54 protein-coding genes (1 of these 54 cut by a window edge) are annotated in these 55,513 nt (G+C 70.7%); 24 read left to right on the forward strand and 30 right to left on the reverse strand.

The annotated features are described in order from the left end of the window. Positions 1–232, reverse strand: a 232-nt coding sequence (locus tag GXW71_RS22895) for a hypothetical protein (protein ID WP_211855011.1), incomplete at its 3' end; no start/stop codon positions are given. Between the two features lie 126 nt (positions 233–358). After that, complete coding sequence (zapE, locus tag GXW71_RS22900) at positions 359–1,516, reverse strand: cell division protein ZapE (protein WP_211855012.1); 1,158 nt, start codon at positions 1,514–1,516, stop codon at positions 359–361. 253 nt (positions 1,517–1,769) lie between these two features. On the opposite strand from zapE, the gene GXW71_RS22905 reads away from it, so the two are divergent. Both GXW71_RS22905 and mdoH read left to right on the forward strand, forming a co-directional pair. Beyond that, positions 1,770–3,296, forward strand: coding sequence for a glucan biosynthesis protein (locus tag GXW71_RS22905; protein WP_246526805.1), 1,527 nt, complete (start codon positions 1,770–1,772; stop codon positions 3,294–3,296). Continuing rightward, entirely contained in the window at positions 3,278–5,458 is a 2,181-nt protein-coding gene (gene mdoH / locus GXW71_RS22910; protein WP_211855013.1) for a glucans biosynthesis glucosyltransferase MdoH, read from the forward strand. The genes GXW71_RS22905 and mdoH overlap by 19 nt, the downstream gene beginning before the upstream one ends. 8 nt (positions 5,459–5,466) lie before the next feature. Here mdoH and GXW71_RS22915 read toward each other — a convergent pair whose 3' ends face one another. The 10 genes from GXW71_RS22915 to GXW71_RS22960 all read right to left on the reverse strand — a co-directional run bounded on the left by GXW71_RS22915 (position 5,467) and on the right by GXW71_RS22960 (position 13,816). Beyond that, on the reverse strand, positions 5,467–6,039 hold the full coding sequence (locus tag GXW71_RS22915; protein ID WP_211855014.1) for a c-type cytochrome: 573 nt from the start codon (positions 6,037–6,039) through the stop codon (positions 5,467–5,469). A 19-nt stretch (positions 6,040–6,058) separates the two neighbouring features. Next, complete coding sequence (locus tag GXW71_RS22920) at positions 6,059–7,264, reverse strand: PQQ-dependent sugar dehydrogenase (RefSeq protein WP_211855015.1); 1,206 nt, start codon at positions 7,262–7,264, stop codon at positions 6,059–6,061. A gap of 287 nt (positions 7,265–7,551) precedes the next feature. Further along, positions 7,552–8,334 (reverse strand): succinate dehydrogenase iron-sulfur subunit, encoded by a 783-nt coding sequence (locus GXW71_RS22925; protein WP_211855016.1) that lies wholly within the window; start codon positions 8,332–8,334, stop codon positions 7,552–7,554. Between the two features lie 21 nt (positions 8,335–8,355). Beyond that, the gene (gene sdhA / locus GXW71_RS22930) at positions 8,356–10,167 is read right to left on the reverse strand and encodes a succinate dehydrogenase flavoprotein subunit (RefSeq protein ID WP_211855017.1); all 1,812 of its coding nucleotides are present in this window, start codon (positions 10,165–10,167) and stop codon (positions 8,356–8,358) included. Between the two features lie 124 nt (positions 10,168–10,291). Next, positions 10,292–10,690, reverse strand: coding sequence for a succinate dehydrogenase, hydrophobic membrane anchor protein (gene sdhD, locus GXW71_RS22935; protein WP_211855018.1), 399 nt, complete (start codon positions 10,688–10,690; stop codon positions 10,292–10,294). An 11-nt stretch (positions 10,691–10,701) separates the two neighbouring features. After that, entirely contained in the window at positions 10,702–11,148 is a 447-nt protein-coding gene (sdhC, locus tag GXW71_RS22940; protein WP_211855019.1) for a succinate dehydrogenase, cytochrome b556 subunit, read from the reverse strand. A 148-nt stretch (positions 11,149–11,296) separates the two neighbouring features. Continuing rightward, the gene (locus tag GXW71_RS22945; RefSeq protein WP_211855020.1) at positions 11,297–11,869 is read right to left on the reverse strand and encodes a hypothetical protein; all 573 of its coding nucleotides are present in this window, start codon (positions 11,867–11,869) and stop codon (positions 11,297–11,299) included. Positions 11,870–11,958: 89 nt separating this feature from the next. Continuing rightward, positions 11,959–12,363, reverse strand: coding sequence for a DUF350 domain-containing protein (locus GXW71_RS22950; RefSeq protein ID WP_211855021.1), 405 nt, complete (start codon positions 12,361–12,363; stop codon positions 11,959–11,961). Between the two features lie 5 nt (positions 12,364–12,368). Continuing rightward, complete coding sequence (locus GXW71_RS22955) at positions 12,369–13,487, reverse strand: glutathionylspermidine synthase family protein (RefSeq protein ID WP_211855022.1); 1,119 nt, start codon at positions 13,485–13,487, stop codon at positions 12,369–12,371. 5 nt (positions 13,488–13,492) lie between these two features. Then, positions 13,493–13,816 (reverse strand): hypothetical protein, encoded by a 324-nt coding sequence (locus tag GXW71_RS22960; RefSeq protein ID WP_211855023.1) that lies wholly within the window; start codon positions 13,814–13,816, stop codon positions 13,493–13,495. A gap of 75 nt (positions 13,817–13,891) precedes the next feature. Here GXW71_RS22960 and GXW71_RS22965 point away from each other — a divergent pair, with 75 nt between their 5' ends. Beyond that, the gene (locus GXW71_RS22965) at positions 13,892–15,139 is read left to right on the forward strand and encodes an MFS transporter (protein WP_211855024.1); all 1,248 of its coding nucleotides are present in this window, start codon (positions 13,892–13,894) and stop codon (positions 15,137–15,139) included. Position 15,140: 1 nt separating this feature from the next. Beyond that, positions 15,141–15,794 carry a trimeric intracellular cation channel family protein gene (locus GXW71_RS22970; RefSeq protein WP_211855025.1) on the forward strand — a complete coding sequence of 218 codons (654 nt, stop codon included), beginning with the start codon at positions 15,141–15,143 and terminating at the stop codon, positions 15,792–15,794. Between the two features lie 6 nt (positions 15,795–15,800). Here the strand turns inward: GXW71_RS22970 and GXW71_RS22975 are convergent, their stop codons facing one another. Together GXW71_RS22975 and GXW71_RS34935 are read right to left on the reverse strand one after the other, a co-directional pair. Further along, positions 15,801–16,829 (reverse strand): aspartate-semialdehyde dehydrogenase, encoded by a 1,029-nt coding sequence (locus tag GXW71_RS22975; protein ID WP_211855026.1) that lies wholly within the window; start codon positions 16,827–16,829, stop codon positions 15,801–15,803. A 187-nt stretch (positions 16,830–17,016) separates the two neighbouring features. Continuing rightward, positions 17,017–17,376 carry a YMGG-like glycine zipper-containing protein gene (locus GXW71_RS34935; RefSeq protein WP_246526806.1) on the reverse strand — a complete coding sequence of 120 codons (360 nt, stop codon included), beginning with the start codon at positions 17,374–17,376 and terminating at the stop codon, positions 17,017–17,019. Positions 17,377–17,736: 360 nt separating this feature from the next. Here GXW71_RS34935 and pqqA point away from each other — a divergent pair, with 360 nt between their 5' ends. From pqqA to GXW71_RS23015, 7 genes are all read left to right on the forward strand, one after another. Continuing rightward, the gene (pqqA, locus tag GXW71_RS22985) at positions 17,737–17,826 is read left to right on the forward strand and encodes a pyrroloquinoline quinone precursor peptide PqqA (RefSeq protein ID WP_211855027.1); all 90 of its coding nucleotides are present in this window, start codon (positions 17,737–17,739) and stop codon (positions 17,824–17,826) included. Between the two features lie 54 nt (positions 17,827–17,880). Beyond that, on the forward strand, positions 17,881–18,810 hold the full coding sequence (gene pqqB, locus GXW71_RS22990) for a pyrroloquinoline quinone biosynthesis protein PqqB (RefSeq protein WP_211855028.1): 930 nt from the start codon (positions 17,881–17,883) through the stop codon (positions 18,808–18,810). Further along, positions 18,807–19,571, forward strand: coding sequence for a pyrroloquinoline-quinone synthase PqqC (gene pqqC, locus GXW71_RS22995; RefSeq protein WP_211855029.1), 765 nt, complete (start codon positions 18,807–18,809; stop codon positions 19,569–19,571). The genes pqqB and pqqC overlap by 4 nt, the downstream gene beginning before the upstream one ends. Continuing rightward, positions 19,568–19,840: a pyrroloquinoline quinone biosynthesis peptide chaperone PqqD gene (gene pqqD / locus GXW71_RS35250; RefSeq protein ID WP_367617349.1), complete on the forward strand. Its 273-nt coding sequence runs from the start codon at positions 19,568–19,570 to the stop codon at positions 19,838–19,840. Before pqqC ends, pqqD begins: the two co-directional genes overlap by 4 nt. Next, positions 19,837–20,937 (forward strand): pyrroloquinoline quinone biosynthesis protein PqqE, encoded by a 1,101-nt coding sequence (pqqE, locus tag GXW71_RS23005; RefSeq protein ID WP_211855031.1) that lies wholly within the window; start codon positions 19,837–19,839, stop codon positions 20,935–20,937. Before pqqD ends, pqqE begins: the two co-directional genes overlap by 4 nt. 89 nt (positions 20,938–21,026) lie before the next feature. Next, the gene (locus GXW71_RS23010) at positions 21,027–23,111 is read left to right on the forward strand and encodes a TonB-dependent siderophore receptor (RefSeq protein ID WP_211855032.1); all 2,085 of its coding nucleotides are present in this window, start codon (positions 21,027–21,029) and stop codon (positions 23,109–23,111) included. Further along, entirely contained in the window at positions 23,111–24,265 is a 1,155-nt protein-coding gene (locus GXW71_RS23015) for a PepSY-associated TM helix domain-containing protein (RefSeq protein WP_211855033.1), read from the forward strand. Before GXW71_RS23010 ends, GXW71_RS23015 begins: the two co-directional genes overlap by 1 nt. 220 nt (positions 24,266–24,485) lie before the next feature. Here the strand turns inward: GXW71_RS23015 and GXW71_RS23020 are convergent, their stop codons facing one another. After that, the gene (locus tag GXW71_RS23020; RefSeq protein ID WP_211855034.1) at positions 24,486–26,804 is read right to left on the reverse strand and encodes a methyl-accepting chemotaxis protein; all 2,319 of its coding nucleotides are present in this window, start codon (positions 26,802–26,804) and stop codon (positions 24,486–24,488) included. Positions 26,805–26,919: 115 nt separating this feature from the next. On the opposite strand from GXW71_RS23020, the gene GXW71_RS23025 reads away from it, so the two are divergent. Beyond that, positions 26,920–27,345 (forward strand): DUF1489 family protein, encoded by a 426-nt coding sequence (locus GXW71_RS23025; protein ID WP_211855077.1) that lies wholly within the window; start codon positions 26,920–26,922, stop codon positions 27,343–27,345. Positions 27,346–27,532: 187 nt separating this feature from the next. Here GXW71_RS23025 and GXW71_RS23030 read toward each other — a convergent pair whose 3' ends face one another. From GXW71_RS23030 to GXW71_RS23055, 6 genes are read right to left on the reverse strand one after another with little or no spacing between them, the layout of a single operon-like run. After that, complete coding sequence (locus GXW71_RS23030) at positions 27,533–28,072, reverse strand: NADH-quinone oxidoreductase subunit B family protein (RefSeq protein WP_211855035.1); 540 nt, start codon at positions 28,070–28,072, stop codon at positions 27,533–27,535. Further along, positions 28,072–29,577, reverse strand: coding sequence for a hydrogenase large subunit (locus GXW71_RS23035; protein ID WP_211855036.1), 1,506 nt, complete (start codon positions 29,575–29,577; stop codon positions 28,072–28,074). Before GXW71_RS23035 ends, GXW71_RS23030 begins: the two co-directional genes overlap by 1 nt. Continuing rightward, positions 29,574–31,004, reverse strand: coding sequence for a proton-conducting transporter transmembrane domain-containing protein (locus GXW71_RS23040; RefSeq protein ID WP_211855037.1), 1,431 nt, complete (start codon positions 31,002–31,004; stop codon positions 29,574–29,576). The genes GXW71_RS23035 and GXW71_RS23040 overlap by 4 nt, the downstream gene beginning before the upstream one ends. Further along, complete coding sequence (locus GXW71_RS23045) at positions 31,004–31,672, reverse strand: hydrogenase-4 component E (protein WP_211855038.1); 669 nt, start codon at positions 31,670–31,672, stop codon at positions 31,004–31,006. The genes GXW71_RS23040 and GXW71_RS23045 overlap by 1 nt, the downstream gene beginning before the upstream one ends. Before the next feature lie 58 nt (positions 31,673–31,730). Further along, complete coding sequence (locus tag GXW71_RS23050) at positions 31,731–32,690, reverse strand: respiratory chain complex I subunit 1 family protein (RefSeq protein WP_211855039.1); 960 nt, start codon at positions 32,688–32,690, stop codon at positions 31,731–31,733. Continuing rightward, positions 32,690–34,711, reverse strand: a complete 2,022-nt coding sequence (locus GXW71_RS23055; protein ID WP_211855040.1) for a proton-conducting transporter transmembrane domain-containing protein — start codon at positions 34,709–34,711, stop codon at positions 32,690–32,692. The genes GXW71_RS23050 and GXW71_RS23055 overlap by 1 nt, the downstream gene beginning before the upstream one ends. A gap of 132 nt (positions 34,712–34,843) precedes the next feature. On the opposite strand from GXW71_RS23055, the gene GXW71_RS23060 reads away from it, so the two are divergent. Both GXW71_RS23060 and GXW71_RS23065 read left to right on the forward strand, forming a co-directional pair. Continuing rightward, positions 34,844–35,395, forward strand: coding sequence for a TRAP transporter small permease subunit (locus tag GXW71_RS23060; RefSeq protein WP_211855041.1), 552 nt, complete (start codon positions 34,844–34,846; stop codon positions 35,393–35,395). Positions 35,396–35,572: 177 nt separating this feature from the next. Beyond that, positions 35,573–36,985, forward strand: coding sequence for a TRAP transporter large permease (locus GXW71_RS23065; RefSeq protein WP_211855042.1), 1,413 nt, complete (start codon positions 35,573–35,575; stop codon positions 36,983–36,985). A 22-nt stretch (positions 36,986–37,007) separates the two neighbouring features. Here the strand turns inward: GXW71_RS23065 and GXW71_RS23070 are convergent, their stop codons facing one another. Next, on the reverse strand, positions 37,008–37,946 hold the full coding sequence (locus tag GXW71_RS23070) for a ketopantoate reductase family protein (RefSeq protein WP_246526807.1): 939 nt from the start codon (positions 37,944–37,946) through the stop codon (positions 37,008–37,010). 173 nt (positions 37,947–38,119) lie between these two features. Here GXW71_RS23070 and GXW71_RS23075 point away from each other — a divergent pair, with 173 nt between their 5' ends. From GXW71_RS23075 to GXW71_RS23090, 4 genes are all read left to right on the forward strand, one after another. After that, positions 38,120–38,548: a hypothetical protein gene (locus GXW71_RS23075; RefSeq protein ID WP_211855043.1), complete on the forward strand. Its 429-nt coding sequence runs from the start codon at positions 38,120–38,122 to the stop codon at positions 38,546–38,548. An 84-nt stretch (positions 38,549–38,632) separates the two neighbouring features. Continuing rightward, complete coding sequence (locus GXW71_RS23080) at positions 38,633–39,559, forward strand: BKACE family enzyme (protein ID WP_211855044.1); 927 nt, start codon at positions 38,633–38,635, stop codon at positions 39,557–39,559. Between the two features lie 36 nt (positions 39,560–39,595). After that, entirely contained in the window at positions 39,596–40,429 is an 834-nt protein-coding gene (locus GXW71_RS23085; protein WP_211855045.1) for an aldo/keto reductase, read from the forward strand. A 120-nt stretch (positions 40,430–40,549) separates the two neighbouring features. Next, positions 40,550–41,332: an alpha/beta fold hydrolase gene (locus GXW71_RS23090; protein ID WP_211855046.1), complete on the forward strand. Its 783-nt coding sequence runs from the start codon at positions 40,550–40,552 to the stop codon at positions 41,330–41,332. A gap of 39 nt (positions 41,333–41,371) precedes the next feature. Here GXW71_RS23090 and GXW71_RS23095 read toward each other — a convergent pair whose 3' ends face one another. The 5 genes from GXW71_RS23095 to GXW71_RS23115 form a co-directional block, all read right to left on the reverse strand. Further along, positions 41,372–42,691 (reverse strand): RNA polymerase sigma factor, encoded by a 1,320-nt coding sequence (locus GXW71_RS23095; protein WP_367617351.1) that lies wholly within the window; start codon positions 42,689–42,691, stop codon positions 41,372–41,374. 7 nt (positions 42,692–42,698) lie between these two features. Beyond that, positions 42,699–43,079, reverse strand: coding sequence for a YciI family protein (locus tag GXW71_RS23100; protein ID WP_211855048.1), 381 nt, complete (start codon positions 43,077–43,079; stop codon positions 42,699–42,701). 137 nt (positions 43,080–43,216) lie between these two features. Beyond that, the gene (locus GXW71_RS23105; RefSeq protein WP_367617352.1) at positions 43,217–44,518 is read right to left on the reverse strand and encodes a TRAP transporter large permease; all 1,302 of its coding nucleotides are present in this window, start codon (positions 44,516–44,518) and stop codon (positions 43,217–43,219) included. A gap of 6 nt (positions 44,519–44,524) precedes the next feature. After that, complete coding sequence (locus tag GXW71_RS23110; protein WP_211855049.1) at positions 44,525–45,040, reverse strand: TRAP transporter small permease; 516 nt, start codon at positions 45,038–45,040, stop codon at positions 44,525–44,527. Continuing rightward, positions 45,037–46,011 (reverse strand): TRAP transporter substrate-binding protein, encoded by a 975-nt coding sequence (locus GXW71_RS23115; RefSeq protein WP_211855050.1) that lies wholly within the window; start codon positions 46,009–46,011, stop codon positions 45,037–45,039. The genes GXW71_RS23110 and GXW71_RS23115 overlap by 4 nt, the downstream gene beginning before the upstream one ends. 131 nt (positions 46,012–46,142) lie before the next feature. On the opposite strand from GXW71_RS23115, the gene GXW71_RS23120 reads away from it, so the two are divergent. After that, entirely contained in the window at positions 46,143–47,495 is a 1,353-nt protein-coding gene (locus tag GXW71_RS23120) for an amidase (RefSeq protein WP_211855051.1), read from the forward strand. Here GXW71_RS23120 and ltnD read toward each other — a convergent pair. After that, the gene (gene ltnD / locus GXW71_RS23125; protein WP_211855052.1) at positions 47,478–48,371 is read right to left on the reverse strand and encodes an L-threonate dehydrogenase; all 894 of its coding nucleotides are present in this window, start codon (positions 48,369–48,371) and stop codon (positions 47,478–47,480) included. The genes GXW71_RS23120 and ltnD overlap by 18 nt on opposite strands. Positions 48,372–48,524: 153 nt before the next feature. Beyond that, the gene (locus GXW71_RS23130; RefSeq protein ID WP_211855053.1) at positions 48,525–48,965 is read right to left on the reverse strand and encodes a hypothetical protein; all 441 of its coding nucleotides are present in this window, start codon (positions 48,963–48,965) and stop codon (positions 48,525–48,527) included. Between the two features lie 194 nt (positions 48,966–49,159). Between GXW71_RS23130 and GXW71_RS23135 the strand changes: the two genes are divergently transcribed. The 3 genes from GXW71_RS23135 to GXW71_RS23145 all read left to right on the forward strand — a co-directional run bounded on the left by GXW71_RS23135 (position 49,160) and on the right by GXW71_RS23145 (position 51,374). Continuing rightward, on the forward strand, positions 49,160–50,092 hold the full coding sequence (locus tag GXW71_RS23135; RefSeq protein ID WP_211855054.1) for a ribose-phosphate pyrophosphokinase: 933 nt from the start codon (positions 49,160–49,162) through the stop codon (positions 50,090–50,092). Positions 50,093–50,172: 80 nt separating this feature from the next. Continuing rightward, positions 50,173–50,802 (forward strand): glutathione S-transferase family protein, encoded by a 630-nt coding sequence (locus tag GXW71_RS23140; RefSeq protein WP_211855055.1) that lies wholly within the window; start codon positions 50,173–50,175, stop codon positions 50,800–50,802. A gap of 2 nt (positions 50,803–50,804) precedes the next feature. Beyond that, positions 50,805–51,374 carry a histidine phosphatase family protein gene (locus GXW71_RS23145; RefSeq protein ID WP_211855080.1) on the forward strand — a complete coding sequence of 190 codons (570 nt, stop codon included), beginning with the start codon at positions 50,805–50,807 and terminating at the stop codon, positions 51,372–51,374. A gap of 38 nt (positions 51,375–51,412) precedes the next feature. Here GXW71_RS23145 and GXW71_RS23150 read toward each other — a convergent pair whose 3' ends face one another. Continuing rightward, positions 51,413–54,109: a DUF2339 domain-containing protein gene (locus GXW71_RS23150; protein WP_211855056.1), complete on the reverse strand. Its 2,697-nt coding sequence runs from the start codon at positions 54,107–54,109 to the stop codon at positions 51,413–51,415. A gap of 177 nt (positions 54,110–54,286) precedes the next feature. Between GXW71_RS23150 and GXW71_RS23155 the strand changes: the two genes are divergently transcribed. Together GXW71_RS23155 and pth are read left to right on the forward strand one after the other, a co-directional pair. Further along, complete coding sequence (locus GXW71_RS23155) at positions 54,287–54,961, forward strand: 50S ribosomal protein L25/general stress protein Ctc (protein ID WP_211855057.1); 675 nt, start codon at positions 54,287–54,289, stop codon at positions 54,959–54,961. Between the two features lie 56 nt (positions 54,962–55,017). Beyond that, a protein-coding gene (gene pth, locus GXW71_RS23160) for an aminoacyl-tRNA hydrolase (RefSeq protein ID WP_211855058.1) crosses the window boundary here: on the forward strand, positions 55,018–55,513 show its 5' portion. 80 nt of this gene lie beyond the right edge of the window; only the first 496 of its 576 coding nucleotides appear in the window; the start codon lies at positions 55,018–55,020; its stop codon lies beyond the right edge, outside the window.

A 55,513-nucleotide genomic window follows, 5' to 3' on the forward strand; every position in this document is an offset into this window, starting at 1 on the left:
CGCGCGCCGCCTGGCGGGCTTCGGTCGCACGGCCGGTCGTCGGACGGGCGTGCCGGGCGGTCGCGGCGCGGGTGGTGCTGGATACGGCGGCGCGGCTGCGATGCGCCGGCCCCTGCTGGGGCGCCTGGGCGGCGACGCGGGTCCGACCTCGCTCACTTGCGGCGGCGGCATCGGCGGGCAGGGCCGCGACACCAAGGGACAGGGCAAGCATAGCGAGGGCGAGGAATCGCATACCGTCTTTGTCTCCCGTGTTGAGAAACCGGGTGACATATTCCGTGAGAGCAAGCAACCCCGCAGAATGTTACAGGGGTTTCCGGATCATTAAGGAACCGGGTGGATCCGAATCCCCAGTAATGTCCTAGGTCAAATGTGCCATGGCCAAGTAGTCCTGGCTCTGCATCTCATTCAGGCGCGAGGCGGTGCGTTCGAACATCGCGGCATTCTCGCCCCGCTCATAGAGCGTGTCCGGCGCGGCCTCGGCTGATACCACGATCTTGCAGCGATGTTCGTAGAGCGCGTCGATCAGCGTGATGAAGCGCCGGGCGCGGTCGAAATTCTCCGGCCCCAGCCGCGGCACGCCATCGATCACCAGGGTGTGGAAATGGGTCGCGATCGCCAGGTAGTCGGCGGGGCCCAGCGGCTTGCCGCAGAGTTCATCGAAATCGAATCGCGCCACGCCGCGGGCCGCCTGCGGCACCTCAAGCCAGCGGCCGAGCACGGAAAGCCGCGTCGGCTCGCCATGGGCGGCACCGGTCAGCTCCCGGAAGGCGGCATCGAGTGCCCGCTCCGCCCGCCCATCGGCCGGCGCGTGCCAAGTCGGCAGGCCGCGGATCCGCTCCCGTCGGTAGTCACGCTGCGCATCGAGGAAGAACACCTCCACATGCTGCTTGATCAGCGCGATGAAGGGCAGGAAGGCATCGCGCCCCGGCTTGCCCTTGAACAGGTCGTCGGGCGCGGTGTTCGAGGTCGCGACCACCACCGTCCCGCGTTGGAACAGCGCTTCGAACAACCGGCCGAGGATCATCGCATCGACGATGTCGTGGACCTGGAATTCATCGAAGCAGAGCAGCGCCGCCTCCGCCGCGATGCTGTCGGCCAGCGGCGCGATCGGATCGGCAGTGTCGCCATGCTGCTTCTTCCAGGCGTGGATGCGGCGATGGCAGTTCTGCATGAACTGGTGGAAATGCAGGCGCTGCTTGCGCGGCACATCGGCGGTCGCGAAGAACAGGTCCATCAGCATGGACTTGCCGCGCCCCACCTCGCCGACCAGGTAGATGCCGCCCGGCGCGTCCGCTGCCTCCTCCACCGGCTTGCGGCGGAAGAAGCGGGAGAGCAGCCCTCCCTCCTCCTGCTGCGGCGCCCCGGGCTTCGGGTCATAGCCTCGGGTGCGGCGCCACAGCTCCTGCAGCCGCTCCGCCGCCCGTGCCTGGGCCGGATCGGCATTCAGCGCGCCGGCCGCGATGCGGGCGCGATAGGCGGGCAGGGGTCCGGCACTGGTGGCCTCGGCCGGCGGCATGTGCGGTGCGGCATCCATGCTCGCGCGGATAGCGGTAACCGAAGTCGCGCGCCAGGGGGCGGTCCCTCGCGGCACCCTGAATTCCCCGCCCAGGGCTGACCGGCTATGCCGGGGCCGGCGGTGATGCCGGCCAGGGAACCTTGCCGCAGCTCCGCCGTTATCGCGCCGCCAGGCGGACATGCGGGCGCGCGAGCGTGCCCGGTGCGGCCCGGCGGCGCCGTCCGCATGCCGCGTACCCCGACTGGAGAAGCCCTTGTTCCGTCGAGAGACCCTCACCGCCCTCACCGGCTCCGCATTGCTGCTGGGCGGATCCCGTATCAATCCCGTATCGGCCCAGCCGGCCGGCGGCGCCCCCGCCGCGTTCAACGACGGAACCGTGAAGGGCCTGGCCCGCGACCTGGCGCGCCGCCCCTACCGGGCGCCGGATGCGACGCTCCCACGCGCCTTCACCGATCTCAGCTATGACGACTACCGGACGCTGCGCTTCGATCCGCAGCGGGCGCTCTGGCGCGAGCCCAACCTCCGCTTCCAGGTCCAACTCTTCCATCGCGGCTTCCTCTATGCCCAGCGTGTCGAGCTGCATGAGGTGGTGGATGGGCAGGCCCGCCCCATTCCCTATGATCCCGCGACCTTCACCCTGGGCGGGCGCGAGCCGCCGGGCGCCGATTTCGGCCATGCCGGCTTCCGCATCCATTTCCCGCTGAACCGCCCGGACGTCTCCGACGAGCTCTGCGCCTTCCTCGGCGCCTCCTATTTCCGGGCGGTCGGCAAGGGGCTGCTCTATGGGCTCTCGGCGCGCGGCCTGGCGATCAAGACCGCCGATCCCGGCGGCGAGGAATTCCCCTTCTTCCGCAGCTTCTGGCTGGAACGCCCGCGGCCGGGCGCCGATTCCATCGGCGTCCACGCGCTGCTGGACAGCCCGAGCGCCACGGCATCCTTCCGCTTCACGATCCGCCCGGGCGATGACACGGTCTTTGACGTGCAGGCGACGATCTTCCCGCGCGCGGAGCTCACCGCCGCCGGGATCGCGCCATTGACCAGCATGTATTACTTCGCGCCGAACGACCGGGTCGGGGTCGACGACTACCGCACCGCCGTCCATGATTCCGACGGGCTGATGGTCGCGTCATCGCGCGGCGAGCAGATGTGGCGGCCGCTGCACAATCCGCGCGACCTGCAGGCCAGCATCTTCGCCGAGGTCAATCCGCGCGGCTTCGGCCTGATGCAGCGCCGGCGCGGCTTCACCGATTATGACGACCTGGAAGCCGGCTACGAGAAGCGTCCGAGCCTCTGGGTGGAGCCGATCGGCGACTGGGGCGAGGGCGCGATCCATCTGATCGAGATCCCGACCGACGGGGAGATCCACGACAACATCGCCGCCTTCTGGCGGCCGGCACAGCCGATGCGGGTCGGCGAGGAATACAACTTCGTCTACCGCCTGCACTGGCTTCCCGCCGCACCCGGCAATCCCGACCTTGCGAAGTTCACCGCCGCGCGCGTCGGCGCCGCCGGCCGCAGCGGCCGCCTCTTCGTCCTCGATGCCGAAGGCGGCAAGCCGCCGCAGCTCGCCCCCGACGCCTTGCCGACGCTGGAGGTCACCGCCAGTCAGGGCGAGATCCGCCACCCGATCGTGCTGCGCAATGCGGTGACCGGCGGCTGGCGCGTCCATTTCGAGCTGGCGCCCGGCAATGCGCGGCTGGTCGAGCTCCGTGTCCTGCTGAAGGTCGGCGGTCAGCCGTTGACCGAGACCTGGCTTTACCGATGGACGGCCTCGGCGTGACGTCGCCCCATGCGCCGGGCTGGCGCGCACTGCCGGAGCCCGCGCCGCTTGAGATGCCGGTGCAGTCGCTGCGGACGCTGCCGCAGCCCGGCCTGGACGCGCGTCCCTCCGCGCCGCGCGGCCTCGGGTGGCGGCGCCTGCTGGTGATCGGCGGCGCCGTCCTGCTGACGGCGTTCGCGGGACGGGAGATGAGCCTCGTCCTCGACATCGCGCGCCCGACGGCGCTGCAGATCGTCATCCTGGCGCTCTTCGTCGTGCTCTTCGCCTGGGTGGCGCTGTCCTTCCTCAGCGCCCTCTGCGGCTTCTTCAGCATGCTGGACAGGCGCGGCGGCCGGCTGGGCATCGCCCCGGACACGCCGCTGCCGACGCTCTCCACACGCACCGCGCTGCTCATGCCGATCTACAACGAGCCGCCCGATCGTGTCATGGCGGGGTTGCAGGCGGTCCATGAATCCCTCGCCGCGACCGGCGCCGCCGAGCACTTCGACATCTTCATCTTGAGCGACACCACCGATCCCGATGCCTGGGTGACCGAGGAGGCAGCCTTCGTCGCGCTTCGGGAGCGGACCGGCGACCATGAGCGCATCTTCTACCGCCGGCGCCCGAAGAACATCGAGCGGAAGGCCGGCAACATCGCCGAATGGGTGACCCGCTTCGGCGCCGCCTACCCGCAGATGCTGATCCTCGACGCCGACAGCGTGATGGAAGGCGAGGCGCTGGTCCGCCTGGCCGGCGCGATGGAACGGCATCCGGATGTGGGGCTGATCCAGACCCTGCCTATCATCGTCAACGGCAACTCCGTCTTCGCGCGCATGCAGCAATTCGCCGGCCGCGTGTATGGCCCGATGATCGCCGCGGGCATCGCCTGCTGGCATGGGGCGGAGGGGAATTACTGGGGCCACAACGCCATCATCCGCACCCGGGCCTTCGCGGCGCATGCGGGCCTACCGGCGCTGCCCGGGCGCAAGCCCTTCGGCGGCCACATCATGAGCCACGACTTCGTGGAGGCGGCGCTGCTGCGGCGCGCCGGCTGGGCAGTGCACATGGTGCCCTTCCTGCGCGGCAGCTATGAGGAGAGCCCGCCTTCGCTGACCGACCTCGCGGTGCGCGACCGGCGCTGGTGCCAGGGCAACCTGCAGCACGCGGCCGTGCTGCCGGCGCGCGGGCTGCATCCGATCAGCCGCCTGCATCTCCTGACCGGCATCGGCTCCTACATCACGGCGCCGCTCTGGCTGCTGTTCCTGATCGCCGGCGTGCTCGGTGCGCTCGAGGCGCGCTTCATCCGCCCTGCCTATTTCTCCGGCCAGCGCACGCTGTTTCCCGACTGGCCGATTATCGATCCCGTGCGCGCCATGTGGCTGTTCATCGGCACCATGGCGCTGCTGCTGGTGCCGAAGCTGCTCGCCTGGCTCGCCATGCTGCTCCGCCGCGAGGAACGCCGCGGCATCGGTGGCGGCCTGCGGTCGCTGGTGAGCATGCTGCTGGAGACGGTGATCGCCGGCCTGCTGGCGCCGGTGACCATGCTGACCCAGAGCGTCGACGTGGTCTCGATCCTGCTCGGGCGCGATTCCGGCTGGCTGCCGCAGCAGCGCGACGACGGCCGCCTGCGGCTCCGTGAGGTCGCCAGGCTCTATTGGCGGCACACCCTGTTCGGTGTGCTCTTCGGCATCGCCTCCTACCTCGTGTCACCCTTCCTGGCGCTCTGGATGCTGCCGGTGACGATCGGTCTGGCGCTGTCGGTGCCGCTGGCGGCGCTCACGGCGCGGCCGTCCGGCGCGTTGCGGCGGCTGGGTCTGCTGCGCATCCCCGAGGAGACGATGCCGCCCCCGGTGCTGCGGCGCGCCAACGAGATCCGCGCGCAACTGGCCGCCGAGCCGGAGCCCGATGGCGAGGCCGTCCAACGGCTGGCCCGGCAACCGGAGCTGCTGGAGGCGCATCGGCGGATGCTGCCCCCACCCCGGCGACCGCGCATCGATCCGATCGACACCGCGCTGCTGATCGGCAAGGTCAAGGTGACGGAGGCGACGAGCCTCGCCGATGCCCTGGGCACGCTGACACGCCCCGAAAAAGCGGCGGTGCTCGCCGACCCGGAGGGGCTGGAGGGCCTGCTGGCCCTGGCGGGCCAAGTGCGCGCGCCCGCTGCGGTGCCGAGCCGGGTCTGATCCCGCGCTCAGTCGCGCTGCGCGAGGAAATGGGCCAGCGCCGCGATGTCCGCGTCGGAGACGCCGTACATCACCGCGTTCATCTGCGTGTCGGTGCCGACACGCCGGTTGTCGCGGTACTCCTTCAGCGTCTGGGCCAGGAAATCCTCGCGCTGGCCGGCAAGGCGCGGCATCTGAGCGCGGCCGCGGAAATCCGGCAGGTGGCAGACGCCGCAATGCATGCGCGCCGACAGCGCGGCGCCACGCTCGGCAAGCGCCACGTCGCGCGGCCCGCGATCCGGTGCGGGGCCGGGCGGCAGGGAAGCGTAGAAAGCAGCTATCTGCTCGATCTGCGCGTCGCTCAGCCCCTGGGCGAATTGCGGCATCGGCGGCGCGTCGCGCAGGCCTTCGCGGAACAGGATCATCTGCAGGGTGATGAACTCGGCCGGCATGCCGGCCAGCGAGGGCACGTTCGGCGTCTCCGAACGGCCCTCCGCGCCATGGCAGGTGGCGCATTGCTCGGCCTCGGGCGGCGCCTGGGCGCCGGCAGGCACAATGAAGGCGGCGGCCAGGAGGGCCGCCGCCAGGATCGCGGGCTTCATGCTCACCGCAGGTGCACGCTCACTGCCGGTGGGTGATGCGGTAGATCGCGCCGTTCTGCTCGTCGGCGACGAGCAGCGACCCGTCGGCGCGCGGCAGCACATAGACCGGACGGCCGAGGAAGCGGTTGTTCGCCTCGTCGCGGAAGCCGGTCAGGAAGGGCTCCACCCCCGTCACGTTGCCCTGCGCGTCGAGCCGCGCGACCACTACCTGGTAGCCGGAGAGCTGCTCGCGATTCCAGGACCCGCGCTGGGCGATGAAGGCAGCGCCGCGATAGGCCGCGGGGAACTGGGTGCCGGTGTAGAAACGGATGCCGAGGCTCGCGGTGTGCGGGCCGAGCAGCGCCGCGGGCGCGGTGAACTCGCTGCAGTTGCGGCGCCCGGCCGCCGGGTCGTTCCAACTGCCGACGCAGAAGGGGAAGCCGTGATCCTCGCCGGAGCGGCGGATGCGGTGCAGGCTGTCTTCCGGGATATCGTTGCCGGCCCAGTCGCGGCCGTTATTGGTGACCCAGAGCTCGCGCGTCGTCGGATGGAAGTCGAAGCCGACCGAGTTGCGGATGCCTCGCGCTTCGATGCGGCGGTCGCTGCCGTCCGGATTGAAGCTGACGATCAGCGCATGCGTGTCGCGGTTGAATTCGCAGATGTTGCAGGGCACGCCGATATTCAGATAGAGGCGCCCATCCGGCCCGAAGGCCGCGAATTTCCAGCCGTGATGCGCATCGGTCGGCAGGTTGAAGGCGCTGGTGAGGTCGGTCGGCTGCGGCACATCGCCCATGCGGCGGCCGATGCCGTCATAGCGCAGCACGCGGTTGATCGCGATGACATAGAGGTTGCCGTCGCGCACCGCGAGGCCGTTCGGCTCGGTCAGGCGCTCCGCGATGGTGCGGGTGCTGCGCTGGCCACCGGCTTCGGTCACCGCATAGACGCGGCCGATGGCGCGGGTGCCCACGAAGACGGTGCCGTCCTCGCCTTCCGTCATGGCGCGTGCGCCCGGCATGCCATGAGCCCAGAGCTCGATCTGGAAGCCCTGCGGCACGCGGAGTGCGGCGACCGGCACCTGATCGGGCGGCGTCACCGTCAGGCGCGGTGCATGCGGGGCGAGCGGCGAGGCCGCCATGGAATCGGGGCGCCCCTGCTGCCAGCCGGGGACGGGCGGCGTCTGCTGCGCCAGGACGGGGCTTGCGGCAAGCGTTGCCGCGAGGCCGAGCGCCAGTGTTGCGCGCTTCATTCTTGCTTCCTCCCGAGATGGCGGGACCGGCATGAGCCCGCCTGGACGGCGCGGAGATTACCGCATCCACAATCTTCCGGAAGGGTTGGTTATCATTGCCCTCAGGCGCCGGCGCCGGCATCCGCCGGCTTGGCTTGCGTGCTGTCAGGGCGCGCCGACGACAGCGGTCGGTCGCGCGCGGGGCCGCATTCGCGGCCCCGGAGCATCGCTGCGCTCGCTCCGCAGGAACCGGTGGCGACCTGTGGCCGCGGGTCGGAGCGTACCGGCCCTCCGAAGCCTCGGCAGGCTCAGCCCTGCCGCTCGACCATCATCTGCTTGATCTTGCCGATCGCCTCGGCGGGGTTCAGCCCCTTCGGGCAGGTGCGCGAGCAGTTCATGATCGTGTGGCAGCGATAGAGGCGGAACGGATCCTCCAGCGCATCCAGGCGCTCACCGGTATATTCGTCGCGGCTGTCGGCGATCCAGCGATAGGCCTGCAGCAGCACCGCGGGACCGAGATAGCGGTCGCCGTTCCACCAGTAGGAAGGGCAGGCGGTCGAGCAGCAGAAGCAGAGGATGCATTCCCAGAGGCCATCCAGCTTCGCGCGCTCATCCTTCGACTGCCGGCGCTCGCCATCCGGCGGCGGCGCGGTGTCCGACTTCAGCCAGGGCTCGATCGAACGGAGCTGGGCGTAGATCTGCGACAGGTCCGGCACCAGGTCCTTCACGACAGGCATGTGCGGCAGCGGGTTGATGCGCACCTCGCCGCTGACTTCCTCGATCGGCTTCAGGCAGGCGAGCGTGTTCAGCCCGTCGATGTTCATCGAGCAGGAGCCGCAGATGCCCTCGCGGCAGGAGCGGCGGAAGGTCAGGCTGGTGTCGATCTCGTTCTTGATCTTGATCAGCGCGTCCAGGACCATCGGGCCGCACTTGTCGAGGTCGATCTCATAGGTGTCGTAGCGGGGGTTCTCGCCGCTGTCGGGATCCCAGCGATAGATCTTGAAGGAGCGGACGTTCTTCGCCCCGGGCTCGGCCTTGTAGGTCTCGCCGGCGGTGACGGTGGAATTCTTGGGAAGCGTGAAGGTCGCCATTGGGGATGGTCCCGCCTTTTCTCAGTACACGCGCGGCTTCGGCGGGAAGACCTGGACCTCGTTCGTGAGGGTCCGCATCTTCACGTCACGGTAGTCGAGCTTCACCTGGTACTTGTCATCCACCCAGGCGAGCGTGTGCTTCATCCAGTTCACGTCGTCCCGGTCCGGATAATCCTCCTGGGCATGGGCGCCGCGGCTTTCCTTGCGCGCCTCCGCGCCGACGACCGTGGTCAGCGCATTGCCGATCAGGTTGTCGAGCTCCATCGCCTCCATCAGGTCGCTGTTCCAGATCAGGCTGCGGTCCTTGACCCGGATGTCGCTGTAGCCCTCGGCGACCTTGGCCATCTTCTCGACGCCCTCCTTCAGCAGCTCGGAGGTGCGGAAGACCGCGGCATGCGCCTGCATGGTGCGCTGCATGGTGAGCCTGAGGTCGGCGACCGAGGTGCTGCCTTTAGCGTGCCGCACGCGGTCGAGCCGCTCGAGGGAGCGTTCGCCGGCGCCGGCCGGCAGCGGCGCCTGGGTCGCGCCCGGCTTGATGGTCTCGGCAGCACGCAGCGCCGCGGCGCGGCCGAAGACCACGAGGTCGAGCAGGGAATTGGTGCCGAGGCGGTTGGCGCCGTGGACCGAGACCGAAGCCGCCTCGCCCACTGCCATCAGGCCGCGCACCACGCGGTCCTGGTCGCCATTGCCGGGGTTCAGCACCTCGGTGTGGATGTTCGTGGGGATGCCGCCCATGTTGTAGTGGACGGTCGGCAGCATCGGGATCGGCTCTTTCGTCACGTCCACGCCGGCGAAGATCTTTGCCGTCTCGGAGATGCCGGGCAGCCGCTCATGCAGCAGTTCGGCGCCGAGATGCTCGAGGTGCAGGTGGATGTGGTCCTTGTCCGGACCGACGCCGCGGCCTTCGCGGATCTCCATCGACATGGCGCGGGAGACGACGTCGCGCGAGGCGAGATCCTTCGCGGTCGGCGCGTAGCGCTCCATGAAGCGCTCGCCCTCGGAATTCGTCAGGTAGCCGCCCTCGCCGCGGGCACCTTCGGTCACGAGGCAGCCGGAGCCGTAGATGCCGGTCGGGTGGAACTGCACGAATTCGTTGTCCTGCAGCGGCAGGCCGGCGCGGAGGATCATGCCGCCGCCATCGCCCGTACAGGTATGCGCCGAGGTGCAGGAGAAATAGGCGCGGCCATAGCCGCCGGTCGCCATCACCACGGTCTGGGCGCGGAAGCGGTGGATGGTGCCATCTTCCAGGTTCCAGGCCATGACGCCGCGGCAGGCGCCCTCCTCGTCCATGATGAGGTCGAGGGCGAAGTATTCGACGAAGAATTCGCAATTGTGCTTCAGCGACTGCTGATAGAGCGTGTGCAGGATGGCGTGGCCGGTGCGATCGGCGGCGGCGCAGGCGCGCATCGCGGGCGTCTTGCCGTAGTTCTGCATGTGGCCGCCGAAGGGGCGCTGGTAGATGCGGCCATCCTCGGTGCGGCTGAACGGCACGCCGAAATGCTCGAGCTCGTAGATCGCCGGCACCGCTTCGCGGCACATGTATTCGATGGCGTCCTGGTCGCCGAGCCAGTCCGACCCCTTCACGGTGTCGTACATGTGCCAGCGCCAGTCATCCTCGCCCATGTTGCCGAGCGCCGCGCCGACGCCGCCCTGGGCCGCGACCGTGTGGCTGCGGGTCGGGAAGACCTTGGTGATGCAGGCGGTCTTGAGCCCGGCCGCGCCCATGCCGAAGGTGGCGCGGAGCCCGGCGCCGCCGGCCCCCACCACGACCACGTCATAGGTGTGGTCCACGATGCGATAGGCGCCTTGGCTCGGTTTGCTGATCGCGTTCATCGCCGCTTCCGTCTTCCTCTTCGGGCCGGGGTGGGGTGGCCGGGGGGGCCGCCTGCCGTCATGCCCGTCGTGCATTCATCTGGGGTGCGCCGCGCGGCCCGACAGGCCCGTGACGCGCCCCGCGTCAGATCGCGATCCGCAGCACCGCCAGCGACGACACCAGCCAGAGCAGGGCGCAGACGCCCTTCACGACCAGGACCGAACCCATGCGGGCGAATTCCGGCTTCACGTAATCCTCGATCACTTCGCGGATGCCGGCGGCGCTGTGGTGGAAGGAAGCCGCCAGGAAGGCCAGCAGCAGCACCGCGTTCAGCGGCCGCGCCACCCAGGCCTGCGCCTCCCCGAAGCTGGCGCCGGCCATGCAGGCCAGCGAGAAGACCAGCCAGATGGTCAGCGGCAGCAGCGCGATCGAGGTGACGCGCTGCATCCACCAAGCCTGCGTGCCGGACTTGGCCGAGCCGAGGCCGCGGACGCGGCCGAGGGGGGAACGGAGCGCGGCACGCTCCGCGATCGGGTTCGCCATCGTTCCGCCCCTCAGATCCAGGCTACGAAGAGGATCAGCCAGGTGATGCCGGTCAGCACCGCAGTGCCGATCAGGACCATATGGCCGCTGCGATAGGTCGCCGGGATGCTGAAGCCGTAGCCCGCGTCCCAGGCCAGGTGCCGGATGCCGTTCAGCGTGTGGTACCAGGCCACCGCTGACAGCCCCATCAGCACCACCCAGCCGAGCACCGAGCCCAGGAACCACTGCACCGCGCCGAAGGGGCCGGGGCCGGCGGCCAGCGCCGCCAGCCACCAGACCAGGAAGAGCAGGCCGATTGCCCAGGCGACGCCGGTGATGCGGTGGGAGATCGACATCGCGCTGGTGATCTGCAGCATGTCGTAGGCTTGCAGGTGCGGCGACAGCGGCCGTCGCACGGGGGCTCCGTCGGTGCGGCTGCCGATCATCCCAGCCTCCCGCCCGTCCTGCATGTTCGACATCGTCTTCAGACTCCGCTCGCCGCCGCCCCACGAGGCGCCGCGATGCGGCGACGGGCGGCTTCGTTGCCGTGTTCTATGGTGCGATGCACGGAAGCGTCAATTCGGGCCGGGGCTGGCCCAGGCCCGAAACGACGCCGATCCGCCCCCATCAGCGCGTCGGCATGTCGAGTTCGGTGATGCTGAGCGTGGCCGGTGCCGGGCCGGACCCGATGATGCCCACCCAGATGTTGTAGTTGCCGCTCTGCGGCCGGGGGAAGGAGATCGCGGGGTTCAGCCCGTGGGTGTCGTCGTTGCAATGCCAGCGCCCCTGCGGGTCGTTGATCACCAGCACGGTATCGGCATTGGACCGAGCATAGATGTTCAGCGGGAAGCTGCCGGCGCGGTAGTTGATGTCGACGTCCGGCGCGCGGCCATTGACCATGCCGATGCAGGCGCCGCCCAGGGCGGCGGCATCGAAATTACCGCCGGCCTGGACCTGGATGGTCCGCGGATCGGGTTCGAACCCGGCCTGGAGGTCCAGCGTGGTGTAGGTCGGGGGCGCCGCCCAGTCGGGTTGATTCCGCGCCTGGGGCTGGGGGCGGGCCTGCGGCGGCGGGGCCGTCCGCTGCGGCGGCGTCTGCGGGGCAGCGCCTTCGCCCTTGGTGCCCTGGGCAAGCGTCATGCCGGAGGCGAGGGCCAGAACCGCGAGGCCGAAGCCGGCGGTGATCGTCGATGCGCGCATTGTTCCACCTTTAAAACAGATCGCCGTGTATGGGTCACGGCGCCTGCCGGGTCAAAGCACGGCAGCGGGAGTCCGAGGAGGAACCGATGTCACGTCGAGAGGCAGGCTGCGTTGACCAGGCCGACGGCCAGGGCGATGGATGCCTTCATCACCGCCGGCGCCATCTCCGCCCGTTCCTCGATCGCGGTGCGCCAGCCGGCGCCGACGATGCGGGTCGCGACGAAGAAGGCGATGAGCTGCGCGACCAGCGCCACCGCGCTCCAGACCGCGGCGTCCAGGAGGTTCGCGGAATTGGCGACCGAGGCGGCGACCGGGATCGCAAAGCCGACGATCGCGCCGCCGAGGCCGAGGGCGGCCGCCGCATTGCCGCGCCGGATCAGCGCGATCTCCGCATGCGGCGTGATGCGCATGTAGATGAAGACAGCGATGCAGATCAGCACGAGCCCGGCCACGAAATGCGACAGGAAGCCCGGCAGGGTGGCGAGGCTGGTCATGGACGTCACTCCCCGGCGAAAAGATGCGGCACGAAGCGGCTGGTGTCGCGGGTGATCGGCGTCGCGTCCTCGCGCATGCCGATCCCCCGCGCTTCGCCGGCGATGATCCAGGAACCGACCACCGGGTAGCGTCCGCCGAAGACCGGCAGTTCCGCATAGGCCTGATAGAGCATGGGCTGCCCGGCATAGGGCCCGTCGGTGACGATCCCTGGCGCCGTGATGTTCGCCCCTTCCCTGCCCCAGAGCGGCTTGGCGATCTCGGGGCCGCCGGTCTTCCCGGGTTCCAGATGCGCGGGCAGCAGGTTCGGATGCTCCGGAAACAGGTGCCAGAGCAGCGAAAGGAAAGCCTTGGAGGCCGGGATCAGCCGCCAGGCAGGCTCGATCCAGCGGGTCGCGGCACGCGGGATATTGGCGCCGAAGCTCTCAGCCAGCAGCCAGTCCCAGGGGTAGAGCTTGAAGATCGCGGCGATCTCGGCGCCCTGCAGGTCGAGGAAGCGGCGCCCGTCCCAGCCGATCTCATCCATATGGAGGAAAGGCGCTTCGATGCCGGCCTGGATCGCGGTGTCGCGCAGGTAGTCGACCGTGCCGCGATCCTCCTCCGAGTCGCGGGCGCAGGCGAAATGCACCCGGCCGGGCAGGCCGAGATTGCTCCAGGCCTGGATCAGTGCCTCATGGATGGAGTTGAACTGGTCCATGCCCTGGGCGGGTCCATCGCCGCTTTCGAGCCATTCCCACTGGATCACCCCGGCCTCGAACAGGGCGGTCGGGGTGTCGGCGTTGTATTCCAGGAGCTTGGGCGGGCCGGCGCCGTCATAGCGCAGGTCCAGCCGGCCATAGAGGCTCGGCTCCTGCGCTTCCCAGGACTTGCGCAGGATCGCCCAGGCGCCGTCGGGGATGCCGAGCGGGCCGTTCAATCCCTGCCGCACTGCGTAGTCCACCGCCTGCCGGGTCATCGCCTCGATCGCGGTGGTCGCGGTCTCGATCTCCTCTATCTCGGCAGCGGTGAAGCGGTAATGCGCGGCCTCGTCCCAATAGGGTTCGCCGGCGATGTCGGCGAAGGCGAAGCCCATGCGGCGGGCTCGCTCCAGCCGGTCGGGCCGGGGATCATGGGCGATCCTCTGCACGCCGCTCAGCCGCCGCTCGAGGCACGCGCGCCGGTCGAGCCGAAGCCGCCGCGCGCCACCGTGCTGGTCCCGGACCGTCCGGCGAAGGCCGACCGGTTGTCGCCGGCATAGGTCTGGCCGTACCCGCCGCTGCGGCCATAGTACCAGGAGCCGAAAGAGCCGACGCGCGAGCTCGCCTGCGACCGGGCGCAGAGCTGGGCGGCATCGGGCCGGTTCTGCTCCCGCGCCAGGCGGCATTCGCGGTCCCGCGCACTCTCGCCGCAGCCGGCGAGGCCGAGCATGACACCACCGCCGAGCAGCACCAGCCGGATGGATCGGCTTCGTTTCATGACGCCATGATAACGGACACTGCATTGACGGGGAAGTGTCTCGGGATCAGCCTCGCGAAGAGGAGAAGGATGCTCATGACCTCCGCGACGACGACCGAGAGCCCGCCGGAGGAGCCTGGAGCGGCCCGGCGCGACGCCAGGGTGCTCGGGCTGATCGGCACCGGGCATTTCCTCTCCCATTTCTACATGCTCTGCCTGGCGCCGCTGTTCCCGGCCTGGCGCGCGGAATTCGACGTCAGCTACGCGACGCTCGGCCTTTCGATCGCGCTGATGAGCGGCACCACCGCGCTGCTGCAGACCCCGGTCGGCTTTGCCGTGGACAAGCGCGGTGCCCGGCGCTTCCTGGTCGGCGGCACCCTGCTGATGGCGCTCTCGGTCGCGGCCATGGCCTTCGCGCCCAGCTTCTGGATGATCCTGCTGCTGGCGATCCTCTCGGGCGTCGGCAATAGCGTCATCCATCCGGCCGACTACGCGATCCTGACCGGCAGCGTGCGCAAATCCTTCATGGGCCGCGCCTTCGCCATCCACACCTTCACCGGCAACCTCGGCTTCATGATGGCGCCGATCATCATCGGCCTGCTGACCGCGGTGACCGGGTGGCGGCAGAGCCTGATGATCGTCGGCCTGCTCGGCCTGCCCGTGGTCGCCGGCATCTTATGGCAGAGCCGGGTGCTGCAGGAACAGGCCAAGCCGCGCAAGGCGGCGGGCGGGCCCGGCGGGCGGGAGCTGCTGCTCTCCCGCAACATCCTGCTGTTCTTCGCCTTCTTCCTGCTCTCCGCCATGGCGGGCTCCGGCATCCAGGCTTGGCTCATCACCGTGATGGGCTATCTCTGGGGCACGCCGGTCGAATTCGGGGCGATGGTGCTGACCGGCTACATGATCGGCGCGACCAGCGGCACCCTTGTCGGCGGCTGGATCGCCGACACCACCAAGCGCAACCTGATGGGCATCGTGATCGGCCTGACCTTGGTGGCGATGGCGATGCTGCTGGTGCTCGGCTTCGTGCCGCTGCCGCAGGTGCTGCTGCCGGTGGTGGCGCTGGCGGGTGGCCTGGCACTCGGCACCTCCCGCACGCCGCGCGACGTCATGCTGAAGGATGCCTGCCCACCCGGGGAGATCGGCAAGGTCTTCGGCTTCGTCTCCGCCGGGCTGCCGCTCGGCAGCGCGGTGATGCCGGTGCCGCTCGGACTGCTGATCGATGCCGGCTATCCGGCGCTGGTGCTGCCGGTGGTCGCCGGCATCCTCGGCCTGTCGCTGCTCTGCGCCGGCAGTGCACAGGAAAAGGCGCGGGCCCGACAGCTCGGGACGCAGCCGGCGGAATAGCGTGTCGCCTTTCGACGATGCGCTGGCGGCGCTGTCCTTCCTGGGCTGCGCGGTCTTTGCCGCGGCCGGCGCGCTGACCGCATCGCGCAAGCAGCTCGATCCCGTGGGCTTCATCCTGATCGCGGCCGTCACCGCCTTCGGCGGCGGCACCACGCGCGACCTGCTGCTCGGCGCGCCGGTCTTCTGGCTGCAGGAACCGGGCCTGCTGGCGCTGACCGCCGGCGTCGCGGTGCTGGTCTTCTTCGCGGCACATCTCGCGGAGCGGCGCTTCCTCTGGCTGCTCTGGGCGGACGCGATCGGCCTGGCGATCTTCGCCGTGCTCGGCGCCGAGGCGGCGCTGCGGGAGGGGGCGAGCCCCGGCATCGCGGTGCTGATGGGCATCATCACCGCGACCTTCGGCGGCATCATCCGCGACGTGATCTGCGACGAGCTGCCGCTGATCCTGCGGCGCGAGATCTACGCGACGGCGGCGGCGATCGGCGCCGGGCTCTATGTCGGGCTGGAGTCGGTGGGCCTCGACCGGACCATCGCGATCAGCGCCGGCATGCTGCTGGCGCTGCTGATCCGCGCGGCGGCAATCCTGCGGGCATGGTCACTGCCCGCTTATCGGGCGCGGGCAGGACGCGACTATCCCGACCGCGGCCCGCCACCCTAAGCGTCGTCAGGCCGGCCGCTTCAAAAGCCCCTCGCGGTCCAGCGCCTCGGCGATCTGCACCGCGTTCAGCGCCGCGCCCTTGCGCAGATTGTCGGCGACGCACCAGAAGGCGAGGCCATGCGGCACCGTCCGATCGCGCCGCAGCCGCGAGACATAGACGGAATCCTCCCCCGCCGATTCCGCCGGCGTCGTGTAACCGCCATCCTCCCGCGTATCGAGCAGCGTCACCCCCGGCATCGCCCGCCAGGCGGCGCGCGCCTCCGCCTCGGTGATCGGCCCCTCGAATTCCACATGCACCGCCTCGGCATGGCCGATGAAGACCGGCACGCGCACGCAGGTCGCGATCACCTGGATGTCGGGGTCGAGGATCTTCCGGGTCTCGACCGCCATCTTCCACTCCTCCTTCGTGGCCCCGTCATCCATGAAGACGTCGATCTGCGGGATGCAGTTGAAGGCGATCTGCTTCGGGAACTGCTCGGGCGGCGGCATCTCGTTCACGAACATGGCGCGGGTCTGCGACCAGAGCTCGTCCATCGCCTCCTTGCCCGCGCCGGAGACCGACTGGTAGGTCGAGACCACCACCCGCTTCACCCGCGCGATGTCGTGCAGCGGCTTCAGCGCGAGCACCATCTGGATGGTGCTGCAATTCGGGTTGGAGATGATGTTGCGACGGGCGAAGGCCCGCAGAGCCTGCGGATTCACCTCCGGCACCACCAGGGGCACGCCGGGCTCCATGCGGAACTGGCTGGTGTTGTCGATGACCACGCAGCCCGCCGCCGCCGCACGCGGCGCATGCACGGCCGAGACCGCGGCCCCCGGCGAGAACAGCGCGATATCGGTGCCCTTGAAGTCGAAGGCGTCGAGCGCCTTGACCGTCAGCACGGTATCCTCGCCAAAGGAGATCTGCTGCCCGACCGAGCGCCCGGAGGCCAGCGCGATGATCTCCCGCACCGGGAATTCGCGCTCCGCCAATGTCTTGATGATCTCCCGCCCCACCGCGCCGGTGGCGCCGACGACCGCGACCCGATAGCCCATGGCCAAACCCTCCGATGGCGGACGAGGCGCCCTTAGAGCAGATCCCGGTCGTGGAATCACCTCACCGGTGCGGATAGCCGCCAAGCCAAGGGCTGAAGCGATTGCACCGTACGGGCGCGGAAGCTGCTCCCGGCCCGCCGGTCTGGTAGATGCCGGTTACTCCGGCGCGCCAGTCGCCCGGCGCGCCTCAGTAGCCGTAGTAGCCAGGTGCCGGCTGATAGTAGCCGGGCGCAGGCTGGTAATAGCCAGGTGCCGGCCGGTAATAGCCGGGTGCGGGCTGGGCGTAGACGGGCGCAGGCTGGGCATAGCCATAGGCCGGAGCAGGCGTTGTCGCAGCGCCGACCGCGGCGCCGCCGACACCACCGATCAGGGCACCGACCGCGGCCCCACGGCCGCCGCCGGCGATGCCGCCGATCGCAGCCCCGCTGCCGGCCCCGATCAGGGCGCCGCCCACGGCACGCTGGCCGGGATCATAGGGGTTGGTGCAGCCGGCGATGCCAAGCAGGGCAAGGCCTGACAGAGCGGCTGCGGTCATCTTGCGGGTCATCATCGCCATCCTTGTTCCGTCGGGGCCGTCGCTGCAGAGGCGGTCCGGACTCCGTGCACGGATTCTGAGACGGAAACCGAGGCGCAACTATGGCGTTGCGGCACGGGCCGATGAAAAGCCCGTCAACCTCCGCGGCGGGGCCATCGCCGGATTCGGCCTGATCATCCAAGCCATTGAATTTGAAAGCTTAACGCAGCATACTATACCCGACCGGATCATTCCGGATTCCGGGCGCACCATGCCGTGATGAGAGGACGATAAGCGCGCCGCCGGCAACGCGCCCCTTGATCCGGCCCTCAGCACCATCGAATGTATGAAGTCGAGAGGGACGCGCCCCGCGACCCGATCAGGGAGCCGAAAATGAAGACCCTGTCCTGGAAGAAGCCCCGCGTCACCGAAGTGTCGGTGGCCATGGAAATCAACTGCTACGCCTGCGCCGGCACGAAGTGATCCGGCCGGGCCGCCGGCCACGGCGGCCTCACTGATCGAACGGCGGAGAATGGCGTGCTGCGCGCGATCATCCTCGGCGCCGGCGCGGGTGGCGGGTTTCCGCAATGGAACTCCGCCGGCCCCGGTTGCTTGCGTGCCCGCGCCGGCGATCCCGCCGCGCCGCCGCGCAGCCAGTGCGCGCTCGCCGTTTCGGCCGATGGTGAACGCTGGGCGCTGGTGAATGCCTCGCCCGACCTGCGCCAGCAGATCGCAGCGACACCCGCTCTGCACCCCCGCCCCGGCGTCATCCGCAACAGCCCGCTCGCCGCCGTGGTGCTGACCGGCGGCGAGGTCGACACCATCGCTGGGTTGCTGACGCTCCGCGAGCGGCACCCTTTCGCGCTCTACGGCGCGCCACCGGTGTTGGAAGTGCTTGCGGCCAACGGCATCTTCAACGCGCTGAACCCGGCCCTCGTCCCGCGCCGGACGATCCCGGCGGAAACCCCCTTCGCGATTGCCGACGCCGATGGCGTGCCGCTCGGCATCACGGCGGAGGCCTTCGCCGTACCCGGCAAGGTGCCGCTCTTCGCCGAAGGCCCGGACGGTGCCGACCCCGGCCGCGCCGATGACGGAGAGACCATCGGCCTCGCGCTCTCGGCCGGTGGCGCCAGGCTGCTCTTCATACCCGGCTGTGCCGCGATGACGCCCGCACTGGCCGATCGGATCCGCGGCGCCGATACGCTGCTCTTCGACGGAACGCTCTTCGCCGATGACGAGATGATCGCCGCCGGCGCCGGCCCCAAGACCGGCGCGCGCATGGGACATATGAGCCTCGATGGGCCGGTGGGCACCCTCGCCGTCTTCCGCGACATCCCGGTCCGGCGCCGCATCCTGGTCCATATCAACAACACGAACCCGATCCTGCTGGCCGACAGCCCCGAGCGCCGCATCGTCGCGGAGGCCGGCTGGGAGGTCGCGGAGGACGGCATGGAGATCAGCCTGTGAGCGAGACACCCGCGCTCCTCCGGAGCGACGCGCCACTGCTTTCGCCCGACGCACTCGAGGCCCGGCTGCGCGCCATCGGGGAGGAGCGCTACCACAACCTGCACCCCTTCCACCGCCTGCTGCATGGTGGGCAGCTCGACCGCGGCCAGGTCCAGGCCTGGGCGCTCAACCGCTACTACTACCAGGCCTCGATCCCGCGGAAAGACGCTACTCTGCTGGCACGGCTGCCAACCACGGAGCTCCGCCGCGAATGGCGCCGGCGCCTGATCGACCATGACGGCAGCGGCGACGCCCCCGGCGGCGTCGAGCGCTGGCTGGCGCTGACCGAGGGCCTCGGCCTCGACCGCGACTATGTCGTCTCCCTGGCCGGGCTGCTGCCGGCGACCCGCTTCGCCGTCGACGCCTATGTGCATTTCGTGCGCGACCGCAGCGTGCTGGAGGCGGTCGCGTCCTCGCTGACCGAGATGTTCAGCCCGAGCATCATCAGCCAGCGGGTCTCCGGCATGCTGCGCAGCTATCCTTTCGTCACCGCGGAGACGCTGGCCTATTTCACGCCACGCCTGACCCAGGCGCCGGTCGATGTCGCCTTCGCGCTGTCCTATGTGAAGGAACACGCGCGCACGCGGGAGCAGCAGGAGGCGGTGATGGCGGCGCTGCGCTTCAAATGCGACCTGCTCTGGGCCCAGCTCGATGCGCTGCATTTCGCCTATGTGGCGCCGCGCCTGCCGCCGCCCGGCGCCTTCGTGCCGGAACCGACGTGATCACCGAAGCCAGCATCCCGCGCCTCGCCCGCGGCGTAAGGCTGCGGGAGGACGCGGCGCGCGGCCGCACCGTGGTGCTGGCGCCGGAGCGGCTCTTCGTGCCTGACGAGACCGCGCTCGCGGTGCTGGCGCTGCTGGACGGCGCCCGCGGCGCCGGCGCGGTGATCGACATGCTGGCCGCGCAGTATGATGCGCCGCGGACCGAGATCGCGGCCGATGTGCTGACCATGCTGGAGGAGCTCGCCGACAAGGGCGTGATCGTCACATGAGCATCGATCCGCCGCTCGGCCTGCTGGCGGAACTGACCCATCGCTGCCCGCTGCGCTGCCCTTACTGCTCCAACCCCGTGGAGCTGGCGCGGCTGGCGCAGGAGCTCGACACCGAAACCTGGCTGCGCGTCTTCCGCGAAGCCGCTGATCTCGGCGTGCTGCAGCTCCATCTCTCGGGCGGTGAGCCGACCTTGCGCCGCGACCTGCCCGCGCTGGTGCGCGGCGCGGCGGAGGCGGGGCTCTACACCAACCTTATCACCGCGGGCGTCACCCTCGATGCCGCCCGCGTCGAGGCGCTGGCGGAGGCCGGGCTCGATCACGTCCAGCTCTCGGTGCAGGACGCGGAGGCGGCCTCGGCCGACCGCATCGGCGGTCAGGCCGGTGGGCACGCGAAGAAGCTCGCCGCTGCCGCGGCGATCCGCGCGGCAGGGCTGCCGCTGACGCTCAACGCCGTGGTCCATCGCCAGAACCTCGACCGGCTGCCGGCACTGATCGACCTCGCGCTCGCGCTCGGCGCACAGCGGATGGAGGTCGCGCATGTGCAGTATTACGGCTGGGCGCTCGCCAATCGCGACGCGCTGCTGCCGACCCGCGCCCAGCTCGACGCCGCGACCGCGGTCGTGGATGCAGCCCGTGCAGGGCTGAAAGGCCGGCTCGTCATCGATTACGTGGTGCCCGACTACCACGCCGAGCGGCCGAAGGCCTGCATGGGCGGCTGGGGCCGCGCGGTAATGGCGGTCTCGCCGGCCGGCCGCGCGCTGCCTTGCCACGCGGCGGAAAGCCTGCCCGGTTTCGATTTCCCGAATGTCCGCGACCACGGCCTCAGCGCCATCTGGGAAGGGAGCGAGGCCTTCAACCGCTTCCGCGGCACCGCCTGGATGACCGGCCCCTGCCGCGGTTGCCCGCGCGCCGAGCAGGATTGGGGCGGCTGCCGCTGCCAGGCCTTCGCGCTGACCGGCGATGCCGCTGCGACCGATCCCGCCTGCGCCCTGTCGCCCCGCCACCATCTGCTGGCGGAGGCGGTGGCGGAGGCGGCGCTCGCCGGCTCCGGCTTCACCTATCGCGAGCCGGGCCGCCCGCCATCGCCGCGCTCATGACGATATTGCAATGCACAAAAGCCGGCATTGCCTGATCTAGGCCGCGCTGTTAATTGCGAATAATTCGCAATTTCTTCCGGATCCTCCCGTTGTCTCACCGAATCGCCCTGGCCCTGCCGGCAACCCTGCTGGCCGCCTCGGCCCTCGCCCAGCCGGCGCCCGACGCGCCGCTCGAGCTCGCGCCCATCCAGGTCGAGGGCGAACGGGCCGACGGGCCCGTCCGGGGCTACAACGCCACCCGTTCCGCCACCGCCACCCGTACCGACACCGCGCTGCGCGACACCCCGCAATCCATCGCCGTGGTGCCGCGCGACGTGATCGACGACCAGCACGCGGTCTCCCTCGACGAGGTGGTGCGCAATGTCAGCGGTGTGCGCCCGGCCGGCTCCTCCGGCAATCGCGGCGAGACCTATTTCCTGCGCGGCTTCCGCACCCAGAGCTACGCCATCGACGGCGTGATGCTGAACCCGGCGATGGGCTTCCCGAACGGCTTTCGCGACCTCGCGAATGTCGAACGGGTGGAGGTGCTGCGCGGCCCCGCCTCCGTCCTCTACGGCATCGGCGATCCCGGCGGCCTGATCAACATCGTCACCCGCCGCCCGCAATTCACCCCGGTCGGCTCGGTGAACCTCGATGTCGGCAGCTACGGCTACCAGCGCGGCGAATTCGACGTCACCGGCGGCCTCGGCGAGGGCACCGGCCTCGCGGCGCGGCTGACCGGCGCGGTGATGCGCGACGACGGCTTCCGCGACGTCATGCGGCGGAGCGAGCGCACCTTCCTGGCGCCGAGCGTGCTGTGGCAGCCGAATGACCGCACCCGCGTCACCATCGGCGCCAGCTACCTCGACCAGACCACGCCTTTCGACCGCGGCCTGGTCGCCCAGGGCACCGGCGTCAGCCTGGGTCGCGACCGCTACTATGGCGAGGCCTGGTCGCGGAACCGCGCCATCAGCACCGATGTGAACTGGCGGATCGAGCATGACGCGACCGACTGGCTCACGCTGCGCCAGGTCACGCATTTCGACTGGATGTCCGCGCACCGCTTCAGCGCCGACCCGGTCGCCCTCGCCGCCGATGGCCGCACCCTGACCCGGCGCGCCACCGACCAGGACGACAATGCGCAGAGCGTCGACCTGCTGGCGGATGCCACCGCGCGGTTCCGCACCGGCATCGTCCAGCACGCCATCACCGCCGGCATCGAATACCTGCACGGCAAGCGCAGCCTGGCGCTGTTCCAGGGCAACCTCGCCTCCATCGACATCCTCGATCCGCGCTACGGCGCGCAGCCGACCCGCATGGCGCTGCGCACGGTGCGCAACGACGTGCTCGACATGACCTCGGGCTTCGCCCAGTACCAGCTCGACATCGGCGGCCGTCTCATCCTGCTGGGCGGCCTGCGCTACGACAATTTCCACCAGCGCACGGTGAACAACAACGCGGCCTCGGCCGCCAGCGGCGATGCCTTCTCGCCGCGCTTCGGCGCCCTGTTCCGGGCCACCGACACCATCGCCTTCTTCGCGGGCTGGAGCCGCTCCTTCGTGCCGCAGCTCGGCGCTTCCTTCGCCGGCACCGCCTTCGACCCGGAGACCGGCCAGCAATACGAAGCCGGTATGCGCGTCGACCTGGTGCCGGAGCGCCTCTCGGCGACGCTCGCCGTCTTCGACATCCGCCGCCAGAACGTGCTGGTCAGCGACCCCGTGAACAGCGGCTTCTCGATCCAGACCGGCGAGCAGCGCTCCCGCGGCGTCGAGCTCGACGTCACCGGCGAAATCCTGCCGGGCTGGCGCGTCTTCGCCGGCGCCGCCTACACGGATGCGGTGGTGACCGAGGATAGCAGCGTCCCCTCCGGCCGGCGCCTGCCCGGCGTGCCGCTCTGGAGCGGCAATCTCTGGAGCACCTATGAATTCCAGGAAGGGCGGCTGCAGGGGCTGATGCTCGGCGGCGGTGTCTTCCTGGTCTCCGGGCGCGCCGGCGATCTCGCCAACAGCTTCCGGGTCGGCAGCTATGCGCGGGTGGACCTGACCGCGAGCTACCCGGTGACCGAGCACGCCCGGATCGCCCTCTCGGTCCGCAACCTGACCGATGCCCGCTATATCGAGACGCCGGTGAGCCGGACCGAGAACTACCCCGGTGGGCCGCGCACCGTGCTCGCCTCACTGCGGCTGAGCTTCTGATGGGCGCGGCGCCCAGCCCGCCCCGCGCGCAGGCGAAGCGCGCCTGGCGCATCGCGCATCGCTGGATCGGGCTCGTCGCCGGCACCGTCATGGCGCTGATCGGACTGACCGGCAGTGTCACCGTTTTCCATCGCGAGATCGACGCCTGGCTCAATCCATCGCTCTTCACGCCCGGCGAAGGCCCGGCGCGGCACGGCGCGGCGGATGCGCTGGCCGCTGCGCTCGCGCAGGACCGCAGCGGCCGCGTCTCCATCATCCGCCTGCCGGACCCGGTCTGGCCGGTGCTGACCGTGAACCAGACCCGGCGCGGCGCCCACGGACAGGAACGCTGGATGGTGCATGTCGACCCGGTGACCGGCCGGGTGCTCGGTGCCCGCGACTACGAAGCCTCCCTCACCCAGATGATCTACGATCTGCATTCGGTGCTGCTGCTGCGGCCCTGGTGGGGGAAGGAACTGGTCGGCATCGCCGGCCTGCTCGCACTCTTCTCGATCGGCAGCGGCCTCTATCTCTGGTGGCCACGGCAAGAGGGCGCCACGGCCCTGCTGCGGCTGCGCCGCCGGCCGCGCCAGATCCTCTACCTCGACCTGCACAACCTCGCCGGCGCCTGGACCGCGGCGGTGCTGCTGGTGATCGCCGCGACCGGCGTCTGGCTGGCCCTGCCCGGCGTGGTGCGGCCGGTGGTGAACCTCGTCACCGAAACCCGCGAGCGCCCGCCAGGCCCGGCGGAGCGCTTCACCTGGCCGCCCCGGATCGGTGCGACCGAAGCCCAGGCCCTGGCCGAGGCCGCGATCCCCGGCGCCGCCGCCGGCTACCTCTCACCACCCTCGCCCCGTCGCAACACCTGGCAGGTCGGGCTGCACGGCATCGACGGCGACCCGCGGCTGCGCGCCCGCAGCCTGGTCTGGATCGACCCCGGCAGCGGCGCCATCCTCGGCCGGCTCGGCGAAGGCCATGGCCCACTCGGCGCGCGGATGGAAAAGGACCTGATCTGGCTGCACAGCGGCGCGCTGTTCGGCCTGAGCGGCCGACTGCTGGCCCTGCTGGCAGGCCTCGCCCTGCCGACCCTCTGGGTGACCGGCCTGCTGTTCTGGCTGCGCCGCCGCCGGCTACGGCAAGGAGTGCCCCGTCCGACGATGGCACGCGCCGTTTGAGGGCGCCCCGGGAGGGGCTTTGCCCCTCCCGGACCCTCCCCACGAGGAGCCTACAGGCCCCTCGACCCGGATCATTTTTAGAGCCCTGATTGCGAAGGGGCGTCCGGCGATCTGCCGGACGCCCCTTCGCAATCAGGGCACCAAGTGAAGCAGGTCAAGGAGCCTCCAGGCTCCTTGCGGGTGGGGTTCGGGGAGGGCAGCGCCCTCCCCGAGGACACCCTCAGGCGGCGCGCACCGCCGTCAGGAAGTGCGCCGCCTTCTCGCGCAGCAGCGTGGCCTGGCCGGCCAGGCCGTCCGAGGCGCCGAGCAGCGAGCCTGCAGCGCGGCCGGTTTCCTGGGCGCCGTGGCGCACGCCTTCGATGCGCTGGGCCACGGTGTCGGTGCCGGCGGCGACCTGGCTGGCGCTGCGGGCGATCTCGGTGGTCGTCGCGCCCTGTTCCTCGACCGCGGCGGCGATCGCCGTCGCGATCTCATTGGTGCGTTCGACCGTCGAGCCGATGCCGCGGATCGCCGAGACCGCGCGTTCGGTCGCCGACTGCATCTGCTGGATCTGGCTGGCGATGTCCTCGGTCGCCCGCGCGGTCTGGCTGGCCAGCGACTTCACCTCGCCGGCGACGACCGCGAAGCCCTTGCCGGCATCGCCGGCCCGCGCCGCCTCGATGGTCGCGTTCAGGGCGAGGAGGTTGGTCTGGCCGGCGATGTCGCCGATCAGCTTCACCACATCGCCGATCCGCCCGGCGGCCTCGGACAGGCCGCGCACCGTCTCGTCGGTCGCGCGCACCTCGGTCACCGCGCGGGTCGCCACCTCGGCAGCCTCCGCGACGCGGCGCGAGATCTCGCTGACCGACTGCGCCATCTCCTCGGCCGCCGCGGCGACCGACTGCACTTCGCCGCTCGCGGCGCCGGAGGCGAGGGAGACGGCTTCCGCCTCCTGCCCCGAGGTCTCGGCGGTGGTGGCGAGGGTGCGGGCGGCCGCCTGCATCTCGCTCGCCGAGGTCGCCACCGCTTCGACCACCGCGCCGATCTCCGCCTCGAAGCTGTCGGCGAGGCGAGCCTTCTCGGTCGAGACCTGCCAGGCGATCATGGCGCCGGCATAGCCGCCCTGGGCGTCGCGGATCGCGGAAGCGGTCAGGTCCATCGTCTCCGGCCCGATTCGGAGCCGCCCACGGTAGGGCAGCTTGTCCGGGTCCTGGAGGATGGCGCGCTGCTGCGCCGGATCCTTGTGCAGCACGTCGATGCTCTTGCCTTCGAGCTCGGCCAGCGGCACCGACAGGTGTTCTTCCAGCTTGCCAAGCAGCTCCCGCACCGAGGCGTTCATGTAGCCGATGCGGAAGTCGTTGTTCGGATCGGCCAGGATCACGCCGGTCGGCATCTGCTCCAGCATCTGCTGCTGCGAGAAGGCCTTCTCCACCTCGCCGCGCAGCGCTTCGACCGCATTGGCGATGTCGCCGATCTCGTCGCCGCGGTTGCGGTCCGGCACCACGACGCCGGACTTGCCCTGCGCGATCGCCGCGATCACGGCCGCCAGCCGCTTCAGCGGCGCGCCCACGGTGCGGGCCATCAGGATGCCGCTCAGCACCAGCAGCAGCGCGATGCCGCCGCCGACCGCGAAGGTCGCCATGGACATGGCGCTCATCGCCTTCTCGACCGAGACGCGATCCGCCGCGATCAACTCGTCGGACACCGCATTGGCACCGCGGATCGCCGTGCGCAGCGCGGCGTTGGCCGGCTCGAGACGCTCATCCACCAGTGTCCGGACCGCCTGGTTGGTCTCCACCATGGAACTCGCCGCCTCGATCAGGCCGGTCGAGGCCTCGCCGACCCGCGCCACCTGCTCGCGCAGACGCTGGTCCTGGATCTGCGACAGCGTGCCGCGCAGATGAACGTTGGCCTGGGAGGTGGCACGGCGGATGCGCTGGACGGACTGCGTATCGTCGGTCGCCAGATAACGCTGCACCGCGATCCGGAGGTCGCCCATCGCCACGTTGTAGGCGGTGAAGCGCGCCCTGAGATCGGCGCCCGCTTCGCCGCGAACCTCGAATTCCAGCACGCCGGCCGCGGCCTCATAGGCGCGGTCGTAGTCGATCGAGCGGGGGAAGAAGCGCTCGTCGCGCTGCTCGAGCATGCTGGCGCGGCGCTGCGCGATTTCGGTCAGGGCAGCGCCGTAGTCGCGCGCCGGCGCCATGGCCGCGGTGATGGCGTCGCGGAGCGCGGGCTCGGCGGCCATCTGCAGCGCGGCGTTGAGCTCCTGCTGCATCTTCTCCGCGGCGGTGCGCCCGGCCTCGTTCGCGGCGGTCAGGTCCTCGGGGCGCTGCGCGGCGCGGAGCTGGCTTTCCGCGGTGCGGACCTGCGCCGCCGCGAGGACGGCCTCGCTCAGGCGAGCGCCGAGGTTGGAGCGCTGTTGCAGCACCTCCTGCCTTGCGGACACGTCCCAGGCACTGGTCTGCACGAAGAACACCAGGCCGCCGAGCAGCAGGAATGATAGGACGACCACCGAGCCCAGCTTGCGGCCGACCGACAGGTTGAGGAAAAGCCGCATCGCGTGCGCCCCCTTCTATTTCGCGTCGGACCCTATGGCGGCCTGGGTTAAGCCGCCGTGAAGGCTGGCCTGGCCCTTGCCCGACTCGATGGACCGGGATCAGATGGGCGAAGCCGTGCTGCACCTCATCAAACTCTCCGTCGGGCCGAAGGACGTCGCACAGCTTGCTGCGCTGCAGCAGGCGCGGCTGAAGCGTGAGCCGCCGCTGCGCGCCTGGACGCGCATGGGTCCGAAGCGCGCGACCGAGGTCTGCGATGGCGGGTCCATCTACTGGGTGGTCGGCGGCTTCGTCCGGGTGCGCCAGCGCATCCTGGCGATCGAGGACGATACCGAGGATGACGGCACCCCCTGCGTGGCCCTGGTGCTCGACCCGGAGCTGGTGCCGGTTGCGGCACGGCCGACCAAGCCCTTCCAGGGCTGGCGCTACCTGAAGCCGGAGGATGCGCCGCCCGACGTTGCCGAGGCCGGCGGCGCGGCCGAGGGGCTGGAGGCGCTGCCGCCGAAGCTGCGGGCGGCGCTCGCGGAGCTCTGCCTCATCTGATCGTTCCGGCCTGGTCCAGATGCCGTGATGGAGGTTGCAGCAGTTTAAGCTGGGCACCACGGCGCCGACAGGCGGAGGCGCCCAGAGTGTCGGTGTTGCGGCGGCTCATTCCCGGCAAGCCGTCGCTCGACTGGCCTCCTCAGGGATGGCCTCAGGGCCGGTCGGTTCACTCCGACCGGCCCTATTTTCATGAACTCGCGCGCGGGGTTTCGGTCTCGGCCTCGAGCAGGCTGAGCAGCCCGGCCAGGAGCTGCTCCGGCGCCGGCGGGCAGCCGGGGATGATCAGGTCGACCGGCACCGCGGCGCCCGCGCCCCCCTCGACGGCATAGCTGCCTTTGAACACCCCGCCATCCACGGCACAGTCGCCCACCGCGACCACCCATTTCGGATCCGGCGTCGCCGCATAGGCATGCTCCAGCGCCTCCCGCATGTTGCGGGTCAGCGGGCCGGTCAGCATCAGCACATCGGCGTGCCGGGGGGAGGCGACGAAGCGCAGCCCGAAGCGTTCCAGGTCATGCACCGGGTTCTGCAGCGCATTCAGCTCCAGCTCGCAGCCATTGCAGCTCCCGCAATCGACCGCCCGGATCGCCAGGCTGCGCCCGAGCCGGGCGCGCGCCGCGCCTTCCAGCCGGGCGACCAGCGCCGCCACCGCCTCATCGGAGACCGCGGGCGCCGCCGCGGTGACCGGCCGTCCCAGGAGGTTGCGCGCGAGCTTCGGCCACAGCATCAGAGGTCTACCCCCGAATAGCTCGCATTGAAGCTTTTGTTGCAGAGAGGGAAGTCGGCCACGATGTTGTCGCGGATCGCGGCCTCCAGCAGCGGCCATTGCAGCCAGGAGGGATCGCGCATGAAGGCGGCGCGGATCAGTCCGCCATCGTCCAGCCGCAGCCAGTGCAGGCATTCGCCGCGGAAGCCTTCGACCAGCGCCACACCCTCCCCCGCGCGCTGCGGCAGCGGCACCGAGATCTCGCCCGACGGCAGGCCCGCCAGCAGCGCCCGCACCAGGTCGATCGAGCAGCCGAGCTCCGCGATACGCACCCTGACCCGCGCGTCGACATCGCCGGCCTCGAAGACCGGGACCTCCGGCGGCAGCGCGTCATAGGGCGCATAGGGCAGCGCCCGCCTTGCGTCGAAGCCGCGGCCGGCGGCGCGGCCGACATGGCCGCCGGCGGCGAAGCGCGCGACCAGCACCGGCGCGGTATGGCCGGTGCCGACCACGCGGTCCTGCAGGCTGGCGTGGCTGTCATAGATGCGGAGCAGCGACGGCAGTTCCTCCGCCACGGCATCGAGCGCGGCGTGGATCGCGGCCGGCCCGGCTTCGGCGATGTCGAGGGCGACGCCGCCCGGCAGCACGGCATCCATCATCAGCCGGTGGCCGAAGGCGATGCGAGCGGCGCGCAGCACGCCTTCACGCAGGATCGCGCAGCGCGCGTGGGGAAAGGCGAAGGCGGCGTCATTGCAGACGAAGCCCCAGTCGTTCAGGTGGTTGTGGATGCGCTCCAGCTCGGCCATGACAGCGCGCAGATGCACGGCGCGCGGCGGCACCTCGACCGCCAGCGCCTGTTCGGCGGCGCGCGCGAAGGCCCAGGAATGGGCGACAGTGGAATCGCCGGAGAGCCGCGACGCGTAACGCGCCGCGGCGCGGGGGGAACGGCCGAGCATCAGCGCCAAGCTGCCCTTGTGGGCATAGCCCAGCCGCGCCTCCAGCCGCACCACCGTCTCGCCCAGGACGTGGAAGCGGAAATGCCCGGGCTCGATGACGCCGGCATGGATGGGGCCGACCGGGATTTGGTGCACCCCTTCGCCCTCGGCCGGCAGGAATTCCGGCTGCGGCGGCGGCGCGGTGTTCGGCGCCGGCCGCGCCGAGAGCGGCCCGGTCACCGGCCAGCGCCCATGGTCCAGCCAGGGCCTGAGATCGGTGGCATCGCGGGCCGTCAGGCCCCAGAGGTCGCGGATCATCCGCTCGAACCGGATGGCGCCGGGGCGCACGGGCGACAGCGCCGCGTAATGCCCCTCGGTCGCCGGCACGGAAGCGAGCAGCAGCGCCGCATCAGCCTCCCGCAGGAAGGCGGCGTGCACCAGGCCGGGCTCCGCCCAGAGCGCCAGCAAAGCGAGGTCAGGCTCCGCGGCCAGCGCCGCCGGCAGCGCATCCCAGGCGGCTTCGGTCAGCAGGGCGCGGCCGCCTTCCTGCGGCGCGGCCCGGAGAATCAGCGTGGAGGCGGCGCCGCTCATCGGATCAACCCCGCGGCATCGCGCAGCAAGGTGGCGATCGCCCCCGGCATCGCCAGCGCCAGCCAGGCCGCGACCGCCAGGTGCAGCCACAGCGGCGCGATGCCCGCGACCATCGCGGCGGGCCCGGGCACCAGCCCCGCATCCGGCGTCGGCGCCCCGAAGCAGAGGGATTGCAGCGCCGCGATCAGCGCCGCCGCCGCGGTCACGATGCCGAGGCCGAGCGGCAGCACCGCCCAGGGATGTGCGCCGATCGTCTCGGCCACCATCTGGAACTCGGAGGCGAAGAGCAGGAAGGGCGGCAGCCCCCCGATGCCCGCGATCGCCAGCGCCAGCCCCCAGCCGAGCCAGGGGTGGGAGGCCGCGAGCCCACCGATCGCGCGCATCTTCTGGCTGCCCTTCAGCGCCGCCGCCTGGCCGATGCCGAAGAAGATCGCGCTCTTGATCAGCGAATGCCCGATCATGTGCAGCAGCCCGGCGAGGGTCGCGGCGCCGCCGACCCCGAAGGCGAAAGCCGCGAGGCCCATATGCTCGATGCTGCTCCAGGCAAAGAGCCGCCGCGCATCCGCCCGCCGCCAGAGGGCGAGCGCGGCCAGCAGCAGGGAGGCGAGGCCGAGCGCCATCAGGAAAGGCCCGGTCGGCAGGGCGTCGGGATTGGCGCCGATGATCGACTTGGTCCGCAGCACCGCATGCAGCGCCGCGTTCAGCAGCAGGCCGGAGAGCACGGCGGAGATCGCGGTCGGCCCTTCGGCATGGGCATCGGGCAGCCAGGAATGCAGCGGCACCAATCCCGCCTTGGTGCCGTAGCCGACCAGCAGGAAGACGAAGGCGAGGTTCAGCAGGTTGGCGTCCATCCGGCCGGCCGCGCCCAGCAGCGCCCGCCAGGACAGCCCTTCCTCCCCCAGCACCGGCTGGGCCGCGAGATAGAGCAGGATGGTGCCGAGCAGCGCCAATGCGATGCCGACGCCGCAGAGCACGAAGAACTTCCACGCCGCCTCGATCGCGGCGGGCGTGCGATGGATCGCGACCATCAGCACGGTCGCGACGGTCGCGATCTCGATCGCCACCCACATCACGCCGAGATTGTCGGCGAGCAGCGCCAGCGCCTGGGCACCCATGAAGCCCTGGAAGGCGGCGTGGTAGGCGCGCTGGCCGAGAGCGTCGAGCGCCTCCGCCTCCAGCGTCGCGGCCGAGTAGATGGCCGTGGTCAGGCCGACGAAGGCGCCGACCAGCAGCAGCGGCAGGTTCAGCGGATCGAGATGCGTCCAGCCCGAAGGGCCGAAATCATCGAAGGGCAGTGCCAGCGCCAGCAGCAGCGACACCGACGAGATGCCGATATTGACCAGGGCCGCCAGGCGGGCGCGCGGCAGCAGCGCCAGCAGGATGGCGCCCGCCCAGGGCAGGAAGACGATGATCCAGGGCAGCGGCATCAGCCCTGCTCCCCGCGATGGTCCTGGAGGGCGTGGGTGTCGAGGCTCTGCAGCCGCTCGCGCATCTCGAGCGCGATGACGGCAGCGACGATCGCGAGCACCAGCACCAGCGCCGCGGTCGAGAGCTCCACCACCAGCGGCATGCCGGCGGCGCCGATCGCGGCCAGCAGCAGCCCGTTCTCCAGGCTCATCAGCCCGATCACCTGGCCGATGACGTTGCGACGCGTGATCATCATGAGCATGCCGAGCAGAACGACGGACAGCGACAGCGCCAGGTCCTCGCGCGCCAGCGCATGCACGCCGGTGGTCGCCGGCAGCACCACCAGGATCGCGAGCCCGACCAGTCCGACGCCCGCGATCATCGACGGCCCGATGCCGAGCGCCGTCTCCACCCCGCGTTCGAGGTCGAGGCGCCGCACCATGGCGCGCAGCACCAGCGGGATGGCGACCGCTTTGGCGCCGAAGGCGATGGCGGCGGTGAGGAAGAGGCCGGCTGCGTCCTGGGTCACGCCTTGCCAGGCGGCCGCGAAGGCGACCAGCGCGCCCTGCATCGCGAAGGCGTTGATGACGGCGGTGATGCGCCGCTGATAGAGCAGCACGAAGGAGAACAGCAGCACGCCACCGCCCAGCATGTGGGCGATGTCGTAGGGGAGCTGGCCGTAGGTCATGCCGCCCCTGCGATGGTCGGAGCGCCGAACGGCGCGGAGAGCTGAATCGCCGGGGCCATCAGGCGAGTCCCGTGGAGACGAAGAGGAAGACCGCGGCCAGCAACCCCAGCAGCAGCGCCGCGCCCAAAAATTCCGGTACCCGGAAGACGCGCATCTTGGCGATGGCACTCTCGAACACCGCGAGTGCCAGCGCCAGCCCGCCCATCTTCAGCAGGAAGGCAGCGAGCCCGAGCGCCCAGGCGAGCGGCCCGGCCCCGGGGGCAGCCAGGCCAAAGGGCAGGAAGAGCGCGGCGATCAGCGCCAGCCAGAGCGTCAGCCGCAGCGAGGCCTGATAGTCCCAGAGCGCCAGATGCCGCCCGCTCGCCTCCAGGATCATCGCCTCATGCACCATGGTGAGCTCCAGATGCGTCGCGGGGTTGTCGACCGGGATGCGGGCATTCTCGGCGACCGCGACGGCCAGCAGCACCAGCAGCGACAACGCCAGCGAGACGCGCACGCCGACCGCGCCGTCCTGGAAGGCGCCGGCGATGGCATCGAGGTTGGTGTTGCCGGCGATGATCGCGAAGCTCAGGGTCGCGAGGATCAGCGCCGGCTCGGCGAAGGCGGCGAAGGCCATCTCGCGCGCGGCGCCGAGGCCGCCGAAGGGCGTGCCGGCATCGAGCCCCGCGAGCGCCATGGCTATCCGGCCGAGCGCCAGCAACCCGGCGATCAGGATCAGGTCGGCGATCGGCGCCAGCGCCATGCCGCGGGCGAAGGAAGGCACCAGCAGCGCCGCCAGCATGGCGGCACCGACGGCCACCCAGGGGGCAAAGATGGTGACGGCAGAGGCCGTCTCCGCCACCACCGGCCGCTTCAGCAGCAATTTGCGTAGGTCGTGCCAGGGCTGCAGCGGATGCGGTCCGCGCCGCCCCATCAGCCGCGCCTTGAGGAGGCGCACGAGGCCGGTCAACAGCGGTGCCGCGATCAGGATCAGCGCCGCGTGCAGGAGCTGGGTCAGGATGCCGATGAAGGCCTGCATCACTGCCGCTCCAGCATCGCGACCAGCGCCAGCAGCAGCACCAGCAGCCCGAAGGTCAGCATCAGGCATTGCCGGATGCCGAGGTCGCGCAGCCGCTCGGCGCGGGTGGCCAAGGCGTCGCGCAGCCGCGCGACGGGCTGCAGCAGCCAGGGGAAGGACGGGTCGCGGAACCCCGATTCGATGCGCGCCGGCGCGGTCTCGCCGGGATCGGGCATGGTCACCCGCTCCTCCGCGGCCAGCACCGCGCCGCCGAGCATGCGGCCAAGGGGCTGCGCGAGCCCGGCGGCAGAGGGTTGGGTCGCGGGATCGCCGAGCGGCAGATGCGGCGGCGGCGCGATGAAGCCGCAGGCCCAGGCCGGTCCCAGCACCACTCCCGGCGGGCTGCGCCGCCTGAGCCCGAGCGCCAGCCCCGCCACCAGCAAGGCCAGGAGCAGCGCGACCGCGAGCGGCAGGTAACGCGCCACCCCATCGCCAGCGCTGAGTCCGGTCACCTGCCAGCGCGTCGCCAAGGCGCCGCCGGAGAGCAGCCGTACCGCCTCGGCGCCGAGATCCAGCAGCGGTCCCGGCAGCAGCCCGAAGAGGACCGTCAGTGCCGCGAGCCCGACCAGCGCCACCCGGGCCGGGCCGCCATGCTCAGTGGCACCCGCAGCGCGCGGCGTGCGTGGGCGGCCGAGGAAGGCCAGGCCGAAGAACCGCACCATGGCGGCCGCCGCCAGCGCCGCCGCCAGTGCGGCGACCGCCGTCGCCGCGGCGACGCTGATCTGGACCCCGAATTCCCCGATCCGCCAGCCGGCCAGCAGCGCTTGCAGCAGCAGCCATTCCGAGGCGAAGCCCGAGAGGGGGGGCAGCGCGGCCGCGGCGCCGACGCCGACCAGCACCGCACCCGCCGTCCAGGGCATGCCCCGGATCAGCCCGCCCAGCCGGTCGAGCCGGCGCGACAGCGCCGCCTGCAGCACCTCCCCGGCGCCGAGGAACAGCAGCGTCTTGAAGACGCTGTGGTTCAGCGCGTGCAGCAAGGCGGCGCCTGCGGCGAGTGCCGCCAGCGGCGCCAGGTCGGCGCCGCGGAAGGCCAGCGCCAGCCCGAGCCCGATGGTCACCAGCCCGACATTCTCGATGGTGGAGCAGGCGAGCAGGGTCTTGGTGTCGCCCTCCAGATTGGCGCGCAATGCGCCGATCAGGGCGGAGGCGGCGCCCAGCGCCAGCAGTGGCAGGCCCCACCACAAGGGCTGCGCCGGCCCGCAGAGGTCGAACAGGATGCGGCACAGCACATAGAGCGCGACCTTGGTCATGGCGCCCGACATCACCGCCGAGACATGGCTTGGCGCCGCCGGATGCGCGAGCGGCAGCCAGGCATGGAGCGGTGCGAGGCCGGCCTTGGCGCCGGCGCCGGCCAGCGCCAGGGCCAGCACCGCGACCGCGCGCCACCCGTCCGGCGGGCTGTCACGCAGCGCGGCGAAGGCGAAATCGCGCGGCCCCGCCGCCAACAGGCCGACCGCCGGGATCAGGCAGGCGGCCGAGACCACCGCGAAGGCCAGATAGAGCCGCGCCGCCTCCCGGTTCTCCGCCCGGTCGTGATCGGCCGCGACCAGGGCCCAGGAGGCGAGCGACATCGCCTCGAAGCCGAGCAGCAGGGTGAAGCCGTCGGCGGCGGCCAGCGTCAGGCCCATGCCGCCCAGGAAAAGCGGCCAGGGCACCAGCACCCGGGCCGGCTGCGGCCCCACCGCATGCCCGAGTGCTGCCAGGGAGGATGCGGTGCCGGTGATTCCCAGGATCAACAGAAACCAGGCCGAAAGCCCGTCCAGCGCCAACAGCGCCGGCGCCCAGGGCGGCCCGACCGGCAGCGGCGCCGCCTCCGCGCCGCCGCCGAGCAGCGCCGCCAATGCCACCAGGGCGAAGCCGATGGCGCCCGCGGCGGTGCCTGTATACAGCAGTCGCGCGCCCAGGACCGTCGCCGCCGCCAGCGGGGCAAGCAGCCCGAGCAGCAGCATGGCGGCGAGAAGAAGGGCGAGCGCCGTCAGCATGGCGCGGGATGAGACTCGCGAGGCACGCTTCGAGCCTATCCCCTCCCACCCCGGGCCGCGAGGGCCGGGGACCGCCATCCTGGCGAAACACTCACTTTCCATTGAAGCGGGGCACCGCTAGGAACGCCGCCCATGTCTCCTTTCCTGGCCTTCAGCCGCGCCGTGGACGCGGTGAATGAACGTTTCGGGCGAGTCGCGGATTGGCTGGTGCTCGCCGCCTGCGCCGTCAGCGCCGGCAATGCCTTCGTGCGCTATGGCGTGTCCTGGTCCTCGAACGCGCTCCTGGAAGCGCAGTGGTACCTCTTCGCCGGCATGGTCATGCTCGGCGCCTCCTACACCTTGTTTCGCAATGAACATGTGCGGGTGGACCTGCTCTATGGCTGGGTCGGGCCGCGCACCCGGCTCTGGATCGACATCCTCGGCCTGCTCGTCTTCCTGCTGCCGGCCATGGCGCTGCTCGCCTGGATGACCTGGCCCTTCTTCCTCGACAGCTTCCTGCGCGGCGAGACATCCTCCGATGCCGGCGGGCTGATCCGCTGGCCGGTGAAGCTGATGATGCCGCTGGGCTTCTTCCTGGTCCTCGCCCAGGGCGTCTCGGAGCTGATCAAGCGCATCGCCGTGCTGCGCGGGATCGATCCCGGTGGCGTCCAGGTCTTCACCGAATACACCCGCCCCGAACAATGAGAGTCTGTCTCGAAATGGTCGCGGGGCGATCTGGCGGGCCTTTTCCGCCCCTGCCGCGCCGGCTTCCTCGCCGATGCAACCAGCATCGGCTGCGTCACCCGACACGACAGGAGCGAAAAATGCCTCGCCAGTTCGCCGCCGCGCCATTCCGAAACAGACTCTGAGTTCCACCAACCGATGCTGACGCTCGAGGTCATGCCGCCGCTGATGTTCGGCGGGCTGGTGCTGTTCCTGCTGATCGGATTCCCGGTCGCCTTCTCGCTCGCCGCCGTCGGGCTGTTCTTCGGCTTCCTGTCGATCGAGCTCGGCTTCTTCACCACGGCCTATCTCGGCAACCTGCCGCTGCGCACCTTCGGCATCCTGTCGAACGAGCTGCTGCTCTCGGTGCCCTTCTTCACCCTGATGGGCGCGATTCTCGAACGCTGCGGCCTGGCCGAGGACCTGCTGGAGGGCACCGGGCAGCTCTTCGGCAAGATCCCGGGCGGGCTCGCCTATGCGGTCATCATCGTGGGGGCGGTGCTGGGCGCGATCACCGGCACGGTCGCGGCATCGGTCATCGCGATGGGCATGATCTCGCTGCCGATCATGATGCGCTACGGCTACGACATGCGCATCGCGACCGGCGTGATCGCGGCCTCCGGCACCATCACCCAGGTGATCCCGCCCTCGCTGGTGCTGATCGTGCTGGGCAGCCAGCTCGATCGCAGCGTGGGCGACATGTATGCCGGCGCCATCGGTCCCTCGGTCCTGCAGGTGCTGCTGTTCCTCGGCTTCATCGCGATCGTCAGCATCGTCGCCCCCCACAAGGTGCCGCCGCTGCCGGATGAGGCCTTGGGGCCGCGCGGCTGGCCGCTCTACTGGCGCGTGCTGAAGGGCATGGTGCCTTCGGTCGTGCTGATCTTCACCGTGCTCGGCACCATCTTCATGGGCCTCGCGACGCCGACCGAGGCAGGGGCGATGGGCGTGGTCGGGGCGATCCTGCTCGCGATCATCAACCGCCGCTTCACCTGGCCGCTGCTGCGCCAGGCGATGGGCAGCACCATGCGCATCACCGCCATGGTGATCTTCATCCTGATCGGCGCCACGGTGTTCAGCCTGGTGTTCCAGGGCGTCGATGGTGGCCGCTGGCTGGAACACCTGCTGTCGCATTTGCCGGGCGGCCAGACCGGCTTCCTGATCTTCGTCAACATCTTCATCTTCTTCCTGGCCTTCTTCCTCGATTTCTTCGAGATCGCCTTCATCATCGTGCCGCTGCTGGCGCCGGCCGCGACCGCGCTCGGCGTCGACCTCGTCTGGTTCGGCGTGCTGCTCTGCGTGAACATGCAGACCAGCTTCATGCACCCGCCCTTCGGCTTCGCGCTGTTCTACCTGCGCGGCATCGCGCCGAAGACGGTGCGCACCTCCGACATCTATTGGGGGGCGCTGCCCTGGGTCGGGCTGCAGCTCATCCTCGTGCTCGTCGTCATCCTCTGGCCGCAGAGCGTGACCTACTTCCTGCAGCCGGGCACCGGCGTCGATCCGGCGAGCGTGCGCATCGAGGCGCCGCCGCCGCCCCCGGACAGCGGGGAAGAAGGGCCGGTCTTCCGATAGACCAAGGTCCGCCCGGGCGGCCTCAGCGCGGCAGCCGCCCGGCCTCACGCCGCTGCTCATAGGCTTTCGCGCTGACGAAGGCCGCCTCGTGCAGCGCGTCCGGCACGCCGGCACGGCGCGCCGCCTCCAGCAGGAAGCCGAGGATCTGGTCGGATTCGATGCGCCCACCCGCCTCCAGGTCGCGCAGCATGGAGGTGGCGTATTGGCTCCCGGTGTCGCTGAAGATGCGGCGGTACTCGGCCTCGAACCCGTCGCGCACGGGATGGCCGTGATGGGCGGCGATCGCCATGTTCCGCTCCAGGAGTGACTGCATCAGTGCGATACCGCCCGGGGCGCGCGCGATCTCGCCGACATTGGCCCGCATCAGCACCGTCGCAACAGCGCTGGTGCCGAGGTGGACCAGCTTCTCCCACATGCGCGCCATCACGTCCGGCACCGCCTCCGCCACCACGCCCGGTGCCGCGTCGAAGGCGGCCCGTAGCGCCTCGACCCGCGGCGTCATGGTGCCGCTGGCCTCGCCGAAGGTGATGTACCGCCAGTCGTTCAGGTGCTTCACGGTGCCGTCCGGCGCCAGCGTCGCCTGGATCTTCGCGAGCCCGCCGAGCACGCGGTCGGCACCGAAGGCCCGCGCCAGCCGCTCGACATGGCCGAGCCCGTTCAGCACCGGCAAGATCGCCGTGCGCTCATCCACAGCCGGGCGGATCGCGGCAATCGCGGCATCGAGGTCATAGGCCTTGCAGCTCAGCAGCACCGCATCCCAGCCGGGCTCGGCTGCCATCAGCGCGGCAACCGGGCGGGCGAAGCCGCCGAAGGGGCTTTCGACGACGAGGCCGCGCGCCGCGAGCTGCGCCGCGCGGCCTTCGCGCACCAGGAAAGCGACCTCCGCGCCACCCTCGATCAGCCGCGCCCCGAAATAGCCGCCGAGCGCGCCCGCGCCGAGTACCAGGATTCGCACGCTCATCCCCTTTTCGTGACGATCAGCCCGACAGGTTAGGCGAGGGCGGCGCGGCCTGGAATGCGGTAGCGCCTCCGTTTGAAACTGGCTCTCGTCGCCGGGCTCGTTGCAAGGCCGATGGTGCAAGGGCCAGCCCGATATGCCACGATCCGTGTGCCGGGAAGGGACGCGGGCGCGCCATGACGACCAACAGCTTTGCACTCCTCACCACCATCATCCTGATTTTCCCCATGCTGTACTTCCTCCTGGCGTCGCCGACCTTCCTGCTGAGGCCGCTGAGCGATCCGATTGTCACCTGGATGTTGCGTGGGCTCTTCAACGTCTATTTCTTGACTGTGAGCGCGACGTGCGGCGTCGCGGTGATGGCCTTCCTCCTGGCGAGCCGGCCGCTGGTTGCCATCGGTATCGGTGTCGTCGCGGCCCTCGCGATCGGCGCGCGGCGCTGGTTCCTGTCGAGGATGGACGCGGAGCTTCGCGTTCGGGACGCCGGCGATGCCGCGGCGGTGCGCCGCCTGCGCCGCCTTCACTGGGGCGGCATGCTGTATAATGCGGTCCAGGTCTTCGTGATCGTGGGCAGCATTTCCCGGATTTTCCCCAACGGAGCCTGATCTCGGTATCGCTCGCCCCGGCATGCGGAGCGGTTGCCCCGGCGACCGCGGGGCGGCAGGATCGGCCCAACGAGGAGAAACGCGATGTCCAAGGTCATCATCACCTGCGCCGTGACCGGCGCGATCCACACGCCCTCGATGAGCGACCACCTGCCGATCACGCCGCAGCAGATCGCGGAGCAGTCGATCGCTGCGGCCGAGGCCGGTGCCTCCATCATCCATCTGCATGCGCGCGATCCGATCGACGGCCGCCCGACACCCGATCCGGCGGTGTTCATGCAGTTCCTGCCGGTAATCAAGCAATCGACCGACGCGGTGATCAACATCACCACCGGCGGCGGCCTCGGCATGACCCTGGATGAGCGGCTGGCGGCGCCGCTGCTGGCCAAGCCCGAGATGTGCTCCCTCAACATGGGCAGCATGAACTTCAACATCGCGCCCAGCGCGGCGCGGGTGAAGCAGTTCAAGCATGAGTGGGAGCGGCCCTATCTGGAGGGCACCACCAACTACATCTTCCGCAACACCTTCCAGGACATCGAGCAGATCGTGGAGCGGCTGGGCAAGGGCCACGGCACCCGCTTCGAGTTCGAGTGCTACGATGTCGGCCACCTCTACAACCTGGCCCATATGCTGGACCGCAAGGTGGTGGAGCCGCCGCTCTTCACCCAGACGATCTTCGGCATCCTCGGCGGCATCGGCGCCGAGCCGCGGAATCTGATGTTCATGAAGGAGACCGCGGACCGCCTGTTCGGTCGCGACTACGTCTGGTCGGTGCTGGCCGCGGGCCGCCACCAGATGCCGTTCGTCACCATGGCCGGCATGCTCGGCGGCAATGTCCGGGTCGGGCTGGAGGACAGCCTCTGGATCGGCAAGGGCCAGGCGGCGACGTCGAACGCGCAGCAGGTTTCCAAGATCCGCCGCATCCTGGAGGAACTCTCCCTCGAGGTCGCGACGCCGGCCGAGGCGCGGCAGATGCTGGCCCTCAAAGGCGGCGACCAGGTCGGCTTCTGAACCTCCGCCGCCCTGCCCATTCCAACGGAGGCTCCCATGATCCCGCGCATCGCCTTCGCCGACGGCACCGCGGTTCCGGCCCTCGGCCAGGGGACCTGGTACATGGGCGAGAAGGCCGCCGACCGGAAGCGGGAGGCGGATGCGCTGCGCCTCGGCCTCGACCTCGGCATGACCCTGATCGACACCGCGGAGATGTATGCGGAAGGCGGCGCCGAGGAGGTGGTGGGCGACGCCATCGCCGGCCGGCGCGACGAGGCCTTCATCGTCAGCAAGGTCTATCCGCATAATGCGTCCCGCCGCGGCGTGGCATCCGCCTGCGAGCGCAGCCTGGCGCGGATGCGGATCGAGACCATCGACCTCTATCTGCTGCACTGGCGCGGCGGCGTGCCGCTGGCCGAGACCGTCGCGGGTTTCGAGGCGCTGAAGCGCGCCGGCAAGATCCGCCGCTGGGGCGTCTCCAACCTCGATGTGGACGACCTCAAGGAACTCGGAGACGCGCTGCCGGACTGCGCGACCGACCAGGTGCTCTACAGCCTGGAGCATCGCGGCGTGGAGTTCGACCTGCTGCCCTTCTGCGCGCAGCACCGCATGCCGGTGATGGCCTATTCCCCGGTCGGCCAGGGCGGGCGGATGCTGAAGAACCCGGCGGTCCTCGCCGTCGCGACGCGCCAGCACCGCAGCCCCGCCCAGATCGCGCTCGCCTTCACGCTGCGCGCCGGCGGCGTCATCGCCATCCCGAAGGCCAGCGACCCCAAGCATGTGCGGGAGAACGCCGCGGCGGGCGAGATCCTGCTCTCGCCCGCCGACCTCGCGGAGCTCGATGCCGGCTTCCCGCCGCCGAAGCGCAAGCGGTCGCTGGCGATGCTCTGAGCGGGACCGGGGACCGCATGGAAAGGGAACACCATGGCGATGCCCTCTCCCCGCCGCCCTTTGCTGGGGCTGGCCGGCCTCGCTCTTGCCAGCGCCGCCAGCGGGGCGGGCCCGACAACGATGACTGAACCACGGTCGGCCGAACTGCCGGGTGTTCGCCTGCGCTACCGCGATTCCGGCGGGGACGGCGTGCCCCTGGTGCTGCTGCACGCCAATACCGGCACGAGCGCGAGTTGGGCGCCGCAGTTCGACGCCTTCGCGGCCGCCGGCTACCGGGTGATCGCCTTCGACCGGCGCGGCTGGGGCGGCAGCATCGCCGACCCCGTGACCGGCCCGCAGCCGGGCAGCGTGGCGGAGGATCTGGATGCTCTCGTGGAGCATCTGCGGCTGCCGGGCTTCCATCTGCTTGGCATCGCCGGCGGCGGCTTCGTGGCGCTGGACTATGCCGCCTGGCGTCAGGAGCGGCTGCGCAGCCTGATCGTCGCGGCGAGCACCGGCGCCTTCAGCGAGCCCGAGATGCAGCAGCTCACCCGGAACATCGCCTTTCCCGGCTTCGCGCAATTGCCGGAGCCGTTCCGGGAGATCAGCCCTTCCTTCCGCGCGATCCATCCCGAACAGGTCGCAGCCTGGAGCCATGCCCAGGAGGCGGCGCGCCAGAAGGACGCGCCCGCCCAGCCGCTGCGCACGCCGAACACCTTCGCCAAGATCACCGGCATCCGCCTGCCGATGCTCGCCATCACCGCCGGCGCCGATCTGCTGGCACCGCCGACGCTCATGGCACGATGGATCCGGCATCTGCCTCAGGCGGAGGTCGTCGCCATTTCCGATGCCGGCCATTCCGTGGCCATGGAGCGGCCGGAGGAGTTCAACCGCGCGGTGCTGGATTTCCTGCAGCGCCACTGAACGGCACAGCTCCTTGGAGCATGAGGCGCTCGCATACGCTCACGCATCATGCTCCAGCCCATTGTTTTGGGGAGCAGATCCAAGCCTCCGAGCGATTCCGCCCTCCGGCGATCTGCTCTCATCGACAGCTTCCGGCAGCATTTCGAGCCGCGCGCGGAGATGGGCCCGCACGGCGGGATCGTCGGCGAGGCCGAGTGCCAGCGTCAGCGCCTCCCGCGCCTCGGTCGTCCGGCCGGCGCGGGCGAGGAGAGCGCCGCGCGCGGCCCAGTAGGGCTGATAGCCGGCCAGCCGTTCGTCGGCTGCGAGCGGGTCGAGCGCGGCGAGCGCCGCGCCGGGGCCGTCCGTCTCCGCGAGGGCGACCGCACGGTTGAGTGCCACAACCGGCGAGCCCGTCAGCGCGAGAAGGTGATCGTAGAGGGCGACGATCGCCGGCCAGGTCGCTGCGCCGCCGAGCCGCCGCGCGACATGGGCCGACTGGATCGCTGCCTCGATCTGATAGCGGCCGCTCGGCCCGGCCGCGCTCGCCTCGCGCAGGAGCCGCTCCGCCGCGGCGAGCGCGTCGCGATCCCAACGGGCGACGTCTTGCTCCTCCAGCGGAACGAACGCCCCGTCGTCGCTCCGCCGCGCCGGACGCCGGGCCTCGGCATACAGCATCAGCGCCAGCATTCCCTTCGCCTCCGGCGCGTCCGGGAGCAGCCCCACCACGACCTGGCCGAGCCAGATCGCCTCCTCGGCGAGCCGCGGGGCGCCGCCATCGAGCTCGTGCCAGCCCCGCGCATAGGCGGCGTAGATCGCCTCCAGCACGGCGTCGAGCCGCTCCGGCAGCTCCTCACGGTCGGGCACACGAAAGGGGATGCCGGTGTCGCGGATGCGGTTCTTCACCCGGACGAGCCGCTGGCCCATGGCCTTGGGCGGCACGAGGAATGCTGCCGCGAGCTCCATGGCCGTGAGGCCGAGCACGGCCTGGAGGATCAGCGGCGCGCGCATTCCGCGGTCGATCGCCGGATGCGCGCCGGCGAACATGAGGGCGAGGCGGCGGTCGGGGATCGCCTCGGGCGACGATGCCGCCGCCTCCAGCTCCTCGGCCATCAGCGCGACGCGGCCCGCACCGCAGGTCTCGACGGCGCGTCGCCGCGCGGCATCGGCGCCGCGCCGCCGCGCGACGGTGAGGAGCCAGGCGGCGGGGCTTTCGGGAACGCCGCTCTCGGGCCATTGGCGAAGCGCCGCGGCGAAGGCCTCCGACAGCGCATCCTCGGCGGCCGCCAGGTCCCTCGTCCGCGCGGCGAGGAAGGCGACGAGCCGGCCGAAGCTTTCGCGCGCAATCCGCTCGGCAGCTCGCCTGGCCTCGCCTGTCTCCACCGGCACCTCAGGCCGGAGCGAGGGGGCGGATCTCGATGCTGCCATGGCGAGCGCTCGGGCAACGCGCCGCCCAGGCGATCGCCTGGTCGAGGTCCGGCACATCGATCATGAAGTAGCCGGCGAGCTGCTCCTTGGTATCGGCATAGGGCCCGTCGAGGACGGCGGTCTTGTCGCCGGCGACGCGGACGGTGCTTGCCGCCGAGCTCGGCTGGAGCCGGTTGCCTGGTTGAAACGAGATGCCTGCCTTCGCGATCGCCTCATTGAAAGCGGCGTAGTCGCCCCAGAGCGATGGCGGCGCCTTGGCGAGCGCGGCTTCGTCGTGGTGGATCAGCATCATGCAGCGCATCGGAAACTCCGCCTCGGTGTCCGGGACACCCTGTCCCGTCATGCCAATGTCGGGGAAGGGCCGGCGCTTTCGACAATCGGCGCGCAAGAATTATCCGCGGCTAGCGGGAGCCGTTGGTTAGAGCGGTTTAAGTGAGCATCTTCACCTGTTCAGGCGAGTACGCCTGAACAGGATCTTCTCTAGCCGGCACCATAGTCCAGCAGCCACCGCGGCAAGGTCAGCGACATCGCCGGCCAATAGGTCGTCAGCATCAGCGCGACCAGGATGGCGCCGTAGAAGGGCCAGATCGTCCGCATTACCGCTTCGATCGGGATGCGCCCGATCGCGCAGCCGACGAAGAGCACGGCGCCGACCGGCGGCGTGGTCAGGCCGAGGCCGAGATTCATCATCATCACCATGCCGAACTGCACGGGATCCATGCCGATCGCGGTCACCACCGGCAGGAAGATCGGCGTCGTGATCAGGATCAGCGCCGCCATGTCCATCACGCAGCCGAGGAAGAGCAGCGCCAGGTTGATCAGCAGCAGGATGACGATCGGGTTGTCGCTGATCGCCAGCATCCCCCGCGTCAGGATGTCCGCGAACTGGTAGAGCGCCAGCAGATAGGCGAAGGCGGTCGCGGTGCCGACCAGCAGGAAGACCACCGCCGTGGTCCTGACGCTCGCCGCCACCGCCACCTTGAAATCCGCCCAGCTCAGGTTGCGATAGACGAGCAGGGTGACGAGCACCGCCCAGATCGCACCGAAGGCGGCGCTCTCGGTCACAGTGAAGACGCCGGACAGCACGCCGCCCAGGATGATGAAGGCGGTGAAGAGGCCGGGGATCGCATCCACCATGGTGCAGAGCAGGTGTCGGAAGCCCTGGAAGGCTTCCGCCGGATAGCCGCGCCTGACAGCCACGACATAGGCGGCGATGCCGAGGAAGAGGCACATCATGATGCCCGGCACGATGCCCGCGATGAACAGCGCCGAGACCGAGATACCGCCACCCGCCGCGAGCGAATAAAGGATCATGTTGTGCGAAGGCGGGATCAGGATGCCGGCGATCGAGGAGGTGACGGTCAGGCTGACCGCGTAGTCGACGCCGTAGCCCTTCGCCTTCATGGCCGGAATCAGGATCGTCCCGGTGGCCGAGGTGTCCGCCACCGCGCTGCCGGAGATGCCCCCGAACAGCATCGAGGTGGAGACGTCGACCATGCCGAGCCCGCCGCGCATCCAGCCGACGCAGGCGGAGGCGAGCGCGACCAGGCGGCGCGCGATGCCGCCATGCAGCATGATCTCGCCGGCGAAGATGAAGAAGGGGATGGCGAGCAGCGAGAAGATGCTCATCCCCGCGGTCATCTGCTGGAAGGCGACCGCCGGGTTCACGCCTTCGTAGAGGAAGCCGACGAGCGCCGCGATGCCGAGCACGAAGGCGACCGGCACGCCTGCCGCCACACCGATGACGAAGATCCCGAACAGGATCAGCAGTCCGATCTCCACGCCGCACTACTCCAAGAAGGCGGCGGTGACGCCGCGCTGTTCCGGGCCTTCGGTCCTGATCAGGCCGAGCACCACCTGCTCCAGAGCGAAGACCGCGGTCAGCCCGCCGCTCAACACCAGCGGCCAGTAGGTCCAGGCTTGGGAGATGCCGAGCAACGGCACCTTGAAGGGCGCGACCATGGCGACGAGCTCATGGCCCCAGACCGCCATCCCCAGGCCGAAGGCGCCGACCGCGAGGTCGCAGCCGATCGCGATCCAGCGCTGCCAGGCGCGGGGCAGGCTTTCCCGGATGCCGAGGACCGAGAGATGGAAGCGCTCCCGCACGCCGACGGCCGCGACCGGCAGCGCGATCGCGACGATGGTCAGCGTCGCGCCGCGCTCCACCCAGGTCGGGGTATCGTTCATCACATAGCGGCCGAACACCGCCCAGCCCATCATCGCGACCAGCGCGACCAGCGCCACGCCAGCCACCGCGATCACCGCGCCCGAGACCAGATCGAGCGCCCGGGACAGCCCCCTCACCGGGTCTCACGGATCCGGCGCACCAGCTCCGCCAGGCGCGGATCGGCGGCGTAGCGGGCATAGACCGGCTCCATCAGCCGCGCCCAGGGCTCGCGGTCGGTGATTTCGATCACCTGCGCCCCGGCCGCGACCACCCGCTCACGGGAGAGGCGCTCGCGTTCGGCCCAGAGCTCGCGCTGGTAGGCCGCGCTCTCGCGCGCCGCGGTGCGCAGGATGGCGCGATCCGCCTCGTTCAGCCGCTGCCATCGGGTGCGGGAGACGGCCAGCACCTCCGGTACGTTGGAATGCTCCGTCGTGGTGTAGTAGCGCGCCACCTCGAAATGCCGGGTACTCTCATAGGAGGGCCAGTTGTTCTCGGCGCCATCGATGACCCCGGATTGCAGGCTGGTGAAGACCTCGCCGAAGGGCAACGGCGTCGGGTTGGCGCCCATCGCGCGCATCAGGTCGATCCAGAGATCCGAGGTCTGCACCCGGATCTTGAGGCCGCGCATATCCTCGATCGTCCGCACCGGACGCCGCGTGTAGATGCTGCGCGCGCCCGCGTCGTACCAGGCCAGCGGCACGATGCCGATCGCCTCGACATCCCGCGCGATCGCGTCGCCGACCGGCCCGTCCATCACCGCGTGCAGATGCGCCACGTTCCGGAACAGGAAGGGCAAGGTCACGACCTGGGTCGACGGGACCAGGTTGTTGAAGGGCGAAAGGTTGAACTCGGCAAAGTCGATCGATCCCAGCCGCATCTGCTGGATCGCCTCGTCCTGCTGGCCGAGCTGGGCGGAGTGGTAGGTGCGGAGCCGGATGCGGTTGCTGGTGCGCTGCGCCACCAGCTCGGCAAACCGGTCCATGCCGCGGGAGACCGGGTAGTCCGGCGGATGGATGTTCCAGCCCCGCCATTCCTGCGCGGTCGCCGGCGTCGCCGCCCAGCCGAGCAAGAGCGCGATGGCGGCGCAGAGACGCGATGCCAGCCGCATGCAGATCCTCCCCAGGAATTCGTTCTGCGGATGAGCCTGCATGGCCGCGCGACCGGCTGTCAAACATCCTTGGCGTTGACGCCTGCACACGGCACCGTCAGCTTTCGTGGCCTAAGTTTGGAAGCCCTGCCGTGCCCCTGAACACCATTGCCGCCGCCGCCAAAGCCCTCGCCCAAGGCAACACCACCGCCGAGGCGCTGGTCGATCAGGCCCTCACGCGCATTGCCGACCCGGCTGGGGAAGGCAAGCGCGCCTTCATCGCCGTGCATGCCGAGGGCGCCCGCGCCAGCGCCCGCGCCGTGGATGCTTTGCGCAAGGCCGGGCGCGCGCCCTCCCGCCTCGCTGGCATCCCGATCAGCGTGAAGGACCTGTTCGACGAGGCCGGGCACACCACCACCGCCGGCTCCGCCGTGCTGCGCGGGACGTCGGCCGCGAAGGCGACGGCGCCCTGCCTGCAGCGGCTGATCCGCGCCGGGCTGGTAGTGCTCGGCCGCACCAACATGACGGAGTTCGCCTTCTCCGGCCTCGGCGTGAACCCGCATTACGGCACGCCGGCGAGCCCCTGGGATCGCGCCAAGCGCCGGCTGCCGGGCGGGTCCTCCGCCGGCGCCGGGGTCGCGGTCGCCGACCACATGGGCTTCGCCGCACTCGGCAGCGACACCGGCGGGTCCTGCCGCATCCCCGCGGCCCTCAACGGCGTGGTCGGCTGGAAGCCGACCGCGAAGCGGGTGCCGCTCGATGGCGTGCTGCCCCTGTCGGGATCGCTCGATTCGATCGGGCCGCTGGCGCGGAGCGTCGGTGATTGCGCGCTGATCGACGCGCTGATGGCGGGCGGCGAGGATCCCACCCCGCCGGCCGCACGGCCGCTCGCCGGGCTCAGGCTCGGCCTGCCCCGCGGCACCTATCTGACCGACAGCATGGATGGGACGGTGGGCGCCGTCTTTTCCCGCACCTTGACCCGGCTCGCCACCGCCGGCGTCCGCATCATCGAATTCGACCTGCCGGAGCTTGCGGAGATCCCCGCCGCCAATGCCACCGGCGGCTTCGCGGCCAGCGAAGCCTGGGCCTGGCACAGGGCGCTGATCGCCGAGAAGGCGGATGGCTACGACCCGCGCATCCTCGCCCGCATCCGCCGCGGCGAGACAATGTCGGCGGCCGACTACATCGCGCTCCGCGCCGCCCGCGCCCGCATCATCGCCGCGGTCGCGGCGCGCACCGCGCCTTTCGACGCGGTGATCAGCCCGACGGTACCACTGATTCCGCCGCGCATCGCGGAGGTGGAGCAGGAGGCGGACTACAATCGCATCAACATGCTGCTGCTGCGCAACACCTCGGTCGCCAATTTCCTCGACCGCTGCGCGATCAGCCTGCCCTGCAACGCACCGGGGGAAGCGCCGGTCGGGCTGATGCTGATGGGCGAGCATGGCGGCGACGCGGCGCTGTTCTCCATCGCCGCGGCTGTGGAATCAGCCCTCGCCGGGTAATTTGATCCCCGTCAGGGTTTGCCAGACGCGGATCACGAAGCCGTCGTCGCGCCCGCCCTGGCCCATGCCGCGCGCGGCGGTGAAGAGCTGCTGCGCCTGCGCCGCCAGCGGCACCGGGAAATCGAGCGAGCGCGCCATATCGGTGACCAGGCCGAGATCCTTGACGAAGATCTCGACGGCGCTGCGCGGGGCGTCATCGCCCTCGAGCACCCGGGCCATGCGGTTCTCGAACATCCAGGAATTGCCGGCAGCACTCGTCACCACCTCATAGAGCTGGCGGGGATCGGCGCCGGCCCGGATGCCGAGCGCCATCGCCTCCGCCGCCACCGCGATATGCACGCCGGCGAGGAGCTGATGCACCACCTTCACCGTGGCGCCGATGCCGACCTGGTCGCCCAGCCGCCAGACCTTGGTGGCGATCGCATCCAGCACCGGCTGCGCCGCGGCGAAGGCGGCTTCACTGCCGCTCGCCATCACCGTCATCGCGCCCTCGCGCGCCTTGACCGCGCCGCCCGAGACCGGCGCGTCGAGCCAGAGGAACCCCGCCGCCTCGGCCTTCGCCGCCAGCGCCCGTGCCGCGTCGGGCGCCATGGTGGCCGAGGAGAGGACCACCGCGCCGGGCGCCAGGCGCGGCGCGGCGCCCGCTTCCCCGAACAGCGCGGCTTCGGTCTGCTGCGCATTGACCACCAGCACGACCAGCGCCTCCGTGCCTTCGGGCAGGGCATCGGGGCTGGCCACGGCACGGCCGCCGGCGGCCGCGAACTCCGCCCGCGCCGCCTCCCGCATGTCGCAGCCGGTCACGTCCTGCCCCGCGCGCAGCAGGCTGAGCGCGGCGCCCATGCCCATGCTGCCCATTCCGATCACGCCGACCCGCATCCGCTGTTCCTCCCGCGTCATGCGAAGACTGGCGGCCCGCCGGCTCAGCGGCAAGAGATCAGCCGGAGAGGGCGACGACCACCTGCACCACCGCCGCGATGGCGGCGGCGATCAGCGCGATCCGCGCCATGCGCTCGGGCGGCGGTAGGCGCATCAGCGGCCGAAGGGCTGCGCCGGGCCGTCGGCGCGGCCGGTGCTGCGCCCTTGCGCGTCGTAATAGGTGGTAGTGCCGCCCCGCCGCTCGGCGCGCTCCGTGCTGCGTCCCTGGGCGTCGTAGCGGGTGATGGTACCGCCGCGCCGCTCGGCGCGCCCGGTGCCGCGGTTCTGGGCATCATAGGTGTAGGTGGCGCCGCCCCGCTCCTCGCTGCGGCCAAGGCCGCGGCCCTGGGCGTCATAGTGGCGGGTGATCCCGCCGCTGCGTTCGCTGCGGCCGAGCATCCGCCCCTGGGGATCGTAGTAGGTCGTGGTGGTCCCCCGGGTTTCGGCGCGGCCGGTGACGCGCCCCTGCGCATCACGGAACTGCGTGGTCTGCGCGGCCGCCGGGCGCGGCAGCACGGGCAGCAACAGGGCGGCAAGGACGGCGCGGCGCAGCATGGCCATTTCTCCCGCAGGCGGAACGACTTCGCCATGTTCGCCCCGTTCATGCAAGCGCTTCGCGTTCATGCAAGGAACGGATAGCTCATTCCCGCGGGACATGGCCCGGCCCATGATTTACACAATTCGGTCACGTTGCTATGGACCCGGCGCCCCGCATCCCTCCCCTCCCGCCGGCGACGGAGCCTTCCCGCATGAAGATCGTGGCCTGCAACAGCAACCGCCCCCTGGCCGAGGCGGTCGCCGCCGCGCTGCACCTGCCGCTGACCAATGCCTCCGTCCGCCGCTTCGCCGACATGGAGGTCTTCGTCGAGATCCATGAGAACGTGCGCGGCGAGGACGTCTTCGTCATCCAGAGCACCTGCTTCCCGGCGAACGACAACCTGATGGAGCTGCTGATCACCCTCGATGCGCTGAAGCGCGCCTCGGCGCGGCGCATCACCGCGGTGATCCCCTATTACGGCTATGCCCGGCAGGACCGGAAATCGGGCAGCCGCACGCCGATCAGCGCCAAGCTGGTCGCGAACCTGATCACCGCCGCCGGCGCCAACCGCGTGCTGACCATGGATCTGCACGCCGCCCAGATCCAGGGCTTCTTCGACATCCCCGTGGACAACCTCTTCTCGGCGCCGCTCTTCTCCCGCGACATCCAGGAACGCTATGCCGGGCGGGAGCTGATGATCGTCTCCCCGGATGTCGGCGGCGTGGTCCGCGCCCGCGCCATCGCCAGCCGCCTCAATGTCGATCTCGCGATCGTCGACAAGCGCCGCCCCCGGGCCGGCGTCTCCGAGGTCATGAACGTGATCGGCGAGGTCGAGGGCCGGCACTGCCTGCTGGTAGACGATATCGTCGATTCCGGCGGCACCCTCTGCAACGCCGCCGAGGCGCTCCTGAAGAACGGCGCCAAGTCCGCCGGCGTCTACGTGACCCACGGCGTCTTCTCGGGCGGCGCGGTCGCGCGCATCGGCGCGGCGCCGATCGAGAACATGACGGTCACCGACAGCATCATGGCGACCGAAGCGGTGCGCGTGTCCCGCAACATCCGCCAGCTCACCATCGCGCCCCTGCTCGCCGAGGCGATGAAGCGCATCAGCGACGAGACCAGCGTTTCCTCCCTGTTCTGCTGAGGACCTGGGGCAGCGGCTGCCGCCGGATGGCCGCCGGCGCGAAACCGGTCTAGCGTCCTCCGCGTCGCGGAGGATCCCCCATGCCCAACACGCTCTACTACTCGCCCGGCGCCTGTTCGGTCGGCATCCACATCGTCCTGGAAGAGATCGGCAAGCCCTACGAGCTGTCGCTGGTCAACATGAAGGAAGGGGCGCAGTACAAGCCCGACTACATGAGCGTGAACCCGAAGTCGAAGGTCCCGGCGCTGCGGCGCGAGGACGGCTCGGTGCTCACTGAATTCCCGGTCATCGCCACCTGGCTCGCCAAGACCAATCCGGATGCCAAGCTGATCCCCACGGATCTGGAGGGCGAGATCCGCGCCGGCGAGGCGATGGCCTATTTCACCGGCACCATCCATCCCTATGGCTTCACCCGCCAGTTCCGGCCGGCCAACTTCACGCCGACCGAGGCCGACATCCCGAAGGTCGTCGAGACCGGCAAGGCCGCCGCGGATAAGTATTTCTCGCTGGTCGACGCGCATTGGAACGAAGGCGACTGGGTGCTGCCCTCCGGCTATTCGGTGGCGGACGCGGCGCTGTTCTTCGTCGAGTACTGGGCGGCCAAGCGCTCCGGCATGACCTTGCCGCCGCGCCTCGCAGCCCATCTCCAGCGCATGCTGGCGCGCCCGGCGGTGAAGCGCGCCCTCGAACAGGAAGGGCTCGCTGCCTGATGATGCCGCGCCTCAACCCGATCCCCTTCTGGTTCCTCCGCCACGGCGAGACGGACTGGAACGCCGAGGGCCGTTCCCAGGGGCGGACCGACATTCCGCTGAACGAGGTCGGGCTGCTGCAGGCGGAGCGCGCCGCGGCAGCACTGAAGGGGCGCGGCATCGCCACCATCGTCTCCTCCCCGCTGTCGCGCGCGCTGCGCACGGCGGAGATCGTGAACCAGGCGCTGCATCTGCCGCTCTCGACCGATGACGACCTGATGGAGGTCTCCTTCGGCACCGAGGAAGGCCAGCCAATGGGCGACTGGTACGACGACTGGATCGCAGGCGGGTTCACGCCGGATGGTGCCGAGACCTTCCGCGGGCTGCTGGCGCGCGCGGTCGCCGCCATCAACCGCGCGACGGCCCTGCCGGCGCCGGTGCTGGTCGTGGCCCATGGCGCGCTGTTCCGCGCGCTGCGCCTGGCCTTCGGCCACGAGCCCAACGTCCGCACGCCGAACGCCCTGCCGATCTGGTGCGCCCCCCCCGCGAATGGCGGCGCGGTCTGGGCGGTGGAACCGGCGTCCTTGGGGTGAGGCGCCGTCCCCGGGAAGGGCTTCGCCCTCCCCGGACCTCACCCGCCAGGAGCATCTGCTGCTGGCGGGAGAGATCTCGAGAGGGCGGCGCCCTCTCCGGGATCACGCCTTACCACGAAGCGCCGGTACACCGCCCCGAGGCCGATCAGCGCCAGGCCGAGGCCCAGGAAGGACAGCACGCGCCAGAGGCCGACCAGCGCGTCCATGTCCACGACGAACACCTTCAGCGTCGCCAGCGCGATCAGCAGCAGCCCGGCCTGCCGCAGCACGCCGGAGGCGGCGCGGATGCCGCCCCAGATCAACGCGGCGCCGAACAGGATCCAGGCGCCCGAGTAGCTGTAGAGCTCCGCTTCCTCCGCCGTGCCCTTGGCGAGCAGGCTGCCCTGGAAGGCGTGGCGCACCGAGAGGGTGATGAAGGCGAAGACCGCCGCCAGCGCATAGAGCCCGAGCAGCCGCCGCAGTGCTGGGCGGGCCGCGACCTCGGGCAGCCACACGACGGCGATGCCCGCGAGCAGGCCGGGCAGCAGATAGGCCGGCAGCAGCGCGTTGACGATCGGCGTCGCGCCGACCGGCGCCGGTTCGAACCAGGGATTGATCACCAACAACACGATGCCGAACACCATCGCCAGGACGCCGAGCACCCGCCACGCCCATCCCATGGCCTGCCGCCCCTGGCGCGCGAGCAGCAGCGCGGCGCCGGCGAGCAGCGCCAGGGCGCTGACCTGCAGGGCGGCCTCCAGGAAGGGCCAGGCGCCGCTGTCCAGCGCGCCGCCGTGCGACGCGTGCCGGATCTGCAGCATCACCAGGCCGGTGGTCAGAGCGACGGCTCCGGCTTCCAGCGCCGACACCGTCATGTCTTCGCCGCCGTCGCGGCGGAAGATCGCCGCCGCCATCCAGAAGGCCAGCGCCGGCACGCCATAGGCGAGCCAGAGCGCGTTCAGCACCGGCGCCGTGCCGAAGCCGTAGCCCAGCACCGCTTCATTCAGCAGCAGCCGCACCAGCACAACGGTAGCCACCGCGAGTGCGATCCCGCGCAGCGCGCGCAGCCCGCTGCGCTGGGCAATGACGGCGAGCGGCGGCAGCAGCAGCGAGACGGCGAGGCTGAGCCAATGCTCCCGCAGCAGCATCGCGGCCATCAGCGCCAGCGCCGCGGTGGCGCCGGCCGCATGCGCACCGGCGCGGAGCGGCGCGTCCTGGCGTCCGGCCCGTGCGGCGGCGGCGGTGAGGATCGCGGCCAGCAACAGTGCCACCGCGGCCCAGCCCTGATCCACCGCGAAGCCGCGCACCCGCCCATAGGCGATGGCCAACGCCAGCAGCGGCACCGCGGCGGCGAGCCCTGCGAAGCGCAGGCCATGTGGTGCCCGCGCCTCCAGCCACAGCCCGGCGAGCAAGTGCAACAGCGCGAGCGCCAAGGCGACGGAGAGGTAGGGATGCAGCACCTCCGGCGCGAGCGCGCCCGGGAACACCGCCTGCACCGAGCCACCGGCGATCACCGCTTCGGCGGTCGCAACCCAGCTGGGCACGGCCCAGAGATGCAGCGCGATCAGCCCGAGCCCGGCCGCGAGCGCCGGCAGCCAGGCCAGGCGCGGCTCCGCCCGCACCCGCAGCAGCACGACGGGCGAGAGCAGCAGCAGGCCGACCGGCGCCGGCAAGATGGCGTAGCCCAGCACGGCCGGCATCAGCGCGAGCCCGAGCGCGATCACCGGCAGATGCGCCAGCAGCCGCCCGAGCGGCGTGTCCAGCGCCACGCCCGGCAGCAGCGCCAGGTGCAGCGCGACCGCGAGCGGCACAAACAGCGCCGGCGCCCAGGCTTCCAGCCCGGTGACGTCGCTCAGGCTGCCGCCGATGACGTAGATCGCGCCAAACAGGCTGGCGGCCCAGCCGAGCCAGCCCCAGGCGGTGGCGCGCACCACGGCCATGGCCGCTCCGGTCACCGCCAGCAGATAGGCGAAGAGGCCGAAGGCGGAGGGGTTCGGGGTCTCGACCAGCATCGGCGAGGCGAAGGCGCCGACCAGCCCGATGGCGGCGACGAGCTGCCCCCGCCGCAGCGACAGCAGCAGCCCGGCCAAGGCGGCCAGCGCCATGGCGGCGAAGCCGAGGATGGGCGGCAGCAGCGCATAGAGGCTGGCGGCCGCATAGGCCGCCCCGAACAGGATCGAGACGCCGCCGGCGGCGAGTGCGGCCGGCGCGTGGTCCGGCAGGCTGCCGCGCGGCGGGCGGCGGGCGAGCCATTCGCCCGCCATGATCAGCGCCAGGCCGAGCAGCGCCGCGAGCGTGGTGCGGGCAGCGGGGCCGAGCCAGCCCTCCTCGACCGCGTAGCGGATCAGGAAGAGACCGGCGAGCAGCAACGCCCCGGCGCCGAGCCAGACGCCCCAGTTGAGGGCCAGCACCTCCTCCAGGCTCTTGCCGGGTGGGGCGGGCGGGGGTGCCGGGACATCCGGCAGGGGCTCCGCCGGTGCCGTGGCGACCGCCTCCGCCATCTCGACCGGGGCCGGCTCAGCGGCGGCCTCGGCCGGCGCGGCATCCGGAACCGGCTCTGGCGGTGGGGTCTCGGGCTCCGGCACGGCCGGCGGCGGGGCCGGGGCGCCGGTGCGCAGCACCGCGAGCTCTGCCCGTAGCCGGCCCAGTTCCGCGGCCGCGGCATCGGCCAGCCGCAGCGCCCGCCCGGCCCGGATGAAGCCCGCGATACCCAGTACCCAGCCGCCCACGACGACGATTCCGAAGAGGAGGGCCATTTGTTCGAAGGGCATCCGACATGTTACGGGACCGCCCCGTTACCGGGTCAAGCGGCATGCGGTTGCATCCGGGGCCGGCTTCGCCTATGCACCCGGCCTGCGCCGGCACCCCTGGAGGCCGGCGCTTGCCGTTTCCGCAACATTGCGGCGGCACACACAACCCGAAGGAGTTTTGGCATGGTCCAGACGATCCGGATCGAGGCCGAGGCGCGCGAGCGGGCCGGTAAGGGGGCGGCGCGTGCGACCCGGCGTGGTGGGCTGGTGCCCGCCGTCATCTACGGCGCGAAGCAGGAGGCGACGCTGGTCGCCCTCGACCCGCGCGACATCATGAAGGAACTGCAGAAGGGCGGCTGGCAGTCGCACCTTTATGAGGTCGCGGTGAAGGGCGGCGCCGCGGTGCGCACCCTGATGCGCGACGTGCAGTTCCACCCGGTCACCGACCGACCGATCCATGTGGACTTCCAGCGCCTGGCGCCCGGCGCGCGCATCCGCGTCAAGGTCCCCGTGCATTTCGAGAACGAGGCGAGCGCCCCGGGCCTCAAGGCCGGCGGCGTGCTGAACGTCGTGCGCCGCGAGCTCGAGGTCTATGCCGACCCCGACGCGGTGCCGGAGCGGTTCGAGATCGACCTCGGTGCCACCGGGATCGGCGACAGCCTGCGCTGGTCCTCGGTGAAGGACGCCTTCGGCACCAAGCCGACGATCGCCGACCGCGACTTCGTGGTCGCGACCATCGCGCCGCCGACCACCGAGGCTGAGATCGTGGCCCCGGCCGCGCCGGAAGTGCCCGAGGCGACCAAGCAGAAGGCCGGCGGCAAGGCCGCGGCCCCCGCCCCGGCCGCCAAGAAGAAGTGACGTGACATGCCCCGGCGCGGCGACGCGCCGGGGCTTTGCTCGAAGGAACACTGCCGGTGCTGCTCTGGGTCGGCTTGGGCAATCCGGGCGCCGAGCACGCACGGCAGCGCCATAATATCGGTTTCATGGCGATCGACGCCATCGCCCGCCGGCACGGCTTCGGCCCCTGGCGCAAGCGCTACAAGGGCGAGATCGCCGAAGGCAGCATCGGCGGGGTGAAGATCCTGGCGCTGAAGCCGCAGACCTACATGAACGGCTCGGGCGATTCCGTGCAGCCGGCCGCCGCCTTCCACAAGATCGCGCCCGCCGACATCTGGGCCTTCCATGACGAGCTCGACCTCGCACCCGGCAAGGTGCGGGTGAAGATGGGCGGCGGGGTCGCGGGGCATAATGGCCTGCGCGACATGCAGCGCGCGCTCGGTACGCCCGATTACTGGCGGGTCCGGCTCGGCATCGGGCATCCCGGCATGAAGGAGAAGGTGCACGGGCACGTGCTCGGCAATTTCGCCAAGGTGGACACCTGGGTGGAGCCGTTGCTGGATGCCGTCGCCG

Source organism: Plastoroseomonas hellenica, from assembly GCF_018129085.1.
Taxonomy (GTDB): domain Bacteria; phylum Pseudomonadota; class Alphaproteobacteria; order Acetobacterales; family Acetobacteraceae; genus Plastoroseomonas; species Plastoroseomonas hellenica.

Excerpts from the sequence above, each read along its gene's own strand:
- GXW71_RS23155 (WP_211855057.1), top strand. The coding sequence starts at position 54,287 with ATGGTCCAGACGATCCGGATCGAGGCCGAGGCGCGCGAGCGGGCCGGT.
- sdhA (WP_211855017.1), bottom strand. The coding sequence starts at position 10,167 with ATGAACGCGATCAGCAAACCGAGCCAAGGCGCCTATCGCATCGTGGAC.
- GXW71_RS22915 (WP_211855014.1), bottom strand. The coding sequence starts at position 6,039 with ATGAAGCCCGCGATCCTGGCGGCGGCCCTCCTGGCCGCCGCCTTCATT.
- GXW71_RS34935 (WP_246526806.1), bottom strand. The coding sequence starts at position 17,376 with ATGACCCGCAAGATGACCGCAGCCGCTCTGTCAGGCCTTGCCCTGCTT.
- sdhC (WP_211855019.1), bottom strand. The coding sequence starts at position 11,148 with ATGTCGAACATGCAGGACGGGCGGGAGGCTGGGATGATCGGCAGCCGC.
- GXW71_RS23130 (WP_211855053.1), bottom strand. The coding sequence starts at position 48,965 with ATGCTGCGCCGCGCCGTCCTTGCCGCCCTGTTGCTGCCCGTGCTGCCG.
- GXW71_RS23090 (WP_211855046.1), top strand. The coding sequence starts at position 40,550 with ATGACTGAACCACGGTCGGCCGAACTGCCGGGTGTTCGCCTGCGCTAC.
- GXW71_RS23035 (WP_211855036.1), bottom strand. The coding sequence starts at position 29,577 with ATGAGCGGCGCCGCCTCCACGCTGATTCTCCGGGCCGCGCCGCAGGAA.
- GXW71_RS23145 (WP_211855080.1), top strand. The coding sequence starts at position 50,805 with ATGCCGCGCCTCAACCCGATCCCCTTCTGGTTCCTCCGCCACGGCGAG.
- GXW71_RS22960 (WP_211855023.1), bottom strand. The coding sequence starts at position 13,816 with ATGAAACGAAGCCGATCCATCCGGCTGGTGCTGCTCGGCGGTGGTGTC.
- GXW71_RS23045 (WP_211855038.1), bottom strand. The coding sequence starts at position 31,672 with ATGACCTACGGCCAGCTCCCCTACGACATCGCCCACATGCTGGGCGGT.
- GXW71_RS23140 (WP_211855055.1), top strand. The coding sequence starts at position 50,173 with ATGCCCAACACGCTCTACTACTCGCCCGGCGCCTGTTCGGTCGGCATC.
- GXW71_RS23040 (WP_211855037.1), bottom strand. The coding sequence starts at position 31,004 with ATGCCGCTGCCCTGGATCATCGTCTTCCTGCCCTGGGCGGGCGCCATC.
- GXW71_RS23050 (WP_211855039.1), bottom strand. The coding sequence starts at position 32,690 with ATGCAGGCCTTCATCGGCATCCTGACCCAGCTCCTGCACGCGGCGCTG.
- GXW71_RS23070 (WP_246526807.1), bottom strand. The coding sequence starts at position 37,946 with ATGAGCGTGCGAATCCTGGTACTCGGCGCGGGCGCGCTCGGCGGCTAT.
- GXW71_RS23060 (WP_211855041.1), top strand. The coding sequence starts at position 34,844 with ATGTCTCCTTTCCTGGCCTTCAGCCGCGCCGTGGACGCGGTGAATGAA.
- GXW71_RS23020 (WP_211855034.1), bottom strand. The coding sequence starts at position 26,804 with ATGCGGCTTTTCCTCAACCTGTCGGTCGGCCGCAAGCTGGGCTCGGTG.
- pqqA (WP_211855027.1), top strand. The coding sequence starts at position 17,737 with ATGAAGACCCTGTCCTGGAAGAAGCCCCGCGTCACCGAAGTGTCGGTG.
- GXW71_RS22925 (WP_211855016.1), bottom strand. The coding sequence starts at position 8,334 with ATGGCGACCTTCACGCTTCCCAAGAATTCCACCGTCACCGCCGGCGAG.
- GXW71_RS22920 (WP_211855015.1), bottom strand. The coding sequence starts at position 7,264 with ATGAAGCGCGCAACACTGGCGCTCGGCCTCGCGGCAACGCTTGCCGCA.
- zapE (WP_211855012.1), bottom strand. The coding sequence starts at position 1,516 with ATGCCGCCGGCCGAGGCCACCAGTGCCGGACCCCTGCCCGCCTATCGC.
- mdoH (WP_211855013.1), top strand. The coding sequence starts at position 3,278 with ATGGACGGCCTCGGCGTGACGTCGCCCCATGCGCCGGGCTGGCGCGCA.
- GXW71_RS22975 (WP_211855026.1), bottom strand. The coding sequence starts at position 16,829 with ATGGGCTATCGGGTCGCGGTCGTCGGCGCCACCGGCGCGGTGGGGCGG.
- GXW71_RS22965 (WP_211855024.1), top strand. The coding sequence starts at position 13,892 with ATGACCTCCGCGACGACGACCGAGAGCCCGCCGGAGGAGCCTGGAGCG.
- GXW71_RS23065 (WP_211855042.1), top strand. The coding sequence starts at position 35,573 with ATGCTGACGCTCGAGGTCATGCCGCCGCTGATGTTCGGCGGGCTGGTG.
- GXW71_RS23030 (WP_211855035.1), bottom strand. The coding sequence starts at position 28,072 with ATGCTGTGGCCGAAGCTCGCGCGCAACCTCCTGGGACGGCCGGTCACC.
- GXW71_RS23080 (WP_211855044.1), top strand. The coding sequence starts at position 38,633 with ATGTCCAAGGTCATCATCACCTGCGCCGTGACCGGCGCGATCCACACG.
- GXW71_RS23055 (WP_211855040.1), bottom strand. The coding sequence starts at position 34,711 with ATGCTGACGGCGCTCGCCCTTCTTCTCGCCGCCATGCTGCTGCTCGGG.
- ltnD (WP_211855052.1), bottom strand. The coding sequence starts at position 48,371 with ATGCGGGTCGGCGTGATCGGAATGGGCAGCATGGGCATGGGCGCCGCG.
- GXW71_RS23100 (WP_211855048.1), bottom strand. The coding sequence starts at position 43,079 with ATGACGGGACAGGGTGTCCCGGACACCGAGGCGGAGTTTCCGATGCGC.
- GXW71_RS22950 (WP_211855021.1), bottom strand. The coding sequence starts at position 12,363 with ATGACCAGCCTCGCCACCCTGCCGGGCTTCCTGTCGCATTTCGTGGCC.
- GXW71_RS23150 (WP_211855056.1), bottom strand. The coding sequence starts at position 54,109 with ATGGCCCTCCTCTTCGGAATCGTCGTCGTGGGCGGCTGGGTACTGGGT.
- pqqE (WP_211855031.1), top strand. The coding sequence starts at position 19,837 with ATGAGCATCGATCCGCCGCTCGGCCTGCTGGCGGAACTGACCCATCGC.
- sdhD (WP_211855018.1), bottom strand. The coding sequence starts at position 10,690 with ATGGCGAACCCGATCGCGGAGCGTGCCGCGCTCCGTTCCCCCCTCGGC.
- GXW71_RS23075 (WP_211855043.1), top strand. The coding sequence starts at position 38,120 with ATGACGACCAACAGCTTTGCACTCCTCACCACCATCATCCTGATTTTC.
- GXW71_RS23015 (WP_211855033.1), top strand. The coding sequence starts at position 23,111 with ATGGGCGCGGCGCCCAGCCCGCCCCGCGCGCAGGCGAAGCGCGCCTGG.
- GXW71_RS23135 (WP_211855054.1), top strand. The coding sequence starts at position 49,160 with ATGAAGATCGTGGCCTGCAACAGCAACCGCCCCCTGGCCGAGGCGGTC.
- GXW71_RS23085 (WP_211855045.1), top strand. The coding sequence starts at position 39,596 with ATGATCCCGCGCATCGCCTTCGCCGACGGCACCGCGGTTCCGGCCCTC.
- GXW71_RS22945 (WP_211855020.1), bottom strand. The coding sequence starts at position 11,869 with ATGCGCGCATCGACGATCACCGCCGGCTTCGGCCTCGCGGTTCTGGCC.
- GXW71_RS23115 (WP_211855050.1), bottom strand. The coding sequence starts at position 46,011 with ATGCGGCTGGCATCGCGTCTCTGCGCCGCCATCGCGCTCTTGCTCGGC.